Source organism: Bradyrhizobium genosp. L (genome assembly GCF_015624485.1).
Taxonomy (GTDB): Bacteria; Pseudomonadota; Alphaproteobacteria; order Rhizobiales; family Xanthobacteraceae; genus Bradyrhizobium.
In genome coordinates, this window is record NZ_CP061378.1 from 4,519,466 (window position 1) to 4,575,514 (window position 56,049).

55 protein-coding genes, 1 tRNA gene and 1 riboswitch (2 of these 57 only partly in view) are annotated in these 56,049 nt (G+C 65.3%); of the genes, 22 read left to right on the forward strand and 34 right to left on the reverse strand.

The genetic code is table 11. The features are described from left to right. The 3 genes in view from IC762_RS21395 to IC762_RS21405 are tightly spaced (at most 24 nt apart) and all read right to left on the reverse strand, a layout consistent with a single transcriptional unit that may run on beyond the window. Positions 1-185: the 5' portion of a TIGR01777 family oxidoreductase gene (locus IC762_RS21395; protein WP_195784217.1), read on the reverse strand. 1,252 nt of this gene lie to the left of the window's left edge; only the first 185 of its 1,437 coding nucleotides appear in the window; its start codon is at positions 183-185; the stop codon falls past the left edge of the window. Further along, positions 182-847, reverse strand: coding sequence for a DUF4166 domain-containing protein (locus tag IC762_RS21400; RefSeq protein WP_195784218.1), 666 nt, complete (start codon positions 845-847; stop codon positions 182-184). Before IC762_RS21400 ends, IC762_RS21395 begins: the two co-directional genes overlap by 4 nt. Before the next feature lie 24 nt (positions 848-871). After that, positions 872-1,429, reverse strand: a complete 558-nt coding sequence (locus tag IC762_RS21405; RefSeq protein ID WP_195784219.1) for a GbsR/MarR family transcriptional regulator — start codon at positions 1,427-1,429, stop codon at positions 872-874. Between the two features lie 193 nt (positions 1,430-1,622). Here IC762_RS21405 and IC762_RS21410 point away from each other — a divergent pair, with 193 nt between their 5' ends. Next, positions 1,623-2,435, forward strand: a complete 813-nt coding sequence (locus tag IC762_RS21410; protein ID WP_195784220.1) for a class I SAM-dependent methyltransferase — start codon at positions 1,623-1,625, stop codon at positions 2,433-2,435. A gap of 9 nt (positions 2,436-2,444) precedes the next feature. Here the strand turns inward: IC762_RS21410 and IC762_RS21415 are convergent, their stop codons facing one another. The 5 genes from IC762_RS21415 to IC762_RS21435 form a co-directional block, all read right to left on the reverse strand. Then, positions 2,445-2,744 carry an acylphosphatase gene (locus IC762_RS21415; RefSeq protein WP_195784221.1) on the reverse strand — a complete coding sequence of 100 codons (300 nt, stop codon included), beginning with the start codon at positions 2,742-2,744 and terminating at the stop codon, positions 2,445-2,447. Continuing rightward, complete coding sequence (locus IC762_RS21420; protein WP_195784222.1) at positions 2,741-3,607, reverse strand: isocitrate lyase/PEP mutase family protein; 867 nt, start codon at positions 3,605-3,607, stop codon at positions 2,741-2,743. The genes IC762_RS21415 and IC762_RS21420 overlap by 4 nt, the downstream gene beginning before the upstream one ends. Positions 3,608-3,719: 112 nt before the next feature. Then, a complete protein-coding gene (locus IC762_RS21425; protein ID WP_195784223.1) occupies positions 3,720-5,735 on the reverse strand; it encodes an acetyl-CoA carboxylase biotin carboxylase subunit in 2,016 nt (671 codons plus the stop codon). A gap of 172 nt (positions 5,736-5,907) precedes the next feature. After that, positions 5,908-6,114 (reverse strand): hypothetical protein, encoded by a 207-nt coding sequence (locus IC762_RS21430; RefSeq protein ID WP_195784224.1) that lies wholly within the window; start codon positions 6,112-6,114, stop codon positions 5,908-5,910. A gap of 34 nt (positions 6,115-6,148) precedes the next feature. Next, a complete protein-coding gene (locus IC762_RS21435) occupies positions 6,149-6,298 on the reverse strand; it encodes a hypothetical protein (RefSeq protein ID WP_195784225.1) in 150 nt (49 codons plus the stop codon). Between the two features lie 160 nt (positions 6,299-6,458). Here IC762_RS21435 and IC762_RS21440 point away from each other — a divergent pair, with 160 nt between their 5' ends. Both IC762_RS21440 and IC762_RS21445 read left to right on the forward strand, forming a co-directional pair. Further along, positions 6,459-7,217, forward strand: coding sequence for a thermonuclease family protein (locus IC762_RS21440; RefSeq protein WP_195784226.1), 759 nt, complete (start codon positions 6,459-6,461; stop codon positions 7,215-7,217). A 72-nt stretch (positions 7,218-7,289) separates the two neighbouring features. Continuing rightward, positions 7,290-9,758, forward strand: coding sequence for a PAS domain-containing hybrid sensor histidine kinase/response regulator (locus IC762_RS21445; protein ID WP_195784227.1), 2,469 nt, complete (start codon positions 7,290-7,292; stop codon positions 9,756-9,758). Between the two features lie 16 nt (positions 9,759-9,774). On the opposite strand, the gene IC762_RS21450 is transcribed toward IC762_RS21445, so the two are convergent. The 3 genes from IC762_RS21450 to IC762_RS21460 form a co-directional block, all read right to left on the reverse strand. Next, the gene (locus tag IC762_RS21450; protein ID WP_246801136.1) at positions 9,775-10,071 is read right to left on the reverse strand and encodes a septal ring lytic transglycosylase RlpA family protein; all 297 of its coding nucleotides are present in this window, start codon (positions 10,069-10,071) and stop codon (positions 9,775-9,777) included. An 80-nt stretch (positions 10,072-10,151) separates the two neighbouring features. Then, positions 10,152-12,791, reverse strand: a complete 2,640-nt coding sequence (locus IC762_RS21455) for a bifunctional diguanylate cyclase/phosphodiesterase (RefSeq protein WP_433995917.1) — start codon at positions 12,789-12,791, stop codon at positions 10,152-10,154. A gap of 170 nt (positions 12,792-12,961) precedes the next feature. Then, entirely contained in the window at positions 12,962-13,489 is a 528-nt protein-coding gene (locus tag IC762_RS21460) for a hypothetical protein (protein WP_195784229.1), read from the reverse strand. A gap of 110 nt (positions 13,490-13,599) precedes the next feature. Here IC762_RS21460 and IC762_RS21465 point away from each other — a divergent pair, with 110 nt between their 5' ends. The 5 genes from IC762_RS21465 (at position 13,600) to IC762_RS21485 (ending at position 20,800) form a co-directional block, all read left to right on the forward strand. Next, positions 13,600-13,833, forward strand: a complete 234-nt coding sequence (locus IC762_RS21465; RefSeq protein ID WP_195784230.1) for a hypothetical protein — start codon at positions 13,600-13,602, stop codon at positions 13,831-13,833. A 145-nt stretch (positions 13,834-13,978) separates the two neighbouring features. Beyond that, complete coding sequence (locus IC762_RS21470; RefSeq protein WP_195784231.1) at positions 13,979-14,269, forward strand: hypothetical protein; 291 nt, start codon at positions 13,979-13,981, stop codon at positions 14,267-14,269. Positions 14,270-14,382: 113 nt separating this feature from the next. Continuing rightward, on the forward strand, positions 14,383-15,606 hold the full coding sequence (locus IC762_RS21475) for an efflux RND transporter periplasmic adaptor subunit (RefSeq protein ID WP_195784232.1): 1,224 nt from the start codon (positions 14,383-14,385) through the stop codon (positions 15,604-15,606). Further along, positions 15,599-18,823: an efflux RND transporter permease subunit gene (locus IC762_RS21480; protein ID WP_195784233.1), complete on the forward strand. Its 3,225-nt coding sequence runs from the start codon at positions 15,599-15,601 to the stop codon at positions 18,821-18,823. The genes IC762_RS21475 and IC762_RS21480 overlap by 8 nt, the downstream gene beginning before the upstream one ends. Before the next feature lie 135 nt (positions 18,824-18,958). After that, the gene (locus IC762_RS21485; RefSeq protein WP_195784234.1) at positions 18,959-20,800 is read left to right on the forward strand and encodes a nucleotide pyrophosphatase/phosphodiesterase family protein; all 1,842 of its coding nucleotides are present in this window, start codon (positions 18,959-18,961) and stop codon (positions 20,798-20,800) included. Positions 20,801-20,856: 56 nt separating this feature from the next. Here IC762_RS21485 and IC762_RS21490 read toward each other — a convergent pair whose 3' ends face one another. After that, positions 20,857-21,438 carry a hypothetical protein gene (locus IC762_RS21490; RefSeq protein ID WP_195784235.1) on the reverse strand — a complete coding sequence of 194 codons (582 nt, stop codon included), beginning with the start codon at positions 21,436-21,438 and terminating at the stop codon, positions 20,857-20,859. Between the two features lie 94 nt (positions 21,439-21,532). On the opposite strand from IC762_RS21490, the gene IC762_RS21495 reads away from it, so the two are divergent. Genes IC762_RS21495 through IC762_RS21505 form a run of 3 tightly spaced genes read left to right on the forward strand, consistent with a single transcriptional unit; the run spans position 21,533 to position 23,964 of the window. Beyond that, positions 21,533-21,802: a hypothetical protein gene (locus IC762_RS21495; protein ID WP_195784236.1), complete on the forward strand. Its 270-nt coding sequence runs from the start codon at positions 21,533-21,535 to the stop codon at positions 21,800-21,802. Positions 21,803-21,825: 23 nt separating this feature from the next. Then, complete coding sequence (locus IC762_RS21500) at positions 21,826-22,485, forward strand: peroxiredoxin (RefSeq protein WP_195784237.1); 660 nt, start codon at positions 21,826-21,828, stop codon at positions 22,483-22,485. Between the two features lie 18 nt (positions 22,486-22,503). Continuing rightward, positions 22,504-23,964, forward strand: coding sequence for a cryptochrome/photolyase family protein (locus IC762_RS21505; protein WP_195784238.1), 1,461 nt, complete (start codon positions 22,504-22,506; stop codon positions 23,962-23,964). Here the strand turns inward: IC762_RS21505 and IC762_RS21510 are convergent. After that, positions 23,961-24,833 (reverse strand): DMT family transporter, encoded by an 873-nt coding sequence (locus IC762_RS21510; RefSeq protein WP_195784239.1) that lies wholly within the window; start codon positions 24,831-24,833, stop codon positions 23,961-23,963. The two genes, IC762_RS21505 and IC762_RS21510, sit on opposite strands and share 4 nt — an antisense overlap. Before the next feature lie 963 nt (positions 24,834-25,796). On the opposite strand from IC762_RS21510, the gene IC762_RS21515 reads away from it, so the two are divergent. Then, a complete protein-coding gene (locus IC762_RS21515; RefSeq protein WP_195790228.1) occupies positions 25,797-26,624 on the forward strand; it encodes a YkgJ family cysteine cluster protein in 828 nt (275 codons plus the stop codon). Positions 26,625-26,682: 58 nt separating this feature from the next. On the opposite strand, the gene IC762_RS21520 is transcribed toward IC762_RS21515, so the two are convergent. Next, positions 26,683-27,816: a mandelate racemase/muconate lactonizing enzyme family protein gene (locus IC762_RS21520; protein WP_195784240.1), complete on the reverse strand. Its 1,134-nt coding sequence runs from the start codon at positions 27,814-27,816 to the stop codon at positions 26,683-26,685. Between the two features lie 218 nt (positions 27,817-28,034). Here IC762_RS21520 and IC762_RS21525 point away from each other — a divergent pair, with 218 nt between their 5' ends. Together IC762_RS21525 and IC762_RS21530 are read left to right on the forward strand one after the other, a co-directional pair. Beyond that, complete coding sequence (locus tag IC762_RS21525; RefSeq protein WP_195784241.1) at positions 28,035-28,259, forward strand: hypothetical protein; 225 nt, start codon at positions 28,035-28,037, stop codon at positions 28,257-28,259. A gap of 4 nt (positions 28,260-28,263) precedes the next feature. Then, the gene (locus IC762_RS21530) at positions 28,264-28,491 is read left to right on the forward strand and encodes a hypothetical protein (RefSeq protein WP_195784242.1); all 228 of its coding nucleotides are present in this window, start codon (positions 28,264-28,266) and stop codon (positions 28,489-28,491) included. A gap of 24 nt (positions 28,492-28,515) precedes the next feature. Here IC762_RS21530 and IC762_RS21535 read toward each other — a convergent pair whose 3' ends face one another. Then, positions 28,516-28,728 carry a hypothetical protein gene (locus tag IC762_RS21535; protein WP_195784243.1) on the reverse strand — a complete coding sequence of 71 codons (213 nt, stop codon included), beginning with the start codon at positions 28,726-28,728 and terminating at the stop codon, positions 28,516-28,518. Between the two features lie 336 nt (positions 28,729-29,064). Here IC762_RS21535 and IC762_RS21540 point away from each other — a divergent pair, with 336 nt between their 5' ends. Continuing rightward, a complete protein-coding gene (locus tag IC762_RS21540) occupies positions 29,065-31,332 on the forward strand; it encodes a cation:proton antiporter domain-containing protein (protein WP_433995843.1) in 2,268 nt (755 codons plus the stop codon). A 128-nt stretch (positions 31,333-31,460) separates the two neighbouring features. On the opposite strand, the gene IC762_RS21545 is transcribed toward IC762_RS21540, so the two are convergent. Continuing rightward, positions 31,461-31,916, reverse strand: a complete 456-nt coding sequence (locus IC762_RS21545) for a hypothetical protein (RefSeq protein WP_195784245.1) — start codon at positions 31,914-31,916, stop codon at positions 31,461-31,463. Positions 31,917-32,126: 210 nt separating this feature from the next. Here IC762_RS21545 and IC762_RS21550 point away from each other — a divergent pair, with 210 nt between their 5' ends. The 4 genes from IC762_RS21550 (at position 32,127) to IC762_RS21565 (ending at position 35,121) form a co-directional block, all read left to right on the forward strand. Further along, positions 32,127-32,417, forward strand: a complete 291-nt coding sequence (locus tag IC762_RS21550; RefSeq protein ID WP_195784246.1) for a hypothetical protein — start codon at positions 32,127-32,129, stop codon at positions 32,415-32,417. A gap of 96 nt (positions 32,418-32,513) precedes the next feature. Next, positions 32,514-32,590, forward strand: a tRNA-Arg gene (locus IC762_RS21555). A gap of 443 nt (positions 32,591-33,033) precedes the next feature. Continuing rightward, positions 33,034-34,179, forward strand: a complete 1,146-nt coding sequence (locus IC762_RS21560) for an alkane 1-monooxygenase (RefSeq protein WP_195784247.1) — start codon at positions 33,034-33,036, stop codon at positions 34,177-34,179. A 312-nt stretch (positions 34,180-34,491) separates the two neighbouring features. Next, entirely contained in the window at positions 34,492-35,121 is a 630-nt protein-coding gene (locus IC762_RS21565) for an FkbM family methyltransferase (RefSeq protein WP_246801140.1), read from the forward strand. Positions 35,122-35,174: 53 nt separating this feature from the next. On the opposite strand, the gene IC762_RS21570 is transcribed toward IC762_RS21565, so the two are convergent. The 5 genes from IC762_RS21570 to IC762_RS21590 all read right to left on the reverse strand — a co-directional run bounded on the left by IC762_RS21570 (position 35,175) and on the right by IC762_RS21590 (position 38,838). Continuing rightward, positions 35,175-35,582, reverse strand: a complete 408-nt coding sequence (locus tag IC762_RS21570) for an ACT domain-containing protein (RefSeq protein ID WP_195790229.1) — start codon at positions 35,580-35,582, stop codon at positions 35,175-35,177. A 134-nt stretch (positions 35,583-35,716) separates the two neighbouring features. Continuing rightward, entirely contained in the window at positions 35,717-36,088 is a 372-nt protein-coding gene (locus tag IC762_RS21575; RefSeq protein WP_195784249.1) for a hypothetical protein, read from the reverse strand. A 329-nt stretch (positions 36,089-36,417) separates the two neighbouring features. After that, positions 36,418-36,711 carry a hypothetical protein gene (locus IC762_RS21580; protein WP_195784250.1) on the reverse strand — a complete coding sequence of 98 codons (294 nt, stop codon included), beginning with the start codon at positions 36,709-36,711 and terminating at the stop codon, positions 36,418-36,420. 198 nt (positions 36,712-36,909) lie between these two features. Then, entirely contained in the window at positions 36,910-37,734 is an 825-nt protein-coding gene (locus IC762_RS35320; RefSeq protein ID WP_246801142.1) for a serine hydrolase domain-containing protein, read from the reverse strand. 240 nt (positions 37,735-37,974) lie between these two features. Beyond that, positions 37,975-38,838: a bifunctional 5,10-methylenetetrahydrofolate dehydrogenase/5,10-methenyltetrahydrofolate cyclohydrolase gene (locus tag IC762_RS21590; RefSeq protein WP_195784252.1), complete on the reverse strand. Its 864-nt coding sequence runs from the start codon at positions 38,836-38,838 to the stop codon at positions 37,975-37,977. A 15-nt stretch (positions 38,839-38,853) separates the two neighbouring features. Beyond that, a riboswitch (ZMP/ZTP riboswitch) is annotated at positions 38,854-38,933 on the reverse strand. Between the two features lie 194 nt (positions 38,934-39,127). Here IC762_RS21590 and IC762_RS21595 point away from each other — a divergent pair. Then, entirely contained in the window at positions 39,128-39,544 is a 417-nt protein-coding gene (locus IC762_RS21595; RefSeq protein ID WP_195784253.1) for a hypothetical protein, read from the forward strand. A 115-nt stretch (positions 39,545-39,659) separates the two neighbouring features. Here IC762_RS21595 and IC762_RS21600 read toward each other — a convergent pair whose 3' ends face one another. Continuing rightward, positions 39,660-40,187 (reverse strand): hypothetical protein, encoded by a 528-nt coding sequence (locus tag IC762_RS21600; protein ID WP_195784254.1) that lies wholly within the window; start codon positions 40,185-40,187, stop codon positions 39,660-39,662. Positions 40,188-40,402: 215 nt separating this feature from the next. Continuing rightward, positions 40,403-41,023 (reverse strand): hypothetical protein, encoded by a 621-nt coding sequence (locus IC762_RS21605; protein ID WP_195784255.1) that lies wholly within the window; start codon positions 41,021-41,023, stop codon positions 40,403-40,405. A gap of 211 nt (positions 41,024-41,234) precedes the next feature. Here IC762_RS21605 and IC762_RS21610 point away from each other — a divergent pair, with 211 nt between their 5' ends. Next, positions 41,235-41,630, forward strand: a complete 396-nt coding sequence (locus tag IC762_RS21610; protein WP_195784256.1) for a VOC family protein — start codon at positions 41,235-41,237, stop codon at positions 41,628-41,630. 172 nt (positions 41,631-41,802) lie between these two features. On the opposite strand, the gene IC762_RS21615 is transcribed toward IC762_RS21610, so the two are convergent. Beyond that, positions 41,803-42,255 (reverse strand): hypothetical protein, encoded by a 453-nt coding sequence (locus IC762_RS21615; RefSeq protein WP_433995844.1) that lies wholly within the window; start codon positions 42,253-42,255, stop codon positions 41,803-41,805. A gap of 239 nt (positions 42,256-42,494) precedes the next feature. Here IC762_RS21615 and IC762_RS21620 point away from each other — a divergent pair, with 239 nt between their 5' ends. Beyond that, positions 42,495-42,845, forward strand: a complete 351-nt coding sequence (locus IC762_RS21620) for a GrlR family regulatory protein (protein ID WP_195784258.1) — start codon at positions 42,495-42,497, stop codon at positions 42,843-42,845. Between the two features lie 182 nt (positions 42,846-43,027). On the opposite strand, the gene IC762_RS21625 is transcribed toward IC762_RS21620, so the two are convergent. The 10 genes from IC762_RS21625 to IC762_RS21670 all read right to left on the reverse strand — a co-directional run. Next, a complete protein-coding gene (locus tag IC762_RS21625; protein ID WP_195784259.1) occupies positions 43,028-45,712 on the reverse strand; it encodes a PAS domain S-box protein in 2,685 nt (894 codons plus the stop codon). Between the two features lie 229 nt (positions 45,713-45,941). Continuing rightward, on the reverse strand, positions 45,942-46,850 hold the full coding sequence (locus tag IC762_RS21630; protein ID WP_195784260.1) for a DMT family transporter: 909 nt from the start codon (positions 46,848-46,850) through the stop codon (positions 45,942-45,944). A gap of 280 nt (positions 46,851-47,130) precedes the next feature. Then, positions 47,131-47,931, reverse strand: coding sequence for an NUDIX hydrolase (locus IC762_RS21635; RefSeq protein ID WP_195784261.1), 801 nt, complete (start codon positions 47,929-47,931; stop codon positions 47,131-47,133). Between the two features lie 2 nt (positions 47,932-47,933). Beyond that, complete coding sequence (locus IC762_RS21640) at positions 47,934-48,890, reverse strand: dihydrodipicolinate synthase family protein (protein WP_195784262.1); 957 nt, start codon at positions 48,888-48,890, stop codon at positions 47,934-47,936. A 93-nt stretch (positions 48,891-48,983) separates the two neighbouring features. Continuing rightward, positions 48,984-49,865, reverse strand: a complete 882-nt coding sequence (locus IC762_RS21645) for an SDR family oxidoreductase (RefSeq protein ID WP_195784263.1) — start codon at positions 49,863-49,865, stop codon at positions 48,984-48,986. Positions 49,866-49,946: 81 nt separating this feature from the next. Further along, positions 49,947-50,807: a MaoC family dehydratase gene (locus IC762_RS21650; RefSeq protein WP_195784264.1), complete on the reverse strand. Its 861-nt coding sequence runs from the start codon at positions 50,805-50,807 to the stop codon at positions 49,947-49,949. A gap of 195 nt (positions 50,808-51,002) precedes the next feature. Next, the gene (locus IC762_RS21655; protein WP_195784265.1) at positions 51,003-51,392 is read right to left on the reverse strand and encodes a Zn-ribbon domain-containing OB-fold protein; all 390 of its coding nucleotides are present in this window, start codon (positions 51,390-51,392) and stop codon (positions 51,003-51,005) included. Further along, positions 51,392-52,549 (reverse strand): thiolase domain-containing protein, encoded by a 1,158-nt coding sequence (locus IC762_RS21660; RefSeq protein ID WP_195784266.1) that lies wholly within the window; start codon positions 52,547-52,549, stop codon positions 51,392-51,394. Before IC762_RS21660 ends, IC762_RS21655 begins: the two co-directional genes overlap by 1 nt. 122 nt (positions 52,550-52,671) lie before the next feature. Beyond that, entirely contained in the window at positions 52,672-53,709 is a 1,038-nt protein-coding gene (locus tag IC762_RS21665; RefSeq protein ID WP_195790230.1) for a hypothetical protein, read from the reverse strand. A 305-nt stretch (positions 53,710-54,014) separates the two neighbouring features. Continuing rightward, positions 54,015-56,049 carry the 3' portion of an indolepyruvate ferredoxin oxidoreductase family protein gene (locus IC762_RS21670; protein WP_195784267.1) on the reverse strand. Its footprint extends 1,460 nt past the window's final position, so only the last 2,035 of its 3,495 coding nucleotides appear in the window; its start codon lies beyond the right edge, outside the window; it ends in the stop codon at positions 54,015-54,017.

Here is a 56,049-nt window from a genome sequence, read left to right on the forward strand (position 1 = left end):
ACCTCGAGCCAGCCGAGCACGAGGAACAGCAGCGCATAGAGCATGTTGCGCACGCTGTGCAGCTTGAGCTCATGGCGCTGCGAGGGACGCCAGGCCAGCCGCTCGGTGAATTCATGGTGATAGAAGGTATCGAACGCGCCCATCGCGATCTGTATCGTGATCAGCGTCCACAGCAGCGGCGTCATGACGAGGCCTCCCTGAACACGGCCGACTGACGGATCAGCCGGCCCAAACGCGGGTGGATGAGCTCGAGCGTGAAGCGGAAATCGCCACAGCCGAGGTCGGAATGGGTAACCGTAAGATCGCCGGGGGTGAGCCAATCGGGCAGATGCAGCCGCAGCGGGCCGAACTGCAGCGCGTAGCCGACGCTGTGAAACACCAGCGCCTCCTGCTCGACCGCGATGCGCAGCGCCATGCTGACGCCGCAGCCGACATACTCTTCCAATCCGGTCGGGCCGGCAAAGCGCTTGGCGGAATGGATCACCTGCGGAAAGCCGTCGCGGCGCGCGCAGATGCGGGTCCAGATCTGGCCGCCGCTCGCGGCGTCCTCGGTCACGGTGACGATCATCGGCACGCCCGTCTCGCTGGCGGTCGGGAACGGGCCGCCGATCAGCCGCGCGGCCTGCGCCAGCCACCAGCCGGCGCGGCTCGACCAGGCCTCGTCGACCTCGCCGACATAGACGACGGTGCTGCCCGCCTCGAAGCGTTTTGAAAACCGCCGCCAGATCGCGACCGGCAGGCGGCCCCAATCCTCGTCAGAGAGCAATGCGCGGAAACGATGATCGTCGAGCAGTTTTGTGTCGGAAGCCGGCGCTGTCTTGAGATTTTGTCTTCTCGCGGACGCCATCGCACACTCCCGTACTGTCGCCCTCTATTTGGCTCTGCCTGTGGGCAGGAAACTCACGATCTTCTCGCCGAGCCTGATCAGCGCCACCAGGCGCGGCCGCGGCACGTTCAGCATCTGCGCGTACCAGCGGTCGACCAGCTCGGTGAAGGTCAGCATCTCCTTCAGCCGCTTGCTGGCGACCGGGCTCATGGCCGGATCATCGGCGGCATCGGAGACGCAGGCACGCAGCGCCGCGAGCGCCGGATCGATCTCGCGCTCCTTGCGGCCGGCCGCGATCTTCGCCGCGACCTCCCAGATGTCGGTCTCCGCCTCGAAATGATCGCGGCGGTCGCCGAGGATCGGCACCCGGCGGATCAATCCCCAGGACAAGAGCTCCTTGATCGAGTTGGAGACGTTGGAGCGCGCCATGCCGAGCGTGTCGGCGATGTCCTCCGCCGTCATCGGCGCTTCCGCCAGATAGAGCAGCCCGTGGATCTGGCTGACCGAGCGGTTGACCCCCCATTGGTCGCCCATGTCGCCCCAATGCAGGATGAAGCGCTCGACGGCGGCGGGAAGTTTCTTCTTGGCGGTTATTTCTGTCATGACAGAAATATCAGATAATTCGGATTGGAAGTCAAGACCAACCAGCGGCCGTCAAAAACGTCGGGCCTGCCCGGTTCACCAGATCCGGGGATGCCATTCGTCGCGGGTGGACAAGTTTTCCTTTGCGGTGCCGAGGCCGCGGTCCAAGCTGAGGTGGATGCGAGCCGGGTTCATGCCAGGAGGAGATTGCACCATGCAAGCGTCCGACAAGGCGTTCGTTGGGTCGATTCCAGAGCTTTACGACCAGCTCTTCGTGCCGATGATCTTTGAACCCTACGCACGTGACCTGGCGCACCGCGCCAAGGCTCTCGGACCGCGTGACCTGCTCGAGACCGCCGCAGGCACCGGCGCTGTCACGCGCGCATTGTGGTCAGCGCTCGGCCGCGACACTCGCATCGTGGCGACCGACCTCAACGAACCGATGCTCGCGCGCGCAAAGTCGCAGATGCCGGACCAGGCGGATGTCAGCTGGCAACAGGCCGATGCGCTTGCGCTGCCGTTTGAGGACGCAGGCTTCGACGTCGTCGCCTGCCAGTTTGGCGTGATGTTCTTTCCCGACCGGGTCAAAGGCTACGCCGAAGCCCGCCGCGTGCTCCGCCCCGGCGGCCGCTTTCTGTTCAATGTCTGGGACAGAATCGAGGAGAATGAGTTTGCGGATGTCGTGATCCAGACGCTGCAGACCGTATTCCCGGACAACCCTCCGCAATTCCTGGCGCGCACCCCGCATGGCTACCACGACGTAGCGCGCATTCGCGCCGACCTGACCGCCGCAGGGTTCAAGGACATAGCGATCGAGACGGTCACACATCGGAGCCACGCGGCGTCCGCGTGGAATGCGGCCATCGCCTTCTGCCAGGGCTCGCCGATGCGCGGCGAGATCGAGAGCCACGGCGGGCAAAGCCTCGAAATGGCGACCCAGCGTGCTGCAGACGGGCTGGCACGTCGCTTCGGCACCGGGGCAATCGAAGGCCGGATCCAGGCGCTGGTGATGTCGGCCGTCGCGTAAGGCGGCGCCTTACACTGTCGGCAGGAACGAAAACCGCTCCCCTGCCCGCCGCAGGTTGAGGAGATCGGAATGACCGGGCTCGGCCTGCACGGCGTCGACGTGCGCGAAGGTCGGTCCGCGGTGGCAAGCTGCGATCATCCCGGACACGACGTCGGGGGCTCCGGAAAACACCGCCTCGACGCTGCCGTCGCGGCGGTTGCGCACCCAACCTTCGAGGCCGCGCGCGGTCGCCTGCTCGGCGACCCAGGCGCGGTAGCCGACGCCCTGGACGCGGCCGCTGATCATGACGTGGCGGGCCACGCCGCTCATTTTTTCAGGCCAAGAAACTCGCCGCCGCGCGTCTTCATCTCCACCTCGCGCATCACGCGGCCGGTGAGCTCGGACGACGCGATACCCTTGAGGTTCTTCGGCGAGGTGCCGTCGCGCAGCGCCTTCAGCGTGTCGTAGACGGCTTGCGTAGCGGCCGCGAACGGCGCGTGGCCCTGCAATGCGATCCGAACGCGCTGACTTGCCAGATAGTCGAGCGCGGTCATCTCCTCCGGCGCGCCGCCGAGCACGATCGGCAGTTTTGTCGCAGCCGACAGCGCCTCGAGCTCACTGCGCGACTTGATGCCGGTGAAGAACAATCCGTCGACACCGACCGCCTCATAGGCCTTGGCGCGCGCGATCGCGTCGTCGAGACCGGTGATCGAGACGGCGCCGGTGCGGCCCAGGACGACCAGCGAAGGATCACCGCGGCCATCGAGCGCGCCCTTCATCTTGCCGACGCCCTCCGCGAGCGAGATCAGCTGTGTCTTCGCCTCGCCGAACGCCTGCGGCAGCAGCGTGTCCTCGATGGTGAGGCCGGCGGCGCCGGCGGCTTCCAGCTCCTGCACGGTGCGGCGAACATTGAGCGCATTGCCATAGCCGTGGTCGGCATCGACCAGGAACGGCAGCGTTGAGGCCCGCGACATCCGCCGTACCTGCTCGGCGAGCTCGGTCAGCGTGATCAGCGCGATGTCAGGGTCGCCGAGCACGGCGAACGAGGCCACCGAGCCGCCGAACATGCCGAGCTCGAAACCGAGGTCTTCCGCGATCCGGATCGAGGTCGCGTCGTAGACCGAGCCCGGACGGATGCAGGTCGACCCGGAGAGAATCGAACGGAGGGATTCACGTCGTTTGCGAAAGGCCACGGCAGAGACTCCTTGTTCGTCATTGCGAGGAGCGCAGCGACGAAGCAATCCAGACATTCCTTGCCGCACCAATGGATTGCTTCGCTACGCCCGCAATGACGGGGGACAGCGGCTATGCGAACTCCAGAATCAGCGCGTCGACCGCAAGCGTGGCGCCGGCGGCGGCGTGGATCTTCTTGACCGTGCCGTCGCGCTCGGCGCGCAGCACGTTCTGCATCTTCATGGCCTCGACCACGGCCAGCGTCTCGCCGGCCTTGACCTCCTGCCCCTCGGTCACCGCGATCGACACGACGAGCCCGGGCATCGGACACAGCAGCTTCTTGCCGGTGTCGGCCGCCGAGACCACCGGCATCAGCCGCGCCGAGGTCGCCTCGGTCTCGGTGAAGACATAGACCGGCACCTCAAAGCCCTGATGGGCGAGACGGAATCCGTTGCTGATCGCGCGGACCTGCGCCGCGACGAAATTGCCGTCGATCGTGCCGTGCCAGACCGGCTCGCCCGGCGCCCAGCTCGACACCAGATTGTGCGGATTGCCCGGCAGCCCGTCGGCGCCGATGAAACGCACCGCGATCGCATCGGCCTCGCGCGCGACGTCGAGCGCGATCTCGGCGCGGTCGAGCCACACTGCGCGCCGGCGCTCGCGCTGCACGACGCGGCCCCCCATCTGGCCGGAAATCTGCCGCTTGCGTTCGCCCAGCACGTGATCGATGCCGGCGCCGACTGCGGCGAGCCGCCGCGCGATCTCGCCCTCGGGCGTCCGCGCCGCAAATCCCTTCGGGAATTCTTCGGCGATGAAGCCGGTCGACAGCCGCCCCTCGCGCCAGCGCGGATGATTCATCAGCGCCGATAGAAACGGGATGTTGTGCCTGATGCCGTCGACATAGAACGCGTCGAGCGCGGTCGCCTGCGCCTCGATCGCAGCTGCGCGCGAGGACGCGTGGGTGACGAGCTTTGCGATCATCGGATCGTAATGGATCGAAATCTCGCCGCCTTCCTGCACGCCGGTGTCGTTGCGGATGGTGATGCCGTCATGGCTGGCTTCGGCCGGTGGACGGTATTTCACCAGCCGCCCGATCGAAGGCAGGAAGTTGCGGAACGGATCCTCGGCATAGACACGGGATTCCACCGCCCAGCCGGTCAGCGTGACGTCCTTCTGCGCAAGCGCGAGCTTCTCGCCGGCGGCAACGCGGATCATCTGCTCGACCAGATCGATGCCGGTGATCAATTCGGTGACGGGATGCTCGACCTGCAGGCGGGTGTTCATCTCCAGGAAGAAGAAGCTCTTGTCCTGGCCAGCGACGAATTCCACGGTGCCCGCCGAATCGTAGTTCACCGCCTTGGCGAGTGCGACCGCCTGCTCGCCCATCTTGCGACGGGTCTGCTCGTCGAGCAGCGGCGATGGCGCCTCCTCGATGACCTTCTGGTTGCGGCGCTGGATCGAGCATTCGCGCTCGCCGAGATAGATCACATTGCCATGCTTGTCGCCGAGCACCTGGATCTCGATGTGCCGGGGATCGACGATGAATTTTTCGATGAAGACGCGATCGTCGCCGAACGAGGATTTCGCCTCGGCCTTGGCGAGGTTGAAGCCCTCGGCGACTTCTCCCTTCGAATGCGCGATGCGCATGCCCTTGCCGCCGCCGCCGGCGGAGGCCTTGATCATCACGGGGTAGCCGATCTCGTCGGCGATCTGGACCGCGTGCTTGTCGTCCTCGATGACGCCGAGATGACCCGGCACGGTGGACACCTTGGCCTTGGCCGCCGCCTTCTTGGATTCGATCTTGTCGCCCATCGCGGCGATCGCACCCGGGTTCGGGCCGATGAAGACGATGCCGGCCGCCTCCAGCGCACGCGGAAACGCCTCGCGCTCGGACAGGAAGCCGTAGCCGGGATGCACGGCTTGCGCGCCGGTCTTGCGGCAGGCCTCGACGATCTTGTCGATCAGAAGATAGCTTTCGGCCGCGGCCGGCGGTCCGATCAGCACAGCCTCGTCGGCCATCTCGACATGGAGCGCGTCGCGGTCGGCCTCGGAATAGACGGCGACCGTCTCGATGCCCATACGGCGCGCAGTCTTGATGACCCGGCAGGCGATCTCGCCGCGGTTGGCGATCAGGATTCGTTTGAACATGCTCTTCTTGGGCTTCAGGGGCTTTTTGGGCTTTTGGGCAGGATCCTCCCCGCGCAATCCGGCACGGGCGATTGGGCGTCACCACTCCGTGGTACAGCAAATCGTCCCGGAGGCAAGAGTGGCCCTGGCAAGAGCAGCCCTGCCTGGACTGCCAGGCAGGGTGAGCGGTATTTCAGCCCGAATAGGTCCTGAAGCGGCCGCGCGCATGGGCGTTCGAGACCGCCTTCATCAGCTCGCCGACCTCGTTCTCCAGGAATTCATTGGCCACGATCAGCGCCCGGATGGTCGCGCGCATGTCGCCGCCGCAGGCCGAAATGGCCTGATCGACAGCCGCCTCCAGCCCGTCATCATCCTGAGGTTCGGGCCGTGCAGACGTCATGGAAGTATCCGGGATCAGTTGATGCCGCATGTTCCTATTTTGTTCTCATCAAGTCAATCGGATCTTTCGCTCCGGGTGCCGTCTCCCGGCGCGGCTTCTTCGTCCGGCACAGGCGCGCGATGGTTTGCAGGGTCCAATAGTCGGTGACGAGCTCGTAGATGAAACGGATGATCCACTCGGCCATCCGCACGCCCTTCCAATGCCAGCGCCGCCTGTTTAGGTCGCCTGCAACGGTCGGCGATGTGACGCCGCGCACGCTGGGGCAACAAGCAGGCCTTGGTTGGATCGTGCCACCCTGTGCTAGAAGTTCGGCTGCCCCACCGCCAAAGGCCTGAAGTGAAAGCATGCGGTTTCGAAATCTGGTCGTCACGACGCTTCTCCTGACCTGCCTGTCTGCGACCCCCGGCGTTGCCGCGCCTGCGGTGGTCAAGGACGCCGGCACCGTCCAGCTCGGCAATACCACCTACCGCCTCGACGGCATCGACGCGCCGGCGATCGACCAGCTCTGCACCGACGAGCACGCCGACGTCTGGAGCTGCGGCGTCGAGGCGCGCGACCAGCTCGTCAAGCTGATCGGCGGCAAGCCCATTCATTGCGACGACATCGGCGGCGATCCCTCCTTCAAGAAACGCCGCCTCGGCGTCTGCAAGATCGAGGGCGATCCGACCAGCCTGAGCCAGCTCCTGGTCCAGCAGGGCTACGCGCTGAACGCCGAGGCATCGGCCACCGGCCGCTTCAAGCCGGACGAAGCCACGGCCAAGGACAATCGTGCCGGCCTCTGGAGGGGCTGCTTCGTCGCACCGCACGATTTCCGTCACGGCACGAAGGACGGCGCGCTGCTCGGCAACTCCTGTCCGGCCGAACGCGATACCCAGATTCGCGCCGCCCTCTTCCCCGACGCGCCGCCGATGCCCGCAACCTGCAACATCAAAGGCAAATACGCCGTGCGCGCCCGCGTCACCGGCAATATCGGCATCTATCATCTGCAGGCGTGCCGCAGCTATCCAGGCCTCAGCCAGGACCGCTGGTTCTGCTCCGAGGAGGATGCGCAGGCCGCCGGGTTCCGCCGCGCCTACAACTGCCGTCCAAGCAAGAGCAAGTGAGCGCAGCAAAATCACCGCTGGCAAAGCCGCCGCGTCCTGTGTGAGACTGGTGTTGCGAGGTTGCCGGCGCGTATGACCCCTCCCGATCCCTCCGATGTGCTCCCTGAGGCTGCGGCAGCCGAGCGGCTGCGGCAGCACCTTGAGGAGATGGCGCGCGAGCGCGACCGCGCCCACCGCGCGCTGCAGGAGCGCGAGGCCGAGCTGGCGCGGATCCAGCGCATCGCGCGGGTCGGCGGCCTTGAGATCGATTTCCGTCACGGCGTGCGCAACCGCCGCTCCCCCGAATATCTGCTGGTCCACGGGCTGCCGCCCGAGGACGCCAACGAGGCCTATGACAACTGGGTCGCGCGCATCCACCCCGACGACCGCGAGCGAACCGTCAGGCACCTGTTCGGCGTGCTCAAGGCCGGCGGAGAGGATTACACGGACGAATACCGCATCATCCGCCCGAATGACGGCGAGAGCCGCTGGATCCGCGTCGTCGGCAAGATCGAACGCGACCGCAGCGGCCGCGCGCTGCGCCTGGTCGGCGCCGATCTCGACGTCACCGATCAGATGCTGGCACAGGAAACGCTGCGCGAGAGCGAGGAGCGCTTCCGCCTGATCGCCGACAGCGCGCCGGTCCCGATCTGGGTCACCAAGCTCGACCGCACCCGCTCCTTCGCCAACCAGGCCTATCTGGATTTTCTCGGCCTGCCGTTCGAGGAGGCGATCGTATTCGACTGGCGCAAGGCGCTGCATCCGGACGACCTGCCCCACGTCCTGCAGGAACAGATCACGGGCGAACTCTCGCTGAAACCGTTCGTGCTGGAGGCACGTTACCGGAACGCCGCCGGCGACTGGCGCTGGCTGCGCTCGGAATCGCAGCCGCGCTGGGACCCGAACGGCAAGCATATCGGCTTCATCGGCGTCGCCCACGACGTCACCGCCGCCAAACAGGCCGAGATCGAATTGCGCAAGCTCAACGAGTCGCTGGAACGGCGCATCTCCGAACGCACCGCCCAGCTCGAGTCCCGCGAAGCGCAGACGCGCGCGATCCTGGAGACCAGTCATCAGTACCAGATGCTGCTCGACCAGTACGGCGACCTGCTCTACAGCAACCGAACCGCGCTGGCCGGCATTCGCGCCGAACCGGCCAACGTCCTCGGCAGGCCGTTCTGGGACACGCCGTGGTTTGCCGCGACCGAGGGCATGCCGCGCGCGGTCAAGGATGCCTTCGCGACCGTGATGCGCGGCGACGAGGTCAAGCTGCAGATGCCGCTGCGGCTGCCGATCGGCGAGCGCCATTTCGATTTCGAGATGCGGCCGCTGCGCGACCAGCACGGCACCATCGTCGGCGCGGTCCCGGAGGCCATCGACATCACCGAGCGCCGCCGCGGCGAGGAAGCGCTGCGGCAGTCGCAGAAGATGGAAGCGGTCGGCCAGCTCACCGGCGGCGTCGCGCACGACTTCAACAATCTGCTCACCATCATCCGCTCGGCCACCGACTTCCTGCGCCGCCGCGAGTTGCCGGACGAGCGCCGCCGCCGCTACATCGATGCGATCTCCGAGACGGTGGAACGCGCCTCCAAGCTGACCGCGCAACTGCTGGCATTCGCGCGCCGGCAGCCGCTCAATCCGGAAGTGTTCAATGTCGGCGCGCAGGTCGACAGCGTGGTGCAGTTGATCCGCCCCCTGGTCGGTGCGCGCATCCACATCGAGGTCAGGATCGACGATCCCGACTGCTTTGCGATCGCCGATATCGGCCAGTTCGAGACCGCGCTGATCAACCTCGCGGTCAACGGCCGCGACGCCATGAATGGCGAGGGCCAGCTCGCGATCGCCGTCCGCAAGGTCCACACCATTCCCCCGCTGCGCGCCCAGGCCTCGCGCAGCGGCGACTTCGTCGCGGTCTCGCTCCAGGATACCGGCAGCGGCATCTCGCCTGATAATCTCGACGCGATCTTCGAGCCGTTCTTCACGACCAAGGAGGTCGGCAAGGGAACGGGTCTCGGACTGAGCCAGGCCTTCGGCTTCGTCAAGCAATCCGACGGCGATATCGAGGTGACGAGCACCCTCGGTCAAGGTTCGACCTTCACCATCTATCTGCCGCAGGCGATGCGGCCGGCCGACGCCAAGGTCGCGGCCGCCGCCGGCGCCGAGCAGGCCTCGATCGGCCGGGGCTACCGCGTGCTGCTGGTGGAAGACAACGACGATGTCGGCCAGTTCTCGACCGAGCTGCTCGAGGACCTCGGCTATTCGGTCAAGCGCGCCGCGAACGGCAATGCGGCGCTGGCGATGCTGTCGGAAAACGAGTTCGCCGCCGACCTCGTGTTCTCCGACGTGATCATGCCCGGCATGAACGGCGTCGAGCTCGCCGGCATCATCCGCGAGCGCTTTCCCGGCCTGCCCGTGGTGCTGACCAGCGGCTACAGCAACGTCCTCGCTGAGAACGCCCATAGCGGCTTCGAGCTGATCCAGAAGCCCTACTCGGTCGAAGCGCTGTCGCGGACGCTGCGGAAAGCGATCGTCGAACAACGCGCGACCGCCGCGAAGCCGTGACGAGACGCCAACAGCCCTACTCGATCGTCACATGCGCGACGCCCATTTGCAGGATGCCGAGCGCCCGCGCCGCCGTCGTGGAGACGTCGATGATCCGTCCGCGAATGAATGGCCCACGATCGTTGACGCGGCAGCGGATCGATTTCCCGCCATACATCACCGTGACCATACTGCCGAATGGCCGCGTGCGATGCGCACAGGTCATTTCGCCGCTTCTGCCGATGCCATGATAATAAGACGCAAGGCCACTTTCTGCGTTTGCGGCACAACAAGCAAACAACAGCATGGCTGCGGACGTTGCTGCGGACTTCATGGAAAGTTCCTGCCGGTGAACCCGGCAAGGGAACTCGGTTCCAGCGATCCGGTTCCCGCAGATGTCCTATGCAGTAAAGCCTAAGCGGCGTCCTCGAATCGTTCCGTGGCCAGAAGCGTCCGCAGATCCTGCGCGGGAATCGGCTTGCTGAACAGGTAGCCCTGCATCTGGGTGCAGCCGAGCATCTGCACGGTGTCGCGCTGCTGGTCGGTCTCGACGCCTTCGGCGGTCGTGATCATGTTGCGATCGGCTGCGATCGAGACCACGGCGCGGATGATCGAGGCCGAACCGGTGTTGCGGGTCACCTCCTTGACGAAGCTGCGGTCGATCTTGATCTTGTCGAACGGGAAGCGCTGCAGATATTGCAGCGACGAGTAGCCGGTGCCGAAATCGTCGAGCGCGATGTGGACGCCGAGCGCGCGCAATTGGCCCAGCGTCACCAGCGCCGCATCGTCGTCGGCGATCAGCACCGCCTCGGTGATCTCGAGTTCGAGCCTGCGCGGGTCGAGCCCGCTTTCAGCGAGCGCGGCGGCGACCTTCAGCGCCAGCGTCTCCGACTTGAACTGGACCGGCGAGACGTTGACCGCAAGGCGCACATGCGCCGGCCAGCCTGCGGCCTCGATGCAGGCGGTGCGCAGCACCCACTGTCCGATCTCCTCGATCAACCCGGTCTCCTCGGCGAGCGGAATGAACTCCGCCGGCGAGATCATGCCGCGCACCGGATGCCGCCAGCGCAGCAGCGCCTCGCAGCCGGTCACCTCGCCGCTGCGCAGATCGACCAGCGGCTGGTAATGCAGCTCGAAGCCGCCATCGGCGAGCGCGATCCGCAAATCGGCCTCCAGCTCGCGGCGCAGATTGGCCTGCCGCTCCATCGCCGGATCGAACAGGCGGTAGGTCCTGCGGCCCGCCGCCTTGGCGGCGTACATCGCAAGGTCGGCGCATTTCAGCAGGCCGAACAGGTCCGCGCCATGGCGCGGCGCGACCGCGATGCCGATGCTGGCGTCGCCGGACAGGCGATGGCCGTAGCAGTCGAACGGCGTGCGCAAAGACTGGTAGATCTGCGCGACCAGGCCGCTGACGTCGTCATCGGAGGCGATGTCATGCTGGACGATGGCGAACTCGTCGCCGCCGAGCCGCGCGATGAAGTCGTTCGGTCCGACCGACTGGCGCAGCTTCTCCGCAACGGTGCGCAGAAACTCGTCGCCGATCAGATGGCCCAGCGTATCGTTGATGCGCTTGAACTCGTCGATATCGATATAGAGGATCGCGAAGGTGCGCGCGCCGGGTTCGAGCAGCAGGCCTTCGGCATGGCGCTGGAACAGCGTCCGGTTCGGCAGGCTGGTCAGCGCATCGTAATGCGCGAGATATTCGATCCGTGCCTGCGCACGGCGGCCCTCGGTGACGTCCTCGAGCGTGGTGGCCCAGCCGCCGTCGGGTGAACGCTTGTAGATCAGGCGGATATTGCGACCATCGGGCGTGGTGACCACGATATCCTGGACCTTGTCGGTTTCCGGATTGGTGAAGCGGGCGCAATATTCGTCGACGTCGCCGACGAACGAGCCGGCCGCCTGCCGATGCAGGATCAGGTCGCGCAGGTGGCATCCCGGCCTGACGATGTCGGGCGAAAGCCCGAACATCTCGAGGTATTGCTGATTGCAGATCACGAGCCGCGCCGAGGCGTCGAACAGCAACAGGCCCTGCGTCATGGTGTTGATGGCGGTGTCGAGATGCTGGCTCTTCTCGGACAGCCTGCGCTGCGCCGCGTCGTGCTGGCGCCGCAACTGGCGAACGATCATGAAGATCGTCATCACGACGATGACGACGGCCAGAACCGCCGCGCAGAACTGCAGCTTGGTCTGGGCACGCCAGTCCTGCAGCGCGCTCGAGGTCCTGGTGGTGGCAAGGATCAGGATCGGAAAGTGCGCCAGCGACTTCACCGCGCCGACACTCTCCTCGCCCGATACGCCGACGAAGCGGCCCGAGGTGTTGCCGCCGAGGCTCAGCACCTTGCGGAACAGCGGCTGGTCGATGATGTTGCGGCCGACCGCGTTCACGTCCTGCGGATAGCGCGCGATGATGGTGCCATCGCGGTGAATCATCGAGATCACGGTGTCGCCGCTCAGCGCCAGCGACGCCACGAAATCCTCGAAATGGCTCGGCTCCACGCCGCGGCTCGCAAAGCCGATGACCTCGCCATTGCGCCCGGTGATCTTGCGCGCGAAGATCGTGGTCCAAACGCCTGTCACCTTGCTCATCGCGGGCTCGACGATGACGGATGACGTCGGCCTGCCCGAGGTGAACTCCTGGAAATAGCGCCGGTCCGCGACATTGACATCGGGGACCGGCCACATCTCGGACGAGTTGATCAGCCATCCCTTGGCATTGAACAGATTGAGCCCGCCGACATGCGGCAGCGCCGCGAGGCGCGTGCGCAGCATCTCGTGCGCGCTGAGCAGTGACATGGACCGCTCGAACTGCTCGGCGGTCTCGATCTGGCCTCCCTGCAGATAACTCACGATATCGTCGTGGACGTGCTGCAGATCGCTGAGCTGCTGGTCGAAATGCCGCGACAGCAGCAGCGCAGTATTGTTGAGCTCGCGTTCCGATGCCTCGAGCGTGCGCTCGCGAAATTGCAGCGCAAGGTAGCCGATGCCGAGCGTGATCGCGAGTACCAGCAAAGCTGCACTCAAGACCAGCCACTGAACCGCACCCATTCGCATGTCGCGCAGTACGCCGCCCGTCGACAGCCACCGTCGTTCCGGCAATCCGCTGTTCGTTGATCGAATTGACATTTTCCTACCCTTGCGGGCGCCCTTGTACGGGAGCACAACCCAAGGCGCGGTTAGGAAAATCAGTTATCGGGCGGTTAAAGCACCCGCATGCGGCGGCGCTAGGTCGCGGCCTGTCGGGCGCCCGGCTCCTTCAGGCTGCACTCGATCAGCGCACCCACGATCGCGAACCGGGAGAACGGCGACAGCGGCGTCTCGGCCCTGAGCGCGGCAAAGAATTGCGAATCGCCCGGGCTCTTCAGCAGAAAGCGGATGTGGCTCGCCGCCAGCGCATCCCGCGACAGCCAGACCACGCCGGAAAACAGCGCAACGAGCATCCGCGCATAATCGCTGGTGCCCGCGACGCCGAGGTCGTAGATCGGAGAGACATTGACGAAGCGTGCGCTCAGGGCCGGCGTCGGATATTTGCTCATCAAGAGACGCTTGACCTGGCAGACCGCGTTGACCCGCTCGCCATCGGTCAAGTAATAGAGGCCCTGACTGTCGCTCTCCTTCGCCGTCAGCGCGTCGAAGGCGGCGATGCCGCCAAAGGTGGCAAAATCCTCACCGACGCCTTCAGCGTCCTTCTTCCATTGTGCCTTGATGTTGCGCCAGGACCGTTCCGGATCCTTTAGGGGCAGAAGCCGCATGATTAACCGGAGGTTAGCGCGGGAAGTTGCGCCGGTGATATTATGTCGCACCTCTTAAGCCTTTGCTTACTGCGGTAACTCGGTGTGCCGTTTAGTGGGGCATGGATGCGATGGATGCACTGACGCTGTTCGGATTGTTCGCGGTGACGATGATGCTTGTCTGCTATGCGGCCGAGGATCGCAGCCCCTGGTTCATTCTCGCCTTCGCCCTGGCTTGCGCGCTCGGCTCGGCTTACGGCTTCCTGCAAGGCGCCTGGCCGTTCGGCCTCGTCGAGGCGGTGTGGGCCGTCGTCGCCGCGCGCCGGTGGTTCATGCGTCGCGGCGGGCATCGCGTAACGTTATAGTATTCGCGGCAATTCTGCCCATGACGCTCGGCTTGTATGCGCGCGGCCACGACGTTAACTAGGGCGCATGGAGGCTTTACCTGCCACGACTCAATCTTCCGCACGCCGAACAGGATCGCGCCGCTGGCGCAGCCTGCTCGCGGGATTGATTTCGTTCGCGCTGGTGCTGTCCTTCTTCCACGGCTGGAGCTTTGACGGCGACGACGATGCGGGCCCAGCGGTCTCCATCGCGCAGTCGGTCAACGACACCGGCGGCAAGGCTCCCGCACATCCGGCCGCGCTGCACGGCGATCACTGCCTGACCCACGTCGCTTCGGTAGCACCGCAGGAAACCGTGTTTCCGATCGCCTATGCGCCGCACAGCTATGGCGACACCCGCCTTCAGCGGCCCGCTTCGGCCGACCGCCTCTCTCCGTTCAAACCACCCCGCGCCTGATCCGGTCGACATGACCGCGCGTGTCTCGCAGCCGTCAGGCAGCGCGCATGCGTCCGCACAGATCGATGTCGCGACGGCGCACGGCCATCGGCTTGCGCTGCGGAGAGGCGCAGATGAAACGGGTTGTTCTATTTTCCACCGGCGTGGGCGCCGGTGTCGCATTGGTCGTTCTGGTCGCCGGTTCGATCGGTTGGCCGGTCAAACTCCCGGATGCGGTGCCGGAGGCTCTGACCGCGAGTTCACCGAAGCCCGAGGCAAAGCGTGAGTCTTCCGGACATATCGCGCTGAGTGAAGACCAGCTTCGGGACGCCGGCATCGGGCTCGCGCAGGTCAACGGCGGCACGCTCAGGCGCCATTTCCTCGCGCTGGGCTCGCTGATCCCCGACGCCGACCATATCGGCCGCGTCTCGGTGCGCGTGCTCGCGACGGTCACGGAACTGCGCAAGCGGCTCGGCGACAGCGTCGAGAAAGGCGAGATCGTCGCCGCGATCGAAAGCCGCGAGGTCGCCGATGCCAAGAGCGAATACCTTGCCGCCCGCCTGACCAACGATTTGCAGCAGACCCTCTATGCCAGGCAGAAGACCCTGGTCGAAAGCCGCACGGTGTCGGAGAACGAGTTCCTGCGCACGCGTCTGATGGCGAACGACGCCCAGATCAAGCTCGACGGCGCGCGCCAGAAGCTGTTCGCGCTGGGCCTGTCGGATGGCGAGATCGCCGATCTGCCGAACCAGCCGCCGGAGAGCCTGCGGACGCAATTCCTCCGCTCCCCGATCGCGGGCCGGGTCTCCGAACGGCGCGTCGATCTCGGCGGGCTGATCGGTCGCGAAGGCCAGGAGAGCGAGCTCTACGTCATCGTCAATCTCGACGACATCTGGGTCGACCTCGCAGTCTCGCCCGAAGACATCGGCGCGGTCAGCGAGGGTGTCGCGGTCAACATCCGCGCCATCGGCACCGAGGACCAGGCCAGCGCGGACGTGATCTTCGTCAGCCCCCTGCTCGACCGCGAAACCCGCAACGCGCGGGTGATCGCGACCGTGCCCAACAGGAACCATCGCTGGAAACCCGGCACGTTCGTCACCGCCGAGGTGCCGCTGGCAGGGAGCCCGTCGGCCGTGATCGTCTCGAAGCAGGCGATCCAAACCGTCAAGGGAACGCCGACCGTGTTCGTGCGCGACGCCGGCGGCTTCGAGGCTAGGTCGGTACGGACTGGTCGAGAGGACGACGACGATGTCGAGATCGCGGCCGGTCTTGCCGCCGGCGAGACCATCGCCGTGCGAAACACCTTCACGCTGAAGGCCGAGCTCGAGAAGGACGACGCGGAGCACGACCATGATTGAGCCCATTATCGGTTTTGCGATCGAGCGGCGCTGGGTCGTCGTCGCCCTGGCGGCGATCCTGATGCTATTCGGCGGCGTCGCGTTGACGAAGTTGCCGATCGACGCGGTGCCCGACATCACCAACAAGCAGGTCCAGATCAACACGGTGGCACCGGCGCTGTCGCCGGCGGAGATCGAGAAGCAGATCACCTTTCCGATCGAGACCGCGCTGGCCGGCACGCCAGGCCTGGAGAGCACGCGGTCGCTGTCGCGCAACGGCTTTTCGCAGATCACCGCCGTGTTCAGCGAAGCGACCGACATCTACTTCGCCCGCCAGCAGGTCGGCGAACGCCTGACCGAGGTCCGCGCGCGCCTGCCGCAAGGCATCGAGCCGCGGATCGGTCCGACCACAACCGGCCTCGGCGAAATCACCATGTGGACCGTGCATTTCTCCGGCCAGAAGGTGCAGGTCGACGGCACGCCGGGCCTGCAGAGCGATGGCCGCTTCCTCACTGCCGACGGCCAGGTGCTGCAAAGCGAGGTCGAGAAGGACGCCTATCTGCGCACGGTGCAGGACTGGATCATCAAACCGCAAATCAAGATGGTGGCCGGGGTCGCCGGTGTCGATTCGATCGGCGGCTACCTCAAGCAGTACCAGGTCCAGCCCGACGCCGCGAAACTGATCGCGCTCGGCCTGACCTTTGCTGATGTCGCCAAGGCCATAGAGGGCAACAATGTCAGCCGCGGCGCGCGCTACATCGAGCGCAATGGCGAAGGCTTCGTGGTGCGATCCGGCGGCCGTCTTGAGACTATCGAGGAGCTCGGCGCCGTCGTCGTCACGACCCGCGGCGGCGTCCCGGTGCGAATCCGCGACATTGCGACGGTGTCGATCGGCGGCGAGACCCGCACCGGGAGCGCCAGCGAGGACGGCCGCGAGGTCGTGATCGGCACCGCGCTGATGCTGATCGGCGCCAACAGCCGGACGGTGTCATCGGCCGTCGACGCCAGGCTCCGCGCCATCGCCCCGTCGCTGCCGCCAGGCATCGCGGTCAAGACGGTGCTCGATCGCACCCAGCTTGTCGATGCGACGATCGGCACGGTGGCGCGCAACCTCGGCGAAGGCGCGCTGCTGGTGATCGCGGTGTTGTTGGTGCTGCTCGGCAATTTCCGCGCTGCGCTGATCACCGCGCTGGTGATCCCGACCGCCATGCTGATGACGGCGATCAGCATGTGGCAGGGCCGCATCAGCGCCAACCTAATGAGCCTCGGCGCGCTCGATTTCGGCCTGATCGTCGATGGCGCCGTCATCATCACCGAGAACAGCCTGCGCCATCTCGCCGAGAAACAGCAGGCACTCGGCCGCGTGCTCACGCGCGATGAACGGCTGGCGACGGTCCGCGCCTCCGCCGTGGAGATGGTGCGGCCGAGCCTCTACGGCCAGGCCATCATCCTCTTGGTCTATCTGCCGTTGCTCACCTTCACCGGCGTCGAAGGCAAGATGTTCGAGCCGATGGCGCTGACCGTGATCCTCGCGCTCGCGGCAGCCTTCGTGCTGTCGTTGACGCTGGTCCCCGCGCTGATCGCGATCGCCATCACCGGCCGGGTGCAGGAGAAGGAGAACCGCATCGTTGCCGCATTGAAAGCCTGGTACCATCCGCTGTTGCGGCGAACGGTTGCGACGCCCATGCCGGTCATCGCCGTGGCGGTCGTGCTGTTCGCGACCGCCCTGCTCGGTTTCTTCCGTCTCGGCCAGGAGTTCATCCCGTCGCTCGACGAGAAGAACATCGCGATGCATGCGTTGCGGATCCCGAGCACGGCGCTGTCGCAATCGCAGGCGATGCAGCTGTCGGTCGAAAAGACCGTCAGCCGCTTTCCGCAGGTCTCGTTTGTCTTCTCCAAGACCGGCACCGCGGAGGTGGCGAGCGATCCGATGCCGCCGAACGCGTCAGACACCTTCATCATCCTGAAGCCGCGCGATGCGTGGCCGGATCCGTCGCTGAGCAAGGAGCAATTGATCGAGGACATCTCCGAGGCGGTCGGCCGGCTTCCCGGCAACGTCTATGAGTTCACCCAGCCGATCCAGATGCGCTTCAACGAGCTGCTGGCGGGCGTGCGCGGCGACATCGCGGTGAAAGTGTTCGGCGACGAGTTCGAACCGATGCAGAAAGCTGCCAACCAGATCGCGGCGGCGCTGCGCGGCGTGGGCGGCGCGACCGACGTCAAGGTCGAACAGGCAAGTGGCCTGCCGGTGCTCGAAATCAAGGTCGACAAAGCAGCGATTGCACGACGCGGCCTCAGCGTCTCTGCCGTCCACGACGTGATCGGGGCGGCGGTCGGCGGCCAGGATGCCGGCGTGATCTACGAGGGCGATCGCAGCTTCGACATCGTGGTACGGCTGCCGGAGAGTGTGCGCTCCGATCTGGAGGCGCTGAGCAATCTGCCGGTCGCGCTGCCGAAGGTGACACCGAACTCGGCGGTGCAGAGCCTGCCGCTGAATCGGGTGGCGCAATTCTCCTTCACCGAGGGGCCGAACCAGATCAGCCGCGAGAACGGCAAGCGTCGCATCGTGGTGACGGCCAATGTCCGCGGCCGCGATCTCGGCTCGGTGGTCGAGGAAGCTCAAACGAAGGTCGCGCAATCGGTGAAGCTGCCGCCCGGCTACTGGACGATCTGGGGCGGCCAGTCGGAGAATCTCGCCGCGGCGCGCCAGCGCCTTGCGATCGTGGTGCCGGCCTGCTTTGCGATGATCCTGCTGTTGCTGGTGGCGGCGATGGGCTCGGCACGCGATGCGCTGCTGGTGTTCAGCGCGGTGCCGCTGGCGCTCACCGGCGGCGTCGCTGCGTTGTGGCTGCGCGGCATGCCGTTCTCGATCTCGGCCGCGGTCGGCTTCATCGCACTGTCCGGCGTCGCCGTGCTGAACGGGCTCGTGATGCTGAGCTTCGTCCGCCAGTTGCGCGAGCGTGGCATGGCGATGCGGGAGGCGATCGAGCAAGGCGCCCTCACCCGCTTCCGGCCCGTGGTGATGACGGCACTGGTCGCCTCACTCGGCTTCGTGCCGATGGCGTTCGCGACCGGCACCGGCGCCGAAGTACAGAAGCCGCTCGCCACCGTCGTGATCGGTGGGCTGATCAGCGCGACCCTGCTGACGCTCGCCGTGCTGCCGGCGCTCTACACGCGGTACGGTCATGCCGGAAGTCCTGCGCGCAATGAGAAGGCTGCGATTGAGGCTGCGGAATGATGGGGTCGCTGAGAGCTCTTCCACGCGAAAATTTCGGATTTTGTCACCTGAAGCTGGCGCTGTAACAAAACTGTCATATGACAAAACTAAACGAAGTCGGCGGCTATCCGCCGCCGGCTTTGCAGGGGGAAATTAATGCGTCGTGCCATCACATTATTGTCCGCGAGCATGATCGCGCTGTCGGCGGGTGCTGCCTCGGCGCAACACGCAAAGCAGCACAATTTGATCCTGTTCGTTCCGGACGGCCTGCGCGGCGGCATCGTCGGCCCGCAGACGGCACCGGCGATGGCCGATATCCGCGACAAGGGCGTCAACTTCAAGAACTCGCATTCGCTGTTTCCGACCTTCACCATGGCGAACAGCTCGGCGCTGTCGACGGGTCATTATCTCGGCGACACCGGCACCTTCTCCAACACCATCTTCACCGGCTACACCTCGGCACCGGCGGGCGACACCGTGGTGCCCTTCATCGAGAACGATGCCGTGCTCGGCGATATCGATGAGCACTTCAACGGCGACTATCTCAACGAGGAGACGCTACTGAAGATGGCCCGCGGCCAAGGCTTTAGCACCGCGGCGATCGGCAAGGTCGGTCCCACGCTGCTGTTCGACCATACGGACCGCGGCAAGAACACCATCGTTGTCGACGATTCCACCGGCGGCAAGACCGGCGTGCCGCTGTCCGACGAGATGAAGGACGCGCTGACCAAGGCAGGTCTGCCGCTCACCACGCCCGGCCGCGGCGACAACGGCAAGGTCGGCGATGCCAAGACGCCCGGTACCACCGTCGCCAACGTCGTGCAGCAGGCCTACATGGCCGACGTCGCGGCCAAAGTCGTGCTGCCGATGTTCAAGGCCCGCAACAAGCCGTTCGTGTTGGTGTTCTGGTCGCGCGATCCGGATGGCAGCCAGCACAATCAGGGCGACAGCCTCAACACCGTCACCCCGGGCATCAACGGCCCGACCTCGCTGGCCGGCATCAAGAATGCCGACAACAATCTGGCGCAACTGCGCAAGGCGCTCGACGAGCTCGGCCTTGCCGCCACCACCAACATCATTGTCTCCTCCGACCATGGCTTCTCGACCATCTCGAAGGAGAGCAAGACCAGCCCATCGGCGAAGATCTCCTACGACGACACGCCGAAGGATTTCTTGCCCATGGGCTTTCTGGCGATCGATCTCGCCAAGGCGCTGAACCTGCCGCTCTATGACCCCAACGACAAGAACGCCAAGGTCGCCGACAACGCCCACCCCAAGGCGGGCAACGGCGTGCTCGGCCAGGACCCGACCAAGCCCGACGTCGTGATCGCGACCAATGGCGGCTCGGACCTGATCTATCTGCCGAACCGCGACAAGAAGCTGGCCGACCGCGTGGTCAAGGCGCTGCTCGAGCAGGACTATGTCAGCGGACTCTTTGTCGACGACAAGCTCGGCAACTTCCCGGGCACGCTGCCGATGTCGAACCTCAACCTCAAGGGCAAGGCGCTGACGCCGAACCCGTCGATCGTGGTCAACTTCCGCTCCTGGTCGAGTGGCTGCGAGGTCCCGACCAACTGCTCGGTGCAGATCGCCGACACCGTGCTGCGCCAGGGCCAGGGCATGCACGGCAGCTTCAGCCGCGGCGACACCCTCAACTTCACCGCAGCGATCGGTCCCGACTTCAAGGCCGGCTATGTCGACCCGCTCCCGGTCAGCAACGCCGACGTAGGCATCACCGCGGCGCAGCTGCTCGGCCTGCGCGCGCCGAACAATGGCGGGCTGGTCGGCCGTGTGACGTCGGAAGCGCTGCCGAATGGCATCGTGCCGAAGATGGCGGAAGGCACCCTCACCTCGAAGAAGGCGTCGGCCAACGGCCTGCGCACGGTGCTGAAATTCCAGCGCGTGCTCTCGACCCGTTACTTCGACGTCGCCGGGTTCCCGGGGCGGACGCTGGGGCTCGAGGCCGTCGACGACAAAAAGAAAACAGCGGGGAAGTGATCCCCGCCGCGTTTCGTCGATGATCTCAGGGGATCGCGTAATCGCGATCCCGTCCATCACATCATCCCGATGTCGAATACGTTGGGCAGCTGGGTCGCGAGCGGCAGCGCGGCTGCACCGACCAGAGTCGCGACCATCGCGGCCAACGCGCGATCGGCGCGGCGCTTGCCGCGCATCTGACCGGCGATCCATTCCAGAACCTTGGCGTCGATCTTGGTCGCTTTCTTGGGCGCCCAGCCCTCGATGTCGGTCTCCGGCGACAGCGCGACGGTGCGCGGCGGCACCGGCAGGCCGGACTCGGAGGCGGCATGATGGGCGATCGCCTTGGCGAGCAGATCGTCGAATCGTCCGTCGTCGGAGCGCTCGGCCGCGGCCTCATTGATCGCGAACAGCGCCTCGACCTCGGCCCGGCTCACGGGCTGATCCTCGACCGCGGCAGCGGTCAGGATGCGCGCGCACCAGGCAGCGTCGTCGGCATCGAGCGAACGGGAGAAATGGATGCGGCCCTTCGTGGTCGGGCCTTCGCCGGTGATGACGCCGTCGCGCACGATGGTCAGCGCATGGGCGGCGGTCTTGCGGCAGGACGGTTGCAACGCACCGCTGAGAACCTCAGCGGTCTTGGTACTTGGGGCAGACATAGTTGGGGCTTTCAATTCCTATTTCAGGCCAGCTTTTCCATGCGGGCGTAAACGAGTGGTTAATGATTCGAAACTTGCGTTCCGAGATTTTTAGATGGTTGCCATTTGGTCGCTGAGATCGCTGTCACGGTTCAGTCCTATAGCAGCCAGGGCCGGCGTGATGACGGCGAGAAACGGCTTTATCTGGGCATTTCCAAGCTTTTCGCGCCGCAGTGGTTATTTCGCCGCAGGCATCAGGATCAAAACAAGTTGCTTGGAATTCCTCTCATTGGGAGAAGGAATTCACATTTTTCATCAACTGGTTCACTTAGATCCTGCCGCCTCCTATACTGGCACCGCCGCGAAAACGCAAATTCGCGAGTAAATTCAAAAGCATGAGGTAAAATCATGGCACTCCAGATCGGCGCCGTCGCGCCTGACTTCGAAGCTGAGACCACTGAAGGCAAGATCAAGTTCCACGACTGGATCGGCAACGGCTGGGCGCTTTTGTTCTCTCATCCCAAGGACTTCACCCCGGTCTGCACCACCGAGCTCGGTGCGCTGGCCCGCCTCAAGGGCGAATTCGACAAGCGCGGCGTCAAGCTGATGGGCCTGTCGGTCGACCCGGTCGACCGCCATGCCAAATGGGCCGAGGACATCAAGGAGACCCAGGGTGCCGCGCCGAACTATCCGATGATCGGCGACACCGATTACAACGTCTCCAAGCTTTACGACATGCTGCCGGCCTCGACCTCCGGCGACCCCCTCACCCGCACCGCCGCCGACAATTTGACCGTCCGCAACGTGTTCGTGATCGGGCCGGACAAGAAGATCAAGCTGGTGCTGGTCTATCCGATGACCACCGGCCGCAACTTCCAGGAGATCCTGCGCGCGATCGACTCGCTGCAGATGACCGCCAAGCACCGCGTCGCCACCCCCGCCGACTGGAAGCAGGGCGAGGACGTGATCATCGCCGGCTCGGTCAGCGACGACGAGGCCAAGACGATCTACCCGCAGGGCTGGAAGTCGCCGAAGCCCTATATCCGCATCGTGCCGCAGCCGAAGTAACCGGCACGCTGCATCCGGGTGGCCCGCACACAGCCTGTTATCGTCTGGTTCCGCGACGACCTGCGGCTGTCGGATCACCCGGCCTTGCATGAAGCGGCAAGCCGCGGCGCGCCGGTCATCTGTCTTTATGTGCGCGACGAGGAAAGCCGCGCCCTGAAGCCACCGGCCGCACGTCCGCTCGGAGGCGCGGCGCGCTGGTGGCTTGCGCAATCGCTGCGCGCGCTTGGCGAGAGCGTCACCGCGATCGGCGGAAGGCTGGTGCTGCGCAAGGGCCCGGCGGCCGCCGTCATCGCGACATTGGCGCGCGAAACCGATGCGCGCGCCGTGTTCTGGAACGACATCGCGCAGCCGCCGCATCAAGCCGTTGCCAGAGATCTTGAAGCCGCGCTCGCAAATGACGGCATCGCCTCTCAAATTTTCCCCGGCGACCTGCTGGTTGAGCCCAAGGCGATCCGCAACAAAGAGAACCGCGGCTTGCGCGTGTTCACGCCATTCTGGCGGCGCGTCCGGGGACTCGGCGATCCGCCAAAGCCGCTGCCGGCGCCGAAGAAGCTGACCACCGTCAGCGGCATCGCCAGCGAAACCGTCGACGACTGGGCGCTCGAGCCGACGCGGCCCGACTGGGCCGGCGGCCTGCGCGAGACCTGGACGCCGGGCGAGGCCGCGGCGCGGAGCCGGCTGAAGGTGTTTCTCGACGACATCAAGGGCTATGCTGATGACCGCGACCGGCCGGACCGCGAGGGCACCTCGCGCCTCTCGCCGCATCTGCGCTTCGGCGAGATCAGCCCGAGGCAGGTCTGGCACGCAGCGCATTTTGCCGCAGCCGAGCTCCCGCGGCTTGGCGGCGACATCGACAAGTTTCTCAGCGAACTCGGCTGGCGCGAGTTCTGCCGGCATCTCCTGTTCGACGTCCCCGACCTGGCGGAACAGAACCTGCAGGCGCATTTTGACGCCTTCCCGTGGAGGCGCGATGCGAAGGCGCTCAAGGCCTGGCAGCGCGGCCTGACCGGCTACCCGATCGTCGATGCCGGAATGCGCGAACTCTGGCACACCGGCGTGATGCATAACCGGGTGCGGATGGTGGTCGCTTCCTTCCTGGTGAAGCACCTGCTGATCGACTGGCGCGCCGGCGAGCAATGGTTCTGGGATACGCTGGTCGATGCCGATGCCGGCTCGAACCCGGCCAACTGGCAATGGGTCGCCGGCTCCGGCGCCGATGCGGCGCCGTATTTCCGCGTCTTCAATCCGATCCTGCAAGGCGAGAAGTTCGATCCCGATGGTGGCTATGTCAGACGCTGGGTGCCGGAACTCGCGCAACTGCCCGACAAACTGATCTATCAGCCATGGACCGCAACGCCGATCGAACTTGCCAGCGCCGGCGTCGAGCTCGGCAAGAGCTATCCGGAACCGATCGTCGATCACAAGCAAGGCCGCGAGCGCGCGCTGGCCGCCTACGGCAAAATCCGCGGCAAGAATTAGGCACGGCGGTTGACCAGCAGCACCGCCGCCGCACAGGCCGCCATGCCGATGATCGCGACAGTATCGAGCCGTTCGTTGAACAGCACATAGGCCATCAGCGCGGTCACCGCCGGCACCAGATAGAACAGGCTCGCGACCGAGGTCGCGGCGTGGTGGCGGATCAGCCAGTACAGCAGTCCGATCGAGCCGATCGACAGCGCGAACACCAGCCAGGCCAGCGCCAGCACGAATTCGCTGGTCCAGTGCACGACATTGGTCTCGAACAGCCAGGCGCCGACGCCGAAGAAGATCGTGACCGCGATGTATTGCACCACATTGCCGGCGCGCCAGTCGATCTGGTTGCAGTAGCGGCGCTGATAGAGCGTGCCGAGCGTGATTGATATCAGCGAGACCACGGAGGCGAGCCAGCCCCAGCCCGCTTCGCCGGTCATCGGACGGTCGTGCAGGATCAGCGCAACGCCGGCGAGCCCGAGCACCAGCCCGCCCCATTGCAGCCGCGTGACGCGTTCCCCTAACCAACGGTTGGCGATGGTCGAGGTCAGGATCGGCTGCAGGCCCGGGATCAGCGCCGACAGGCCGGCAGGTATCGAATGCGCGATCGCGATCGCGGTGCCGCCGAGATAGATGCCATGCACCAGGATGCCGGCAACCGCGCTGTGCAACAGTCCAATGCGGTCCGGCCATTTCGGGCGCGCGATCGCGGCGATGACCGCCATCACCACGACCACGATCGCCATCCGGATCGCCAGATAGGTCAGCGGCTCGGCGTTGTTGATGACGTATTTGGTGCCGATGAAGCCCGTGCTCCACAGCACGACAAAGATCGCCGGCGCCAGGCGAGCGGCAGTTTCCTCGAAGCTCTTGTTCATTGCCGGCCGTCATTGCCTGAAGATGAGGCAGCCGGCAATTGGGAAGTTTTTGCGAGGCGGCTGCATTTTGCACGGTGTCATCACCGCGCATGCGGGTGATCCAGTATTCCAGAGACAGTCGTGCTTGAGCCGATGGGCCGCGGCGTACTGGGTCGCCCGGTTAAACCGGGCGATGACAGGTGTGGATGAGGATACAGCTTCGCCATCTCGCGACATGATTTGCCCGAGCTTTGCTTGTCGTTCCGCCCTCTCGCTTTGTAGAGGGCGCAGGGAAAGCCGGGTGCCGATTGCACCCATGGGTCCCGTGCAACAAAAAGCACGGGAGTAGGACCACAGGTGTAACCGGGAACAACCCGGCTTTCCCTGCGCGATGGGTTACGGCTTATACGTGCTCGCCCCGGCGAGACTGGGCTTTTGTGTCACCGCGCTCGACAAGACGCTTACGCGCCTTGCGAGGGACATCTGCCACTAGGACGTCAGGCCTGCACGATTTCGCCGTCCGCTTTGCGCGCGCTTCGTCTTTCGCGCGCTCGGCGTCCACCGCATCTCACCGCAACACTAATGACGACCGCGAAGCGCCCCTCGATCGGGTGAGACGGCAACATTAGACATCTGAGTTGGGGTCTGCGTCAAGAGAAAATTCGGAAATTAAGAATATACTCCGGAGCGCATGAATCTGACGCATTGCCCGCCGCATCGGAATGGCGAATCGCGATCCAATCTCGGCGCAACATCACCGGTACGAAAATGCCGCGCCGATTTATTGCATCGATCACGGCGATTTGTCTTCAACGATGCCATGCAGATTTACCCGGCGCGACGTCCCGATCGCGCGGATAGTCTCGCGCGACGCGGCGGTCGACTCAGGACTCGGCAGCGACGATTTTGAGAAACTGGCGCCCCGGCGATCCGCCGCTGGCGCTCACCAAAGCCAGGCACAACAAAAGCCGGTCAAGAAGAACAATGGATCAAGTGGCATTGGTCGTGGTGCGCGCTGTCGAGAGCGGCGCGACAACGACAAGAAGCGTTATCGATGCGACCGGGCTGTCGCGCCTCAAGGTCGAGCGCGCGTTGGGCGCGCTGGAGAAGCAGAAGCTGCTCTTCCGCCGGCAAAACGGCGTGTGGGCCCTCGGCATTCCCGTAACGCCGACGGTACGGCAGTGTGGGACATGCACACTGTGCTGCAAGGTGCTCGAAATCACCGATCTCGATAAGCCGGTCAACACCGCCTGCAAACACATTCTGACCGGCGGCGGGTGCGAGATCTACGACCACCGGCCGGGTCAATGCCGGGGATTTAGCTGCGCCTGGCTGCAAGGCCATCTCGACGACGACTGGTTTCCCGAGACGGCCGGCATGGTTCCGCATTATGGCCTCGACGCGTTGAACATTCAGGTCGACCTCGACAACCCCAACCGCTGGCGAGAGGAACCCTATTTCAGCAGGCTCTCCGAATTGTCGCTCAAGGGACTCAGGGTCAGCGAGGGACGTCCCTTCGCCACCCTCGTCATCGTCGGCGACGACAGATATTTGCTGCTTGGCCGCACCATCGTCCCCGATCCCACGCTGTTCGGCACCGCCTTCGTTGCGATCACCCGGGACACGTTTCGCTACTGGAAGGCCCGCTCGCTGGAGCATCTGCAGCGGCTGAACGAGCGCGTGATGGAGATCCAGCGCATCCAGCAGGAATTCGGCTCCTGCGCGATCCCCGACGACGACGATCCTCACCCGCCCTATCGGCCGGCCCTGCTCGCATTGTCGCGGGAGATGGGTGCCTTGCCGACAGCTTAGGCGTCGTCGATCTCGCCACGCCGCCTGTTCGTGGACATCGTCGCGGCGGTGCCGCGCACTAACCGACCGCGAACCGCGCCAGCGCCGCGCGATCGATCTCGATGCCGAGACCGGGTCCGTCCGGCACGCGCACCAGGCCGCCGGCGTGCTCGATCGGCTGGCGCAGCACAGCCTGGCGGATCGGGTGCTCGGTGCGGTCGAACTCCAGGATCGGTGCTGCCGGTGCAAGCGACGGCGGCGTGTGCGGCGGCAGCACCGCGAGCCAATGCAGCGAGGCCGCGATCGCGATGCCGGTGCCCCAGACATGTGGATTGATGCGGACGCCGAAGGCCTCCGCCATGTCGGCGATCTTCTTGCATTCGCTGAGGCCGCCGGTGGCGCAGATGTCGGGCTGAATGATGTCGATCGCGCGCGATGCCAGCAGGTCGCGGAATCCCAGGCGCGTATACTCGCATTCACCACCGGCGATCGGGATGGTCAGCGCCGCGCGAACCGCGCGATAGCCGGCGACATCCTCCGGCGGCACCGGCTCCTCGAACCAGCCGATGTCATGCGGCTCGATCATCCGGCCGAGACGGATGGCGGCGACCGCATCATAGGCGTGATTGGCGTCGACCATCAGCGCGACGTCGGGCCCGATCGCAGCACGCACCGCCGCCGTCACCGCGGCATCCTCCGTGATGCCGAAGCCGACCTTGAGCTTCACCGCCCGGAACCCTTCCGCGACATAGCCTGCCGCCTCCTCCGGGAGATAGCGCAGCGGATCGCCTGACTTCCGCCGGTACAGCCCGGTCGCATAGGCCTGCACCTCGGTCCGCTCGGCGCCCCCGAGCAACCGGTGCACCGGCACGCCAAAATGCTTGCCCTTGAGGTCCCACAGCGCGATGTCGATGCCGCTCAGGCCCTCGATCACGACGCCCTTCTGGCCGTGATCGCGCAGCCGGCTGTAGACCTGCCGCCAGATCACGTCGGTGCGCAGCGGATCCTCGCCGATCAGCCAGGGCGCGATGCCGTCGACCACCGTGGCCGTGATCCGTGCAGGCCCGTAACACTCGCCCCACCCGACCAGCCCGTCCGATGTCTCGATCTCGACCAGCATCGCCGTGCGCGTGTCATACCAGGCCCGCGAATAGGCAAAGGGCTGCGACAGCTTCGCTTCGAGAATGTGGGTGCGAATGGCCTTGATGGTCATCTTGTCGTTCCGCCCTGCCTGAGATCGTTGATCGCAAGTTCTTTATTCTCAAAGTGGCTTCATTCCGTCGCGAAGCTCAAACCAAAACCGGGAGGGATCAACATTTCGCGACGAACCGGATTAGGAACAGCCGCTCGGACCAAACGTTTTCAGCATGTCAGGCCGGAGCATATGCGAGCGGCCCGGCGTTAAGAAGGATACCCCAACAAGGATATACGATGGCTTATGGGTTGTTCGATCGCGACAAGCAAATCGACCACGCCTTTCCAACCGAGAAAGCGGCGTGGGAGCACGCGCTGACATCCGGGCTCGTGCTCGACGTTCCCGTCGCCGACGAGGCGTCGGGCCAGGTGCTGCCTGCGGGCTACCACATGAAGCAGATTTCGGGCGCCGACGAAGAGGTGATCGCTCCGCGTCCGGCGACACGCCACAATTCGGGATGAAGGCATGGTTGAGACTGGAAAGATCTTTCACGTGCGCTGCGTCGACAATACCCTGCAGCGAGACAAGCTCTCGGTGGGCCACGTCTATGAGGTGACGAAGGATCTCCCGCGTGACGGCTATTACGAGCTTGGTGGACTCGGCCGCTTCAGCCGGGCCAGGTTCGAGATCGTGCATCCGACATCGGCCAACGATGACATCAGGGCACGGCAGGTTTATCGATCCAGTAGATGAACGCGTGCGACAGGCGCGAGCAGTTCAGCGGCGCGCCAGGATCACGCCGAGCAGGAATGCGATGCCAAGCGCCGGCAGTGGCGCTTGGCGCGCGAACGCACGGACATGCTCCCTGAGCGGCATCGGCTGCGCAGCTTGATTGAGTTCATTTCGCAATTGATCCGACATGACCTGGATTGCCTGTGAAGCGCGCGCGATCCGCGCCTCGTCGCGGCCGACGGCCACCTGCCCGGCCATCGCGCTATCCGCCGCTCAGATGGTAGGCTGCGGCGAACAAGACGAGCCCGCTGACCAGCAAGGCCGATGCGGCGCCGGCGACGCTGCGCGCCAATTCCGCTTTCGAAAGGTTGGATCTCGACATCGTGGCCTCCCGTGCGCGCGAGCCGGCGCGCTGTGGCGGCCTCGCTCGCTAACGGTGGGACATTCGCATCATGCCGGTGCAACCGTTTGGGTCGGAGTTGGTTCCAATGCGGACACGGCGGTGCTTCGCATGGACCGGTTTCCGAGTGCGGGCGTTGGATCAGGCCGCGGCGACGGCGTAAGCTCACCGCCGGCATGAGAATCGGAGACGCGATGGTGATCCGCTGGGGGCGGCTGCAACCGATCATGTGGGCGGCGATCATCCTGTTCGCGACCGTGACGGCTGCGGATGCGGAAGGCGACAAAGCGGCCAGGCCGTCCGAGTTCATCCTGCTCGCCCAGATCGCGCTCCTGATTGCGGTGGGGCGCGGACTCGGCGAACTGATGCAGCGGATCGGCCAGCCCTCCGTGATCGGCGAGTTGCTCGGCGGCCTGCTGCTCGGCCCTTCCCTGTTCGGCTGGCTGTGGCCGTCAGCGCATGCCTTGGTCTTTCCGGCGTCCGGCGAGCAGAAGGCGCTGGTCGACGGCATCGCACAGTTCGGCATCCTGCTGCTGTTGTTGTTGACGGGCATGGAGACCGACCTCAAGCTGGTGCGCAAGGTCGGCCGCGCCGCGGCGACGATCTCGGTCGCAGGCATTGCGGTGCCATTCGCCTGCGGCTTCGCGCTCGGCGAATTCCTGCCGCAGAGCCTGCTGCCGCATCCGGAAGAGCGGCTGATCGCTTCCCTGTTCCTCGGCACCGCGCTCTCGATTTCCTCGGTGAAGATCGTCGCCGTCGTGGTCCGCGAGATGAACTTCATGCGCCGCAATGTCGGCCAGATCATCGTGGCCTCCGCGATCATCGACGACACTATCGGCTGGATCATCATCGCCGTCATCTTCAGCCTTGCCTCGCGCGGCACGCTCGATCTCGCCTCGATCGCGCAGGCGCTGTTCGGCACGTTGGCCTTCCTCGCCATCAGCTTCACGATCGGCCGGCGGCTCACGTTCCGGCTGATCCGCTGGGCCAACGACAATCTGGTGAGCTCGGCGGCGGTCATCACCGTGATCCTGCTGTTGATGAGCGTGATGGCGATGATCACGCATCTGATCGGCGTCCACACCGTGCTCGGTGCCTTCGTCGCCGGCGTGCTGGTCGGGGAATCCCCGATCCTGACCCGGCAGATCGACGAGCGGCTGCGCGGACTGATCTCGAGCCTGTTCATGCCGGTGTTCTTCGGCCTCGCCGGCCTGACCGCCGACCTCACCGTGCTGAAGGATCCGGCGCTGCTGGCGCTCACCGCCGCGCTGGTGCTGATCGCGAGCATCGGAAAGTTCGGCGGCGCCTTTGTCGGCGGCGCGCTCGGCGGGCTGACGCGGCAGGAATCCTATGCGCTCGCCAGCGGCATGAATGCGCGCGGCTCGACCGAGGTGATCATCGCCACCATCGGCCTGTCGATGGGCGTGCTGAGCCAGACCATGTTCTCGATGATCGTGACCATGGCGATCCTGACCACGATGGCGATGCCGCCGATGCTGCGCGCAGCGCTTGCGAGACTGCCGCTCGGTCCGGACGAGAAAGAGCGGCTGGAGCGCGAGGAATACGAGCAGCGCGGCTTCGTCGCCAATCTGGAGCGGCTGTTGCTCGCGGTCGACGAAAGCACCAATGCAAAATTCGCTGCGCATCTCGCCGGGCTGATTGCGGGCGGCCGCGGCCTGCCGATCACGGTGCTGCATGTCGGCCGGCAGGCCAAGCTTGCCGAGAAGCAGCGCAGCGACGAGGAAAGCCCCGAGGCCGCCGTCATCAACGCGGCCAAGGCCAGCGCCGAGGCCGATGCCGAAGGCGGCAACGGCACCGTCGACGTCATCAGCCGCGCCCGCGACACGACTGCGGCCGAGGCAATCGCCGAGGAAGCCAGGAAGGGTTTCGATCTGCTCGTCGTCGGCATGGACAAGGTCACGGGCTATGATGGCGGTTTCGATCGGCGGATCGACGACGTGACGTCCGGCTTCGACGGCCCGCTGGCGATCGCCGCCGCCAAGGCCGCGCATCTGAAGGAGCCGACGGCGAATGCGCGGAAAATCCTGGTGCCGGTCTCGGGCAGCAATGTCTCACGGCGCGGCGCCGAGGTCGCGATCGCGCTGTCGCGTTTGAGCGCCGAGCCGCTGCAGGTGGTCTATGTCTCGACCACCCGTGACAAGGGCGCGCGCCGCAGCAGTCCCAGCATGTCGCTGGCGCGCGAGGAAGCGATTTTGAAGGACATCGCGGCGACCGCAGCGCGCTACGACGTCAATGTGGCGACGACCCTGCGCGTCAATACCGCGCCGGAGGCTGCCATCCTGCAGGAGATCGCATCGAGCAGCGCCGACCTCGTCGTGCTCGGCGTCGACCGCATCCAGGGCGACAGCCTGAATTTCGGCAGCGTCGCCGCCGCCGTGCTCGGCAAGTCGAAGGCGTCGGTGCTGCTGGTGTCGGATGGGGAAGTCAGGCCGAAGGACTGAGGCTCCGCTTATGCCGTCATGCCCGGCCTTGTGCCGGGCATCCACGTCTTTTCTCGCGGATGCTGAAGACGTGGATGGCCGGGACGAGCCCGGCCATGACGGATAGAGAGAACTGGAGCGTCTTCGCCCTACCACTCGTCCGGGCAGGGATCGACGATCTTCCAGAGATCGGTCCCGTTCTTGATCTTCTTCATCTCGGTGGTGAGCCCGCCATTGCGGCGGATCCAGTCCTTCACCGTATCCGGATAGTAGGACATCAGGTCGGAGGTGCCCTCGAGGCTGGTGACCTTGATGCCGAAGGTGAAGGCCTTGTCGTAATAGGCCTGATGGAAGCCGAGGCTCGCCCGCGGCGTAACGCAGATCTTGTTCATCGGCACGATGCCGAACACCAGGGTGCACGCCGAATTGCAGATGCCGTCGATGATGACGCGCTGGCCGGTCTCCCGGATCTTCTTGTACTTGGCCTTGTACTCCTCGACATAGCCGCCATGGTCGCGCGTAATGTGCAGGTCGGCCCGCGCGGGCGCGGCGGCCAAGACCAGCGACAGGACGAGCGACAGCAGGACGAGGGGCGTGATGCGCATGGACTGTTCGAAACCGGGGGAAGCGGATCCGGGGCGGACCTGACCGCAAGACTCTGGCCGGACTGTGTTGGCAATCCGTTAAGCATCCGCAAAAAGGCAAAATTTGGCACGCTGTGGCTGATTTCCCGCAGCTTTTGGCCCGATTCCGGGTTAAATGGACACCAGGAAGTGGCGAAAATGCCGATTCCAGTCGATGTCCGGAGGCCGCCAATGACCAAGACCAAGCTTTTCGCCGCCATCACCCTGGCGGTGTCCCTGGCCGTTCCGGCCCTCACCCCGGCGACAGCGGCCGATCTCTCGGTCACTCCGCGTCACCACCGGCATCACCACCGCCACGCCCATTGGTGGGGCCTGCCCTACCACATCAGCTATCTCCACAATTATGGCCCCGGCCCCGAAGCCGGCACCTTCGCCTTCTACGACGGCCCATCCACCAACAAGTGCTACCGCGGCTCGGCCGCCTATATCGGCCAGGACCACAGGCGGCATCCCTGCTTCTGAGGCGGGAACGGCCAGCGGACCGCGCGGACGCCGCATCTGGGCGACGCGTCGCGGCTGCTGGCCCTCACCGGCCAAGTCTGGTAATCGACCCCTCACGCGCTCGTAGCTCAGCTGGATAGAGCATCGGATTTCGATTCCGAGGGTCGGGAGTTCGAATCTCTCCGAGCGCGCCATTGAGAGCACCGTCGCGGAACCGGCGGCTCCGCGCCCGGTAGCGATGAAACCATTTTCCCTGCCCACGAAGTCCGTCTGAAACACGGGCTTGCTAACCGTCCCCAAAAGCATAAGGGGAAGTGTCATGGTGGAAGCCACAGTTGCTGCACTGTCGTTCTTCAGCGCCGCCGTCTTTCTCGCTCACGCCTATGATGCGCTGCGGACTCGCTGAGCTGATCGGAAGCGTCTCGAGCGCCGATAGCCAGCCGGTCGCGCATGCCGCAACACAGCGCAGCCGCATGCGCTTCGTACGCAAGAGCAGAGCTGCGCTGCGGCGATGAAGAACTGATCGACGGCGCAAAATGCCGCGAATCCGGCCTGCTCCGAACTGGCGGGACAACCCGGCCTTGCGATATGCTCGGCGCAGCGGCAGGCTGCCTCGAAACGCGGCGGGAGGAGTGCGATGATCTTCACGGGCACCAATGCGGCCGGCGAGACGATCACCTATCGCGACGGCAAGCGTTATCTGTGGATGCTCTCCTTCATTCCGCCGCTGGTTCCGCTGCTGTCCTACTGGCTGTTTCTGGAAACGCAGAATCCGGTGATGACGCTGATCCCCTTCGTCTTCATCTTCGGCCTGATCCCGCTGCTCGATGCCGTGATCGGCGAGGACACGCATAATCCGCCGGCGGAGGTGGTCGCGGCCATGGAGGCCGATCCCTATTATCTGCGGCTTGCGCGCGTCACCGTGCTGTTTCCCTGGGTGAACTACGTCGCGCTGATCGCCTTCTTCGGCACGCAGCAACTGCCGTGGTGGTCCTATGTCGCGCTGTTGCTCGGTGTCGGCACCATCGACGGCGGCGCGCTTCTGGTCGGGCACGAGCTCGGCCACAAGCCGGATCGGCTCAACACCGTCTTCGGCATGCTTGCCAACAATGCGGTGGGTTATGCCCATTTCCGCATCGAGCACAATCGCGGCCATCACACCTGGGTCGCGACCCCCGAGGATCCCGCCAGCGCGCGCTTCGGGGAATCGATCTATGCATTTGCGCTGCGCGAGCTCCCGGGCGCGTTCAAGCGCGGCTGGCGCAATGAAGCCGAGCGGCTGAGCAAGCGCGGCGAGCCGGTCTGGTCCGTCAACAACGAGATCCTGCAGGGCTTTGCGCTGACGCTGGTGGTCGCCGCAGCGCTGATCGCATTGTTCGGCTGGAAGGTCGCGCCGTTCATCGTCGCGCATCATTTCCTCGGCTGGTATGCGCTGACCCAGGCCAATTATGTCGAGCACTACGGGCTGTTGCGCGAGAAGCTGCCGAACGGCCGCTACCAGGCGGTCGAGCCGCGCCACTCCTGGAACACCAACCACATCGTCTCCAACCTGATGACGCTGCATCTGCAGCGGCATTCCGACCACCACGCCAATCCGATGCGCCCCTACCAGTCGCTGCGCGATTTCGACGACATCCCGCGGCTGCCGAACGGCTACACCGGCATGTTCGGATTAGCTGCGATCCCGCCGCTGTGGTTTCGCGTGATGGACCCGAAGACGCTGGCCTGGGCCGGCGGCGACCAGAGCAAGCTGAATTTGCGTGATCAGCCCGCGGGCGTATGATCCGATCCCGGTCGGCGGAGCCCTCCCCGCCGACCGACGCCTGGCCAGTCCGTGGGAAACATCCCCGGATTATCGCGGACCAGCGATAATACGGCTTGGCGAGCCCTGACGCCCTCCTGTAAGTTGCGATCGTTTCAGGAGTTGCATTTCATGGATGGCGCGCGTCATTTGGCGGCGTCGGATGCATTTACCACAGATCGGTCAGCGTCCTACGCCGATACGTCTCGTTTTTTCGTTCGATGCTTGAAAGCAAGATATCGCGACCACCGGGCCGAGCTGTCTGTCATCAGGCGGCATCTCAGAAACGGCAGCGTGGTCTGCGACATCGGAGCCAACAAGGGCAGCTTCACCTACTGGCTGTCGCGCTGGAATCCCGCCGGCCGCGTGATCGCGTTCGAGCCGCAGAAAGACCTTGCCGGCCGGCTGGCCCAGGTCTGCAGTTCGGCCCGCTTGCGAAACGTGCTGGTCGAACCCAAGGCGGTCGCCGCCGAATCCGGCATCCGGGAGCTATGCATTCCCGACGGGCATCAATCCGGCGCCTCGCTCAATCCGAACGTGATGCCCGACGTGCCGCACGCGCGTGCGACCGTGACCGCGGTGTCGCTCGACGAATATTTCTACACCAGCGATGACCGGATATCGGTGCTGAAGATCGATGTCGAGGGCGTCGAGCTCGACGTGCTGCGCGGCGCGGCGCGCATTCTGCAGCGCCGCGCGCCGCTCCTGGTCTTCGAGTGCGAGAACCGGCACCTCGGGGGTGGCAGCGTCCATGACGTTTTCGCCCACCTGGAAGCGATCGGATATCGCGGGCGCTTCGCCCTGAACGGACGGCTGCATCCGATCGAGGAGTTCGACGCGGCCATCCATCAGCGGCAGGTCGGCGAATGGTTCTGGAAGCAACCCGGCTACTGCAACAATTTCGTCTTCGCCGCGTCGAGGTAGCGGCCGACGCGCGCTGGCTGGGATCGCATCGACGGGGCTCCGTACCGACCCGCTCACCCACGCGCCCGCTCAGACAGGTCCTGCAAAACGGCGAGAGCTTCATCCGCCCGGTGTTCAGGCACGAACAGGTGGTCGTGATGGAACGCCGACACCGCGTTGACGGAGATGCCGGCCTCGGCGAGGCGCGCCGAGATCGCGGCCAGAAAGCCGACCGCCTCCAGTGAGGAGTGCACCGTCAGCGTCAGCAGGCGCGAGGCGAATTGATGGCGCAGACCGGCGCGTTCCGCCTCGTCCCGCAGCACGACGAGGGTGATGCCTTCCTGTTCATGAAAGGTCAGCAACGGCGTGACGATGGCCGGAAGGCGCTCGCCTGCGGCGATCGTGCAGAACACGAATACGCCGTCCCGCATTTCCGGCTTCATGTCCCGCAACAGCGCCTTGAGATTGCGTTCGCCGACCACGGCCAGCATCCTCCGCGAGGCCCTGGTCCATTCTAGGCGCAACCACCTCGAAGGATCAATTCAGCGCCGTTATTGAGCTAGCCATTCCGCCGCTTCATCGCGCCGATGCCGATGAACGAGCCCTCCTTAGGACCTCAGCTGCTCGGGATCTTGCGCCGCACCGCTTCCAGGCCGGCCTCGGTGACACGATACTTTCGCCCCCCTTCCGGGACGATCCATCCCTTCTCGATCATGCCAGCGACGGTGCTGGGGCCGACGCCCGCGGGAAATGGCCGGCCGATCTGGATCGCATCGATGGCGACCCGTTCGAGATGGGTGGCGACATGGGAAGGGCGGGCACGATAGGCCTTTGCGACGATGAGCACCGACAGAACCTCGGCGCGCCGGCGCACGGCGGACGGGCTGCGAGTCAGTTCGTTGCTGATCTCGAGCGCATTCTTGCCGGCCCGGGCGAGCTCCTTGAGCTTCTCGTCCTCGTCAGAGGTCCAGCGCCGCACGATCCCCATTCGCCCCTCACCGCGTCGAAACGCATCTGGAACCGATGCATACGCACGCAAGGATGATTTGCCATGTGACTTTCGGCACCTCCTGGTGTGACGAAAGGGCCTATCGGTCCGACAGCAGGCGAGCGCGCGCGACACGGCGTCGGCTGTGCGCGCGGGAAAATCCGGTGGTGATGGAATCGGTCCGCGAGCGGTCGCTAAAGCGCGATGAAATGACGTTGAATTGTCATCGCGCTTTAGCCCTTTGGTTTGAGAGCATGATCCGTTCGGAAAACCGCTTCACGCCTTCCGGATCATGCTCGAGCAATCGTTCGCGGACCAGGCTTCTCCAATCAATGCTTGCTCGGCTCGAGCGTGATGAGCACGCCGGTCGGCTCGGGCTCGTGCGGCCGCAGGCTGGTCAGCTCGGGATCGCTCCAGTCGGCGAGGCTCACGACCTCGCCGGCCTGGCCCTGCATGTCGGACGCGGCGGCGGGTTCGAGCACCTTGAGGCCGCTGGTATCGACGAAGAACGTGTGCTCGCCAAACACGCTGTTCAGTTGCGCAACGGCCGGGTGATCCTCGGGGAGCACCTGGGCGTTCAATTGCGTCATGGTCTGCTTGACCTGCTCGGAGTTGAGCTTCATGCGCTGTTCCTTCTCGGTTCCGGTTTGAGCTGGCTGTCTCCCCATTGGCCCCTCTCGTCGAGAGCCTCGACTCCCGAACCGATCCGGCCTCGAAACGTTCCCGCGCGCGACGCATTGACCGCACGCGCGGCGGTGTGTTCCAGGCAACATGGCGGCACGGTGTCATCGCTGCGGCCAACATGCGGGACGCGCGACGGCTCAGATGAAACCGGGCAGCACGACGTCGCTGATGATGGCGTCGTTGATGCGCCGCTGCTCGCGGTTTGGCTTGTCGTAATTGCCGCAGCATTGCGCAATGACGAGGTCTAACCCCGGCACGATGTAGAGGCGCTGGCCGCCCCAGCCGATGCCGCCGATCCAGGGTTCCACGCGCTGCGGTGATGCGGCAGAGGCGCCGAGATACCAGTGATAGCCGTAGCGGAAACTGCCTTCGATCACGGCCGCCGGCGACGCCGATCGCTTCAGCCATTCGCGCGGCACGATCTGCGCGCCGCCCCACCTGCCGCCGGCGCGGGCGAGTTCGCCGATCTTGAGCAGATCGCGCGGCAACAGGCGCAGGCCGGAGGCAGCGCGGTACTGGCCATCGCCACGGCCTTTCGCCCAGTCGACCGGACCGCATCCGAGCGGATCAAACAGCACGCGGCGGCAATAGGCGAGCAGCGGCTCGCCGGTGCCCTTCGAGATCAGATGCCCGAGCAGCGCGGTGGCGCCGCCGCAATACGACCATCTGGTGCCGGGCTCGGCAATAACAGGCCGCTCCAGGATGAAGCGGTAGCGATCGGAGGCCGCCTCCATCGCGATCTCGGAATTGCGCAGGTCGCTGCCGTAGGGAATCGTCAGTTCATCCCAGTCGAGCCCGAGCGTCATCGACAGCACATGATGGATCGTGATGCGATCGCGGCCTTCTTCTCGCGCGAGATCGGGATATTCCGGAAACTGCTCGTAGAGCTTCGCCTCCGGTGGCGGCACCTTGCCGGCCGCGAGCGCAATGCCATAGGCCGAACGGACCCGCAGCCGCAGCAACCGGGTCGGTATGGATCGGGATCGGGTCGTATTGTCCGGCGAATTCCAGGATCTCGGCTTCGCTGATCGTGTAACTGCCGAGCTGAAAGGTCTGGCCCTCGGCAAGATCGTCCGCATACAGCATCGCGCCGCTCCCGTTTCCGGTTGCGACGATAGGCCATCGCCTGCGGCTTTCCACTACCTCGGAGGTCATGGATTGGACGCGCGAGCGGCATCGCGCGTCCAATCGGATCTCTTGCGCTACTGCAACCGCGCCGCCCTCGCCTTGGCGGCTTTCACCGTGTTCTCCATCAGGCAGGCGATCGTCATCGGGCCGACGCCGCGCGGCACCGGCGTGATGGCGGAGGCAATCTCGACCGCCTCGTCGAAGGAGACGTCGCCGCGCACCGCGTAGCCGCCGTCCGCCTGCGCGACGCGCGTGGTGCCGACGTCGATGACGATGGCATCGCGCTTGATCCAGTCGCCGCGCACCAGCCCGGCCTTCCCCACCGCGCTCACCAGGACATCGGCCTGCCGGCAGATGCGCTCGATGTCACGGGTGTGGATGTGAACCTGCGTCACGGTCGCCTGCTCGGCCAGCAGCAGCGCGGCCATCGGCTTGCCGACGATGTTGGAGCTACCGATCACCACGGCGTGGGCGCCGGTGAGATCGGGCCGGATCGACTTGATCAGGCGCAGGCAGCCGAGCGGCGTGCACGGCACCAGCGCATCGTCGCCATGGAACAGGCGGCCGGCGTTGAGCGCGTGCAGGCCGTCGACGTCCTTGGCGGGATCGACTGCGGCCATTACGCGCAGGGCGTCGATATGACGAGGCAGCGGCAACTGCACGAGGATGCCGTCGATATCCTCGCGCGCGTTGAGCGCCGCGATCCGCGCCAGCAGATCGGCCTCGCTCGCATCATCGGCGAGACGTTCGACCTCGCCGCGCAGGCCGAGGCGCTGGGCCATCCGGACCTTGCTTTGGACATAGATCTGGCTGGCCGGGTCGCAGCCGACCAGCACCACGGCAAGTCCGGGCGCGCGGGGCAGCCGGTCGAGCTCTGTTGCAATCTTGTCGATCAGAATCTGGGCGTGTGCGTGCCCATCGAGAATGTTCGCCGTCATGGCACCTCCGGTTCGAAGCGGTGCCCAGGCGCGCGGCGTTCAGTCTCTGCGCTCCCCGATGGTGGCCCATCCAAGCGCCAGTCGCACAGATGGCGTGGTGATAGCCGGCCGCACCGGCGAAAGCAAATCCCCGCGCCGAATTGGCGCGTTTTGGCGGTGGATCGCGCCCTACCCGGCCCAGATCGGGGGTAGGATTCGCGAAAAACTTGCGCTAAGTCACGGCCCTTGCCGGGGTTTTCCGATCCTCGGCACCCTCCTTCAGGCATCACGCCGTTCGGACATTTTCGACATGAGACATATCATCCTCGCGCTGGCGCTCCTGGTCCCGGCCACCGCGCTTGCCCAGGGCACCACGACACCGCCACCCGCCGATGAAGCAAAGCCGGCCGCCGCGCAGCCGATGGTCGGCGACAAGCCGCTGGTCCAGGTCGGCAAGAAGTCGGCCGCCAAGAAGGGCGCGAAGCCCGCGGCAGCGGCCGCTTCGGGCAAGCCGCAATCGGTGGCGCAGAAGCTGCAGGCCTGCGGCGACGTCGACGACGGCACCAAGGACCGGCTGAACTGCTACGACGAAATCTTCAAGCCGCAGCCCAAGGCGAAGGCGCCCGTTGCCAAGGGCGTCAACGAATGCCGCTTCCTGAAGGAAGAGGACGACCGGCTGAACTGCTACAATGGCTTTGCCGACAAGATCCCGCGCCTGCCGCGCTAGCCACGCTTTAGCGCGCGCGCGTCAGACGGCTGACCGTCCGCTTCGATGGTTGAAAAGCAGATCACCGCCGCGGGCGTTTGCTGCGGCGGCGTGATCGATTTCGGCGAGATGGAACCTACCAGGTCCCGAAACCGAAGAACCCGGAGCGCGGCTGCTGTTGCGCGACGCGGAACGGCTGGTACGGGCTCGGCTGAGCCAGACGGGTCGGTTGCAGCTGGGTCGGCGGATGGCTTCGCGCGATCTTGCGCTTTTTCGGCGCGGGGCGCGCTTGGGCCGGCGGGTCGACAGGCTTGGCCTCCGCCACCACCTGCTGGCTCTTCGCGTCACCCTTCTCCGGCGGAATGAACTGGGCGAAGGTATCGCGGACGCGGGCCTGCGCCGAGGTCTCGCGGGGGGCCGGCGGAGCCGCGGCGGCGATGACGTTGGCCCGCGGCGGGACGATGGTCGGCAGGCTGGTGTCATACACCACCCGCTCCGGCAATTTCTGGGTCGACCTGATGCGAACCGTGCTCTTGTCGATGCCGGGGGATGACAGGCCGGTCGCGGCGACGACGGTGTCCTGCGGAACCAGGGCATTCACGGCGAACAGCAGCGCGAGCAGGGCGCCGCCGACGAACAGGAAGTAACGCGCCACTGGCATCATCTTGGTAGCTCCCCCCGCGCAAGCAGGCGCGGACAAAAATCCTCTCGTGCGCGATGACGTCAGTCATCGCGCGACGATCTCATCGTTTGCGCATGATCACCCGAAATGGCGCCATCCCGCGCTGCCGGGTCGTTTCCTAACTGGCAATATGTTAGTTAGTTCCTGCCCGGCGTTTGTGGTTCACCCGGCCGGGTCACTTTTTCGCGATGGAAGGTTTAGAGGCGGCTCGCGGTCACCACCGAGCACTTCGCCTTACTTGCATTAATGTTTACGAAGCCGATCAACATCTGTGAATAGGTCTTGCGGCTCTTCATGGCGATGGTGTCGGGGATCAGCCGCTTGCGCGCGGTCAGCGGGCTGCCGTCGCGGCGCGAAAAGGCGCAGGCGATCTCGACATCCTTCACCGCGAAATCATTGCGGTTGCGCAGCGTCAGCGTAACCAGCGCCTTCGAGCCCAGCCCGCCGCGCCGCCATGATTGCGAGGCGATCCGCAGACCATCGAGCGGCGATTTGATGGCAGCGGCGTCCGGCGCGGGCTGCGATGCTTGCGGCGCGGCGATGCCGACCGTCGCGTGATCGACGGCCGCCGGAGCCGTCGCATCTTGCACGACGGCTTGACCAGGCTCGGTGTCACCGGATGCAGTTTGCGCCGCGAGGATGATTGCGGAGGATGACGACGATACATCGTCGTCGCCGGTGTCGCTCGGCTCGGGCAGCATTAACCATGCGGCGATGCCGGCGACCGCAAGCAGCGACGCCGCCAGACTCGCGCAGAGGCGGATTGCACCTGATGGTGCGGTGCCGAAATTCCGAAACGACGCCGAGCCGATCCGCATCGCCTTGCCCTCGCCCCAGCGGCAGCCACGCCAGCCTCGGCGCGCACACCGCTGCAAAGACAACCGCAGCCCGTAGTGATGGTTTCATTGCGGGACGACAATATTGCGACAGCCGTTCATCGCGGGTGGCCTCGCAGACCGGCGGTCGCTAGATTGTGCAGCTTCACAACGAGCGCCGCATCGCAAGCGACGCGCCAACAAGGAGATCGCCATGCCGACCGTCACGTGGGACGTTACCTGGGACCATGTCCATCTGCGCAGCCCGGACCCCGAGGCGACCGCGACATGGCTGCGCGACGTCCTCGGCGGCGAGATCATCCGCGGCCCCGGCCGGATCGACGTCCAGCTCGGCGGCGCCAAAGTGTTCATCGCCGAAGTCGCACCGGGCGACGGCGTCAACGCGCCGCCGGTCACGCCCTATCAGGGGCTCGATCATTTCGGGCTGACGGTCAAGGACATCGACGCCGTCGCCGCCGAAATCAAGGCCAAGGGCGTCACCTTCACCAAGGAGCCGACCACGATCCGTCCCGGCGTGCGCATCTGTTTCATCCAGGGGCCGCAGGGCATCTCGATCGAGCTCCTGGAGCGCGACAAGAAGTACACTTGATGCAAGGTTAGTCGGTGTCCCGGACGCGGTGCGGCGCGCAGTGCCGCTCCGCAGTGCCGGGACCCATCTCACCGCCTGCCCTCGTCGCCAGCTGGACCCCGGATCAGCAGCGCATCACTTCGTGCTGCGCAGCATCCGGGGAACGTGTCGAGACACGCGCGCCCTTCCCGCGCTACGTCATGCTGCCTGGCATGAAGCAGCGGATCGTCACGCCCATGTAGCCGTGGATCGGCCACACCATGGTGCGGCCCGCGCGATTGGGCTCGGTGATGACGGCCTCGTCGGGCACGTCGATCCAATTGCCGTCGAGCCGCACGCGGTAGTGGCCCTCCTTGGACTCCCAGTCGACGTCGCTGACCGCGCTGCCGTCGGCATCCGAGCAGCACGGCCCCTTGCCGCTGCGTAGACCGTCGAACCATTGCTTGAGAGGTGAATTGGCGTAGCGCCCATCGGGATCGCGCGCCCGCGTGCCTTGGGTGGGCGCGATCAACAGCAGCACCGCGAGGCTAAGCCTCGGTGCAAGGCTCAGTGCAAGGCTAAGTGCAAGACGAAGTGAACGAGTCCAAGTTCCATTGACCGTGCATAGGCGCGCCGAACGGTCGCCGGATTCCATCCAGTCTGACATGTGTTTTGCTCCAGCACTCACCGGCCAGTGCAACCAGAGCTATGCATTTCGCGGGCCAGTTTGATTCGCGCGTACGGTCCGCTGTCATCGCGCCGTCACACCGACTGGCAGGAACCGAGGGTTCACAGCAACTCCGGACACCCCCGGAATCAACCTGCCGCATTGCACGAGGTTGCGCGCTTTGGCATAAAAAACCAACCGGCTTTCCGTGGGCGCGGACGGCCGGCAAATGGGACGTCATGAAGAACGGGCTGTACTCAATTCACGTCACCCTGCTGGACGGGCGCGTCGGCAAGGGCAGTGGTGTGATTCTCTTCCGCGACGGCCAGATCCTGGGCGGCGATGCCTACCTCTATTACACCGGCAGCTACACGGTGAAGGGCGATGCCTTCAAGGGCGAGGTCCTGGTGCAGCGCCACACCACGCCGCGCGAAACCGACAATCCCTTGTTCGGCGGCCCGGCCCCGGTCGGCATCGGCGTGACCGGCAGCTTCACCGACACCCGCGCCACCATGAATGGCACCGCGCTGGTCGGCAAAGCGAGCCTGATCTTCAGCGCCACGCTGCACCGGCTCGCGGATATCAACTAGGCGCGTGCAACTAGGCTGACGTCGTCCTGGCGAAAGCCAGGACCCATTACCCCGACTGTCAATTGCTGCGTGACGCGCTGGGGCTACGATCCCGTCGACAATCAGGCTCAGTGGTTATGGGTCCTGGCTTTCGCCAGGACGACGATGGCGGCACGGCTGGAATCAAACGGCGCCACCGCGAACTACTCCGCGGCCTGCTCCAGCGGGGCGACGCGGGGCAGGATCATCTGGATGCGGGTGCCGCGGCCGGGTTCGGAATCGAGATTGAGCCGGCCGCCGAGCCGGTTGGTGACGATGCTGTAGACGATGTGCAGGCCGAGCCCGGTGCCGCCCTGGTCGCGCCGCGTCGTGAAGAACGGGTCGAAGGCGCGGCGGCGCACGTCGAGGCTCATGCCGCAGCCATTGTCGGAGAACAGCACCTCGACATTGTCCTTGCCGGAGGACCGCACCTGGATGTCGACCTCGCCGGCCTTGCCGTCCGGAAACGCATGCGCGACCGCGTTGAGGAACAGATTGGTCAGCACCTGGCCGTACGGCCCCGGATAGGAGTTCATGATCAGGCTCGGCTCGCAATCGACGTTGAGCGTCAGATTATGCTTGCGCAGGCCGGGACGCAGACTCATCACCACCTGCTCGGTGAGATCGCCGAGATCGAAGGAGCGCTGGTCGGAATAGTTGCGGTCGGCGGCGACCTGCTTGAACGACTGGATCAGCTCGGCGGCGCGGTTGAGATTGGCGACCAGCTGCGATGACGCATCGCGGGCGGTGTCGATGAATTCGTTGAGGCTGGAGCGGCGCAGGTCGCCGCGCTCGATCTGGGCGCCGAACAGCGCGGTCTTGCGCTCGAGCGCGGAGGCCACCGTCAGGCTGATGCCGACGGGGTTGTTGACCTCGTGGGCGACGCCGGCCACCAGGCGGCCGAGGGCGGCGAGCTTCTCGGCCTCGATCAGCGAGTTCTGGGTCTCGCGCAAATTGCGCAGCGCGGCCTCGGCGGAGTCCTTCGCCTTGCGCATCTCCTGCTCGGAGCGCTTGCGCTCGCCGATGTCGAGCGCGACCGAGACGATGTTCTCGATCTCGCCCTGCCCGTCGAGGATCGGCAGCTTGTTGACCAGCCATTGCCGCATGTTGCCGGCGGAGTCCTGGTATTCCTCCTCGTAGAAGCCGAGTTCGCGGCGCGCCGTCAGCACGCGCTTGTCGTTCTCGTCGGTCTTGGCCGCGCCGTAGCGCGACATCAGGTCGGCGGTGGTCTTGCCGATCGCCTCCTGCGGCTCGATGCCGAAGATGCCGGCCATGTAGCGGTTCATCAGCACGTAACGCAGCTCGCGGTCCTTGACGTTGATGACGGCGGGCACCGTGTCGATGACCATCTGCAGCAGCCGGCGGCCCTCGGCGATCGCGTCCTCGGCGCGCTTCTGGTCGGTGATGTCGCGCACCGTGCCCTCGTAGCGGATCACCTCGCGGCCATCGTCGTCGCGCACCACGGTGGCGGAATCGGACAGCCAGAGCACGGTGCCGTCGCGCGATCGCACCTGGTATTCATAGTCGCGCACCACGCCGTCGCGCTGCATCAGCGCCTGATACTGCTCCCGCGCCGCCGGATCGACATAGACGGTGGAGGCGATGTCATCGATCCCGTTCATGAGATCCTGCGGCGTGCCGTAGCCCATCATCCGCGCCAGCGCCGGGTTGGCGTTGAGCAGCGTGCCGCCCGGCGTCGTCACGTAGATGCCCTCGACCGAGGCCTCGAACAGCTTGCGGTAGCTCTCCTCGGCGAGCCGCTGCTCGGCGAGCGCGCGCAGCGCCGCCTCGCGCGCGGTGTCGGCGTCGACAAGCGCCTGGCGGAATACCTCGGCGGCGCGCGCGATATCGCCGATCTCGTTGTCGAGATCGGCGCCCGGGATGAACGCGTCCTTCTCGCCACCCGAGACCTTGCGGATCGAGCGCGCGATCTTGGCGAGCGGCCGCACCGTGCGGCGCACCACCAGCGCGGCCGCAAACAGGCCGATCAGCACGCCCGCGGTGCCGAGCACGATGCTCTGCCATTTCGCCTCGGCCAGCGTGCGGGCGAAGTCGCGCGACAGCACATGGCCGCGGCGGGCGCTGAGCTCGCGCAGCAGCTCGGTGACGCGCTGGATCAGCCGGCCCTCCTCGCCGAGCACCTCCTTGTCGATGTCGGCGATCTGGCCCTCGCGCACCGCGACCGCGCTGAGCGCCTCGGCGTAATTGTCGACGGCGCCGCGCAAAGCCGGATCGGCGATGGCCATCGCGCGCATGCTCTGCGCGGCCTGCTCGACGGCAGAGGTGTTGTGCGCGAGCAGCGCGGTCGCGACCCGGCTCTGGGCCTCCGACAGCCCCGCCGCCAGCGCCGCATCGCTGCTGGTTGCGACGGCCTTGTCGAAGGCATCGCGCAGCGGCGGCAGGCCGGCAAGCAGCTCGGCACGGCGGCTGAGCAGCGCCGAGATCCGCTCGATGCCGCCGCGATAGGTGGAGAGCCGCTGGGTGACGCCGTCGATCATGTCCTGCTGCTCGGGCGCAAGTTCGATGCGGGTCTTCTTCAGGATCTCGCTCAGCGACTGCGCGGCCTCGACCACCTGCACCGAATGGGTACCAGGCTCGGTGACGAAATCCCGCGCCGCCAGCCGCAGCTCGTTCATGCGGCGGTCGATGTCTTCGGCGATATCGCCGACGCTCTGCAGCCGTTGCAGCTCGGCAAAGGTCGTATCGATATGCCGGATCGCGATCACGCTGGCGGTGGATGTGATGATGATCACAGCCAGCACCAGCAGGAAGCTGCCGAACGTGAGCTGGCCGATCGAGAGGGAGAACGCTCGCGGTGCTTGCGAATTCGGCGGCAGTTCAGCGGTCATGGATCGAGGCCGGGGTCCAGTTCGGCCGGCAATATACGGGAAATTACGGGCCGTGGGGAACATGCTGCAGGGCAGAAGCAGGCTGTGGTGTGATCCGCATCACCTTGGACGGCCCGGGGCTCGAATTCGGCACAGGCGCAGCTTCAGTCGCGGGCGCTCAACCACCGGCTGGAGCGCGCCGGCCGACATCGTGAAGCCGAACCGAGTGGCGGTTTCGGCAGCTGAAACTTTAGGCTGTCGCCGTTTTGCGCGGCGGGATCGTCATGGCGGCGACGCCGATCACGACGCAGGCGAGCCCAATCCACGCCGTCGGGCTCAGCCGTTCGCCGAGGAAGGTGACGCTGAGCGCAACCCCTATCGGCACCCGCAAATAGGCCTGCGCCGTGGTGCCGACCGAGCCCAGGGTCTGGATCAGACGGAAATAGATCACGAAGGCGATCGCAGTCGAGAACACGGCCAGCGCCAGCAGCGCGAGCAGCGAGCTTGTCGACGGCGACAGCGTCCAGGGACGCTCGACGGCGAGGCTGAGCGGAACCAGGATCGCGGCGCCTGCGAGCAGCGAACCGGCCGCCGGTGCCATCGGATCGAGCCCCTTGAAGCCGCGGCTGAAGATCGCAGCGCAGGCATAGCAGATCGTGGCAACGACGATGGCGGTTTCGGCCACGATCCCGGTGCCAAGATCGTTGAATGCATCGACGCCGACGATCAGGCAGATGCCGGCCATGCCTGACATCACCCCGAACAGCTTTCGCGGGCTCGCCGCCTCGTGGCGCGTCACCAGCGCGGTAAGCAGGAAGGTGAAGATCGGCGAGGCCGAGTTGAGGATGGTGGCAAGCCCGGCATCGACGAAGCGCTCGCCCCAGGCGATCAGGGTCCACGGAATCACGCTGTTGAGGCAGGCCTGGAAGATGAAGCGGCGCCAGGTCGCAGCATCCGCGGGCATTGCCACGCCGCGGATCCGCATGATGACGAGCAGCAGAGCGCCAGCGATCGCCGTGCGCGCCGCGATCAGCGTGATCGGCGGGATGGTCGCGACCCCAAGCTTGATGAAGGTGTAGGAGCCGCCCCAGAGGGTGGCAAGCCCAAGCAAGAGCGCCAGCTCGAAGGCCATGCCGGGCTGGCGCGGATTGGTGGTCATGGGCGGAGATTCCGTCTCGTTGAGCGAGACGGAAGCTACAACGGTCCGAGGCGAAGATACTTCGCTATCGGCCGAAGTGTGAAAGCGGCTCTCTTCCCCTCGTCGTCCCGGCGAAAGCCGGGACCCATAGCCACAGGGTTGTGTTGTTGAAAAAAGCTGTGGCCCCGGCGTCGCGCAACAATGAACATTGGTGGTTATGGGTCCCGGCTTTCGCCGGGACGACGGCGAATGTTTTGCAGCGCCTAGGGGCCATCCACTCCCGATCTCTCAGGATGACCGCTTACCCCAGCGCGCCGACCTCGAACACTTCGCCGTCGTAGCCGGCTTCCTTGGGAATGCGGAGCTGGCGGCCGGTGGCGGTCTTGGTCATCACGGGCATCACGGCGACGATCGACATGCCCTTGCTGTCGGCGAGCGCGGCGCCGACATTCGGCTGCTTGCCGAGCCGGATCAGATTGCGCGTGGTCGGGAACGGAAGCTTGAAGCGGCCGCTCTCGCCGCCCTCCAGCGCCTCGCGCGGCGACAGCCAGATCGAGTCGGTCGATTCCTTGCCGTCATGGGCGCCGAGCTGTTCGGGCGGCGCGGCGGCCAGGAAGAACCAGGTGTCGAACCGCTTCGGCATGCCCTCCGGCGTGATCCAGTGTGCGTAGGGCACCAGCGCGTCGAGCGCGAGCACCATGCCGTTGTCGGTCAGCACCTTGAGGAAGGTGATCTTGCCTTCGTTCAGCTCGGCGCGATGGGCGAGCGCGATCTCGGCGGCACGCTTCGCAGCGACCAGATCGTTCGATCCTTTCGGCCGCGCCAGCAGGATGCCGCTTTCTTCAAAGGTCTCGCGGATGCCGGCGATGCGGAAGCCCAACGCATCGGCATCGAGCCCCTCGCCGCCCGAATAGAGCGCAGGATTGGCCGCGATCTCCTTGTCGTTCTTGTCGACGCTACCGCCGGGAAACACCAGCGCGCCCGAGTTGAACTCGATCTGGTGATGGCGGACCATCATGAAGATCTCGATTTCGGACGCCGCCGCGCCGTCGCGCAGCAGCAGCACCGTGGACGCCAGACGCGGAGCGACGATCTCGGCCATGACTAACCCGCCGCGCTGGACTGCGGTTGCAGATTGGCGCGGCGATCGACCCGCGCCACCCGCGACAGGAGATAGTCGACCTCCGCCCTCGCCTGCGGCGTGATCACCGCGCCCGGCTTGCGCTGCGCGCTGGAGGAGATGATGCCGCGCTTCTGCAGCACGTATTTGCGCACGGTCAGCCCGACGCCGGGCTGCTGCTCGTAACGGATCAGCGGCAGATGAGCGTCGAACAGGTCGTGCGCGGCATCGCGCTTGCCGGCCTTCGACAAATTGACGACGTCGATCAGGAGTTCCGGGAAAGCGTAGCCGGTCATCGCACCGTCGGCGCCGCGCTCCATCTCGAAGTCGAGGAACAGGCCGCCATTGCCGACCAGGATCGACAGCGGCCGCAGCGAGCCGTCCTTCTGGAAGTTGCGCAGGGTCGAGATCTTCTCCAAGCCCGGCCAGTCCTCGTGCTTGAGCATCACGCAGGACGGTGAGTCCATCACGATCTTGCGGATCACGGCAGGCGTGAACACGACTGACAGCGTCAGCGGATAATCCTGCAGCACCCAGGGAATATCGTCGCCGATGGCTTCCTGCGCCTGCTTGAAATAGGCGATGATCTGGTCGTCAGTGCGTAGGTGCGGCGGCGGCGCGATCATGACGCCGGCGGCGCCCGCATCCATCGACTTCTTCGCCAGCGAGCGCATGGTCGCAAAGCCCGGCGCCGAGACGCCGACGATCACCTGCAGCTTCCTGGCGCGCTTGACGAAGCGCAGCGCCACCTGCTCGGCCTCGGCAGCATCGAGCTTCGGCGCCTCGCCCAGGATACCCAGCACGGTGACGCCGTCGCAGCCGACCTCGGTGTAGAAATCGGTGAGACGATCGATCGAGGCCTCGTCGATGCGGCCGTCGTCGTGGAACGGGGTCGGCGCAATGGCGAAGGTGCCGGCGGCCTGGGCGGTGAGTTTTGTCATGGATGCCTCGCTTGTTCCCGCCCTCTATACAGCGTCATTCCCCGATGCGCCATTGCGCATCAGGAATGCGCCACCGCAGCCGTGCCGTGCGCCCTATTTGAACCGCCGCGCCGACCTCTTGATCTCGTCCTCGGAGAAGAAAATCTCGTTGGCGTGGGTGACGATATCCTCGGCGTTCCACCCCGTGAACGGCGGCGTCCAGCCCTCCATTTCCATCATCCGCAACTCGCGCACGCCACGCGGGCCGGAGACGCCGAGCACCTTGCCGGTCTGGTCACCCGAGAGGTCGCTGACCATGTAGAGCACGGCCGGCGCGATGCCGTCGGGACCGAGTGCAGCGCCTGGGTTCTCCTTGTAACGCGGCAGATCCGCGGTCATGCGGGTCAGCGCGCCCGGCGCCAGGGTCCATATCCGGATGTTGTACTTGCGGCCTTCGATCGCCAGCACGTTGGAGAGGCCCCAGATGCCGCCCTTGGCGGCGCCATAGTTGGTCTGGCCGAAATTGCCGATCAGGCCGGAGGTCGACGACGTGTTGACGATGACCCCGCCGCCATTGTCGCGCATCCATTTGAACACCGGCTGGGTGCAGCAGAAGGTGCCTTTGAGGTGCACCTTCATCACCTTGTCCCAGTTGGCTTCCTTGGCCTTGTGGAAGGTCTCGTCCAAGAGGATGCCGGCATTGTTGACCAGGATGTCGGCGCGGCCGAAATGCTTGATGGCGTCGTCGAACACCGATTGGCCGCCGGCCAGTGTCGAAATGTCGGCGCCGTTGGCGACCGCGCGGCCGCCCTCGGCCTTGATCGCGTCGACGACTTTTTGCGCCATCGAGGTGTCCGCGCCCGAACCATCGCGCGGCCCGCCGAGGTCGTTGACGACAACCGCCGCGCCTTCGCGCGCGAACAGTTTTGCATAGGCCTCACCAAGTCCGCCGCCCGCGCCCGTGATCAGCGCCACCTTGCCGTCGAGCAATCCCATGGTTTCTTCTCCCTTGTTTGTTTCTTCTTCACCTCTCCCCGCGAAGAGCGGGGCGAGGGAGACGACGGCCGTCGTCCGTGGCTAAGCCAGCACCGTCTTGCCGCTTTTGATCACCGTCACGCCGCGCGATTTCACCTTGGCTTCGAACGACACCACGTTGCCGTCCTTCCACAGCTCCATCGTCACGGTCTCGCCGGGAAATACCGGCGAGGAGAACCGCGCGACGTGCTGTTTGAAGGCGGACGGATCGTAATCGGCATAGGTCTGCAGCACACCGCGGCAGGTGATGCCGTAGGTGCACATGCCGTGCAGGATCGGCCGCGGGAAGCCGGCCTTCTTGGCGAACTCCGGATCGGAATGCAGCGGATTGCGGTCGCCGCAGAGCCGGTAGACCAGCGCCTGGTCGGGCCGCGTGGTGATGTCGACTACTTTGTCGGGCGCGCGTTCCGGCACCCTGTGCGGCTCGGGCTGGCCTTCGGATGGCCCACCAAAGCCGCCATCGCCGCGGGCGAAGCGCGAGGCCACCAGCGTGGCAAGCTTGTCGCCCTTCTCGTCCCTGAGCACGGTCTGGTGACGGATCACCGCGCCCTTGTCCTTGCCCTTGTCGAACACGTCGAGCACGGTGGAGTCGGCGGTGATGTGGGCTGCGGTCGCAAACGGCTTGTGGAAGGTGATGTCGCGCTCGCCGTCGACCACCATCACGCGGTTGAGATTCATCTCGCCGGGCCCGGCGCCCCAGGCCGCGACGGATGCGAAGGTCGGCACCACCTTCAGGGGCCGCGGCGTCAGCACGCCCTCGTTGACGAAGGCGAGCTCCTTCTCGTCCATCGGATCGGCGCCGAGGCCGATGCCGTAGGCGTAGAGCATCACCTCGCGGTCGCTGTAGCTGTATGTCTGCCCGAGGTTCTTCAGGGCCATCAGCTGTTCGTAGACGATCGGCATTGTTGTTCTCTCCCTGAATTCTCTTCGCGACGGTGCCCGTTGAAGTGCCCTCCCCCCTTGCGGGAGAGGGCTACACCGCATCAGCCGCCAACTCACTTGGGAGAGGGGTTGCCTCCACATACATATCTGTGGCGGAGAGAACCCCTCATCCGGCAGCTTCGCTGCCACCTTCCCCCGCAAGGGGGAAGGTACTTCTTAGGCCGGCGTGAAGAACGGCAGCGGCGCACCGTCGGTCGGCTTCCACACCACCTTCACCTTCTGGCCGATCTTCACCGTCTCCAGGTCGCAATCGACGATGTTGGTCTGCAGCGACGGGCCTTCCTTCAAGGTCACATAGGCGATCGCATAGGGACCGGTCGGCGACTTCCGCATCAGGCTGTAGGTGTAGACTACGGCCTCGCCGCTCGCCTGCTCCCACACCGTCTTGTCGGAGAAGCAGAACGGGCAGATCGCGCGCGGGAAATAATGCGCTTCGCCGCAGGTGGTGCAGCGCTTGATCATGAACTTGCCGGCCTTGGCGGCTTCCCAGAACGGCGCGGTCTCCGGATTGGTCACCGGGGCATTGTACTTCTTCGCTTCGGACATCACGCACGCTCCAGAATGCAGGTTGAGGCGGCGTGGCGAACGCCAAGGAGCCCACCGGTGCCGTGGGCGATCGCGAGATCGCAATTCTTCACTTGCACCTTGGGATGCGCCTCGCCGCGCAACTGGCGCACCGCCTCGAGGATCTTGGTCATGCCGCCGCGGTTGACGGGATGGTTGCTGCACAGTCCGCCGCCATCGGTGTTGAACGGCAGCTTGCCGACGCCGGAGATCAGGTTGCCGTCGGCGACGAACTTGCCGCCCTCGCCCTTCTTGCAGAAGCCGAGGTCCTCGAGCTGCATCAAGACGGTGATGGTAAAGCTGTCATAGATCGAGGCGTATTTGATGTCCTTCGGCGTCACGCCGGCTTCCTCGAAGGCGCGCGGACCGGACCACACGCCGGCGGAGTAAGTCAGATCGAGATCCTTGCCGCCGCGCGGACCCTTCGCCGCCTCGCCATGACCGATCAGCCGCACCAGCGGCTTCTTCAGGCTTTTCGCGATCTCCGGCGTGGTGACGATCATCGCGCCGCCGCCGTCAGTGACGACGCAGCAATCCATCCGGTGCAGCGGATCGGAGATCATCGGCGAGTTCAGGACGTCCTCGACCGTGACGACTTCCTTCAGCATCGCATGCGGATTGTACTGCGCATGATGCGAGGCCGCGACCTTGATCCAGGCGAGCTGCTCCGACGTGGTGCCGTAGTCGTGCATATGACGCATGGCACACATGCCGTAGGCATTGTGCGTGGTCGCCCCATAGGCAGATTCGAAATCGGCTTCGGCGCCGGAGGCGCGCGGTGGCATCGGACCGGTGCGCGGCTTGCCGGCGAGCGTCACCAGCGCGACCGAGCATTTGCCGGCGGCGATCGCCTCGGCGGCATGGCCGAGATGGATCAGGTAGGAGCAGCCGCCGGTCTCCGTGGAATCGATATGGCGCAGCTTCTTGGTGTTGAGACCGAGATAATCGACCATCGGCCACAGCCCGCCCGGCGCATCACCGGCGCAGAAATAGCCGTCGATATCGTCCTTGCTGAGCCCGGCATCCTCGATTGCGCCCTTGGCGACCTCGGCGTGAAGTTGCGCGGTGGATTTATCCGGTGCGTGCCGGGTGGGATGCTCATAGATCCCGGCAATGTAGGCCTTGCCCTTGATGGTCAAATCGCTCTCCGCTGACGTTTCTTGACTCCAGCGTTTTTCTGAACCGCCGTAGCGGCCTTGGCAAGCGCGATAATATTCCGTCGGGCGAGACTGCGGCGCGTGGCATCAGCCTGGCAATGCCCTTATGGGCTCTGAGCGTCCATCGATCGCGGCGTGTTCGCGCTCGCGCGAAAACGCCATACCGTCAGTCCGGCCAGGATCAGACCAATCGCCAGAAAGCCCGCCCCGCTCTTCACTCCCACATTGTCCTGAAGCGTGCGCTCGGCCGCATCGGCGACGATGAGGGGGCGAGCGTCCGGCCTGTCGTTGAGGTAGCGGATCTTTGTTTGCGTCACGGTTTGGATGTCGTTGCGCGTGATCTGCCGCCAGAAGGCCGCGCTGACATGCGTCGGACCGTAGGCTCGCTTCTGCCCGCTCTTGTCGTTCCATGCCAATGTGACGAGATAGCTTGGCGCTTCGCCAGCCTTCCGTACTTCACGATAGGCTCGGGTGATATCTGCGTTGACCTCATCGCCGTGGTCCAGCATCTCGGTGACAGCGCTCTGTTCAAAATAGGCGCTGACAAGCATGAAGGCGCCGAACGGAACCATCAGGGCCGTCAACAGCGCCAGGTAAACGGGAAACCTCCGTTGCTTCCCATGTCCGACCGCTGTCCGATCGGGACCGCTCTTGCGCGCCGACCACTTCTGCCAACCGATCAGGGCAGCCAGCGCGACTGCGAAGACGGTCGCCAGCGTCCGCATGAAGCCGAATTGCGACCGGATATCATGCAAGCGGTCACTTGCGTCCTCGACGATGACCGGGGCAGACGAATCGTCGTCGATCACGCGAATGGCTAGCGGTACAAGCCTGACTTGATTGCCGACCAGAATGCGCGCCGCAAACGCGCTGCTCACCCCAATTCCCGTCCGCGTTCGTTCGACCCCGTCTTTGCCAACCCACCGTAACCCGATCGACAGATGTTCATCGATGTAATGGGGCCATCCGCCGTCGAATGAGATGGGAAACCTGGACGGCGTTTCCGCCGCCGACGTGATGGTTCCCGTGGTGGCGTAGCCATCACGCATCACACGCTCGATTGTCTGCTCGTTCCAGTAAAGTCCCAGCGCCACCAGTGCGGGGATGACGAAGGCCAAAATCAGAAAACCGCGCAATGTCATAATGACCAACCCGCATCCGACGACTGCCCTGGTGGCCCTCTCTACCCGCGGCGCGTAGTTACCGCAACTTGCATAGACCGATTGGCCGCAACTGCGTCACCCGCTGCAAAGCGGAAGCGTCCCATCAGAAATCGTAGGGGTGGGTTAGACCAAGCGTAGCCTACCACCGTTTCAGAGGCGAGCTGGTGGGCTACCCTTCGCCAACCACCTGCGTAGGATGGGTAGAGCGAAGCGAAACCCATCAATCCGAATCCGCGGCGCCAGTGACGGGTATCGCTTCGCTCCACCCATCCTACGGACCACGTCTACTCCGCCGCCAATTGCCGCGGCGCGGGCGGTGGGTTGGCGAGGTCGGCGGCGAGTTGCGCGTAGCGGACCTTTGCCTCCTCGATCGCCTTCTCCTTGACCGGACCATAGCCGCGGATGCGGTCCGGCAATGACAACAGCTCGACGGCGATGTCGTGGTTGAGCGGCGACAGCAGGCCGAGCACCGTTGCGACGTCCTTCTCATAGCCCGCGATCAGGTTGCGCTCGAGCTCGCGATCGGCGTTGTAGCCGAAGATGTCGAGCGGCGTGCCGCGCAGGAAGCGGAAGCGCGCCAGCACCCTGAAGGCCGACATCATCCATGCACCGAACGCGCGCTTCTTGGGCCGGCCCTGTGCATCAAGGCCGCCGCCGAGGATCGGCGGTGCCAGATTGAAGGAGAATTTGTACTCACCCTCGAACTGGTCGCGCAGCTGCTTCTCGAAGCGGCCGTCGGTGAACAGGCGCGCCACCTCGTATTCGTCCTTGTAGGCGAGCAATTTTGCGTAGTTGATCGCGACCGCCCGCGGCAGCGCCTCGCCATAGCCGCCCTTGGTCGCGGCGTCGCGCACCTGGTCGACCAGCTTGCGATAGCGCTTTGCCAGCCGCCCGTTCTGATAGTCGGTCAGCAGCCCCATGCGGTGGGTGACGATCTCGTCGAGCGACATCGCATCCAGCGTCTTCGCCGGTGCGACGTCGTCGTCCTGCCCCTTCATCATCGCGGCCAGCCGTGCCGGATCGGCTGCGGCGAGCCGCCCGAGCCGAAACGCCTCGGTGTTCATCTTGATCGATACGCCGTTGACCTCGATCGCCTTCTCGATCGCCTCCGCCGACAACGGCAGCAGGCCGCGCTGATAGGCGAAGCCCATCATCATGATGTTGGTCGCGATGGAGTCGCCAAGCAGCGCCACGGCCGGCTTGGTGAAATCGACGAAAGCGGAGTCCTTGCGCATCTCCGTTTCCAGCACGCTGTTGACCTTGCGGGTCTGGAAATTGAAGTCACGGTTGAGGATGAAGTCCGCGGTCGGGATCACGTGGCTGTTGATGATGCCGACGGTGCGGGTCGCGTCGCACAGCGTGATGGTATCCTTGGACGCTGCCACCACTTCGTCGGCCGCGAGCACGAGATCGGCGGTGCCGGTGACGATGCGCGAGCAGGTGACGTCGGCCGTGTGCTCGGAGAGACGGACATGGCTCAGCACCGCACCGCCCTTCTGCGCAAGGCCGGACATGTCGAGGATCATCGAGGCCTTGCCCTCGATATGGGCGGCCATGCCGAGCAGCGCGCCGATCGTGAGCACGCCGGTGCCGCCGACGCCACCGACGGCGATGTTGTAGGGCTTGTCGAGCGTGGGCTTTGAGGCCGGCTCCGGCAAGGCGCCGATATCGCCAAGCTCGGTGGGCGCGCGCTGCCTCAGCTTGCCGCCATCGACCGTGACGAAGGACGGGCAGAAGCCCTTCACGCAGGAATAGTCCTTGTTGCAGGTCGACTGGTTGATGGTGCGCTTGCGCCCCAATTCGGTCTCCAGCGGCTCGACCGAGATGCAGTTCGATTGCACCGAGCAGTCGCCGCAGCCTTCGCAGACGGCCGGATTGATCAGCACGCGGCGCTGCGGATCCTCCATCAGGCCGCGCTTGCGGCGGCGGCGCTTCTCGGCGGCGCAGGTCTGCACGAACACGATCGCCGAGGTGCCCTTGGTGTCGCGGCACATCTTCTGGACGTTCTCGAGCTCGTCGCGATGGAACAGCTTGACGCCGGGCGCGATGCTGTCGGCCGGATAGGCATCGGGATTTTCCGAGACCAGATAGATCTCGCGGATGCCTTCGGCGTGAAGCTGGAAGGTGATCTGCTGCGGCGAGAGATCGCCGTCGTGGCGCTGGCCGCCGGTCATCGCGACCGCGTCGTTGTAGAGGATCTTGTAGGTGATGTTGGCTTTCGAGGCGATCGACTGGCGGATCGCCAGAATGCCGGAATGGAAATAGGTGCCGTCGCCGAGATTGGCGAAGATGTGGTTCTCCTTGGTGAACGGCGCGATG

Coding starts and splice junctions, on each gene's coding strand:
- IC762_RS21400 (WP_195784218.1), bottom strand. CDS start 847: ATGGCGTCCGCGAGAAGACAAAATCTCAAGACAGCGCCGGCTTCCGAC.
- IC762_RS21405 (WP_195784219.1), bottom strand. CDS start 1,429: ATGACAGAAATAACCGCCAAGAAGAAACTTCCCGCCGCCGTCGAGCGC.
- IC762_RS21410 (WP_195784220.1), top strand. CDS start 1,623: ATGCAAGCGTCCGACAAGGCGTTCGTTGGGTCGATTCCAGAGCTTTAC.
- IC762_RS21415 (WP_195784221.1), bottom strand. CDS start 2,744: ATGAGCGGCGTGGCCCGCCACGTCATGATCAGCGGCCGCGTCCAGGGC.
- IC762_RS21425 (WP_195784223.1), bottom strand. CDS start 5,735: ATGTTCAAACGAATCCTGATCGCCAACCGCGGCGAGATCGCCTGCCGG.
- IC762_RS21430 (WP_195784224.1), bottom strand. CDS start 6,114: ATGACGTCTGCACGGCCCGAACCTCAGGATGATGACGGGCTGGAGGCG.
- IC762_RS21435 (WP_195784225.1), bottom strand. CDS start 6,298: ATGGCCGAGTGGATCATCCGTTTCATCTACGAGCTCGTCACCGACTAT.
- IC762_RS21440 (WP_195784226.1), top strand. CDS start 6,459: ATGCGGTTTCGAAATCTGGTCGTCACGACGCTTCTCCTGACCTGCCTG.
- IC762_RS21445 (WP_195784227.1), top strand. CDS start 7,290: ATGACCCCTCCCGATCCCTCCGATGTGCTCCCTGAGGCTGCGGCAGCC.
- IC762_RS21450 (WP_246801136.1), bottom strand. CDS start 10,071: ATGAAGTCCGCAGCAACGTCCGCAGCCATGCTGTTGTTTGCTTGTTGT.
- IC762_RS21455 (WP_433995917.1), bottom strand. CDS start 12,791: ATGCGAATGGGTGCGGTTCAGTGGCTGGTCTTGAGTGCAGCTTTGCTG.
- IC762_RS21460 (WP_195784229.1), bottom strand. CDS start 13,489: ATGCGGCTTCTGCCCCTAAAGGATCCGGAACGGTCCTGGCGCAACATC.
- IC762_RS21465 (WP_195784230.1), top strand. CDS start 13,600: ATGGATGCACTGACGCTGTTCGGATTGTTCGCGGTGACGATGATGCTT.
- IC762_RS21475 (WP_195784232.1), top strand. CDS start 14,383: ATGAAACGGGTTGTTCTATTTTCCACCGGCGTGGGCGCCGGTGTCGCA.
- IC762_RS21480 (WP_195784233.1), top strand. CDS start 15,599: ATGATTGAGCCCATTATCGGTTTTGCGATCGAGCGGCGCTGGGTCGTC.
- IC762_RS21485 (WP_195784234.1), top strand. CDS start 18,959: ATGCGTCGTGCCATCACATTATTGTCCGCGAGCATGATCGCGCTGTCG.
- IC762_RS21490 (WP_195784235.1), bottom strand. CDS start 21,438: ATGTCTGCCCCAAGTACCAAGACCGCTGAGGTTCTCAGCGGTGCGTTG.
- IC762_RS21495 (WP_195784236.1), top strand. CDS start 21,533: ATGGTTGCCATTTGGTCGCTGAGATCGCTGTCACGGTTCAGTCCTATA.
- IC762_RS21500 (WP_195784237.1), top strand. CDS start 21,826: ATGGCACTCCAGATCGGCGCCGTCGCGCCTGACTTCGAAGCTGAGACC.
- IC762_RS21510 (WP_195784239.1), bottom strand. CDS start 24,833: ATGAACAAGAGCTTCGAGGAAACTGCCGCTCGCCTGGCGCCGGCGATC.
- IC762_RS21515 (WP_195790228.1), top strand. CDS start 25,797: ATGGATCAAGTGGCATTGGTCGTGGTGCGCGCTGTCGAGAGCGGCGCG.
- IC762_RS21520 (WP_195784240.1), bottom strand. CDS start 27,816: ATGACCATCAAGGCCATTCGCACCCACATTCTCGAAGCGAAGCTGTCG.
- IC762_RS21525 (WP_195784241.1), top strand. CDS start 28,035: ATGGCTTATGGGTTGTTCGATCGCGACAAGCAAATCGACCACGCCTTT.
- IC762_RS21530 (WP_195784242.1), top strand. CDS start 28,264: ATGGTTGAGACTGGAAAGATCTTTCACGTGCGCTGCGTCGACAATACC.
- IC762_RS21535 (WP_195784243.1), bottom strand. CDS start 28,728: ATGGCCGGGCAGGTGGCCGTCGGCCGCGACGAGGCGCGGATCGCGCGC.
- IC762_RS21540 (WP_433995843.1), top strand. CDS start 29,065: ATGGTGATCCGCTGGGGGCGGCTGCAACCGATCATGTGGGCGGCGATC.
- IC762_RS21545 (WP_195784245.1), bottom strand. CDS start 31,916: ATGCGCATCACGCCCCTCGTCCTGCTGTCGCTCGTCCTGTCGCTGGTC.
- IC762_RS21550 (WP_195784246.1), top strand. CDS start 32,127: ATGACCAAGACCAAGCTTTTCGCCGCCATCACCCTGGCGGTGTCCCTG.
- IC762_RS21560 (WP_195784247.1), top strand. CDS start 33,034: ATGATCTTCACGGGCACCAATGCGGCCGGCGAGACGATCACCTATCGC.
- IC762_RS21575 (WP_195784249.1), bottom strand. CDS start 36,088: ATGGGGATCGTGCGGCGCTGGACCTCTGACGAGGACGAGAAGCTCAAG.
- IC762_RS21580 (WP_195784250.1), bottom strand. CDS start 36,711: ATGAAGCTCAACTCCGAGCAGGTCAAGCAGACCATGACGCAATTGAAC.
- IC762_RS21590 (WP_195784252.1), bottom strand. CDS start 38,838: ATGACGGCGAACATTCTCGATGGGCACGCACACGCCCAGATTCTGATC.
- IC762_RS21595 (WP_195784253.1), top strand. CDS start 39,128: ATGAGACATATCATCCTCGCGCTGGCGCTCCTGGTCCCGGCCACCGCG.
- IC762_RS21600 (WP_195784254.1), bottom strand. CDS start 40,187: ATGATGCCAGTGGCGCGTTACTTCCTGTTCGTCGGCGGCGCCCTGCTC.
- IC762_RS21605 (WP_195784255.1), bottom strand. CDS start 41,023: ATGCGGATCGGCTCGGCGTCGTTTCGGAATTTCGGCACCGCACCATCA.
- IC762_RS21610 (WP_195784256.1), top strand. CDS start 41,235: ATGCCGACCGTCACGTGGGACGTTACCTGGGACCATGTCCATCTGCGC.
- IC762_RS21615 (WP_433995844.1), bottom strand. CDS start 42,255: ATGTCAGACTGGATGGAATCCGGCGACCGTTCGGCGCGCCTATGCACG.
- IC762_RS21620 (WP_195784258.1), top strand. CDS start 42,495: ATGAAGAACGGGCTGTACTCAATTCACGTCACCCTGCTGGACGGGCGC.
- IC762_RS21625 (WP_195784259.1), bottom strand. CDS start 45,712: ATGACCGCTGAACTGCCGCCGAATTCGCAAGCACCGCGAGCGTTCTCC.
- IC762_RS21630 (WP_195784260.1), bottom strand. CDS start 46,850: ATGACCACCAATCCGCGCCAGCCCGGCATGGCCTTCGAGCTGGCGCTC.
- IC762_RS21635 (WP_195784261.1), bottom strand. CDS start 47,931: ATGGCCGAGATCGTCGCTCCGCGTCTGGCGTCCACGGTGCTGCTGCTG.
- IC762_RS21640 (WP_195784262.1), bottom strand. CDS start 48,890: ATGACAAAACTCACCGCCCAGGCCGCCGGCACCTTCGCCATTGCGCCG.
- IC762_RS21645 (WP_195784263.1), bottom strand. CDS start 49,865: ATGGGATTGCTCGACGGCAAGGTGGCGCTGATCACGGGCGCGGGCGGC.
- IC762_RS21650 (WP_195784264.1), bottom strand. CDS start 50,807: ATGCCGATCGTCTACGAACAGCTGATGGCCCTGAAGAACCTCGGGCAG.
- IC762_RS21655 (WP_195784265.1), bottom strand. CDS start 51,392: ATGTCCGAAGCGAAGAAGTACAATGCCCCGGTGACCAATCCGGAGACC.
- IC762_RS21665 (WP_195790230.1), bottom strand. CDS start 53,709: ATGACATTGCGCGGTTTTCTGATTTTGGCCTTCGTCATCCCCGCACTG.